At 68.1% G+C, this 55307-nt stretch carries 48 protein-coding genes, 1 tRNA gene, 1 rRNA gene and 2 riboswitches (1 of these 52 cut by a window edge); of the genes, 17 read left to right on the forward strand and 33 right to left on the reverse strand.

Features of this window, described 5'->3' with window-relative positions; genetic code table 11:
* On the forward strand, positions 1–798 hold the 3' portion of the coding sequence (gene serC, locus ACTWQD_RS13130; protein WP_443196567.1) for a phosphoserine transaminase. The gene continues 330 nt to the left of window position 1, outside the view; 798 of the gene's 1128 nt are visible here — the last part of the coding sequence; the start codon falls outside the window, past its left edge; it ends in the stop codon at positions 796–798.
* Between the two features lie 54 nt (positions 799–852).
* Here serC and ACTWQD_RS13135 read toward each other — a convergent pair whose 3' ends face one another.
* The 3 genes from ACTWQD_RS13135 to ACTWQD_RS13145 are packed head-to-tail and all read right to left on the reverse strand — an operon-like array spanning position 853 to position 3194.
* Positions 853–2151: an MFS transporter gene (locus tag ACTWQD_RS13135; RefSeq protein WP_443196613.1), complete on the reverse strand. Its 1299-nt coding sequence runs from the start codon at positions 2149–2151 to the stop codon at positions 853–855.
* A 44-nt stretch (positions 2152–2195) separates the two neighbouring features.
* A complete protein-coding gene (locus tag ACTWQD_RS13140) occupies positions 2196–2801 on the reverse strand; it encodes a DUF3027 domain-containing protein (protein ID WP_443196568.1) in 606 nt (201 codons plus the stop codon).
* 9 nt (positions 2802–2810) lie between these two features.
* Complete coding sequence (locus ACTWQD_RS13145; protein WP_066436175.1) at positions 2811–3194, reverse strand: cold-shock protein; 384 nt, start codon at positions 3192–3194, stop codon at positions 2811–2813.
* Between the two features lie 178 nt (positions 3195–3372).
* Here ACTWQD_RS13145 and ACTWQD_RS13150 point away from each other — a divergent pair, with 178 nt between their 5' ends.
* Genes ACTWQD_RS13150 through ACTWQD_RS13160 form a run of 3 tightly spaced genes read left to right on the forward strand, consistent with a single transcriptional unit; the run spans position 3373 to position 7755 of the window.
* Positions 3373–3606: a hypothetical protein gene (locus ACTWQD_RS13150; protein ID WP_443196569.1), complete on the forward strand. Its 234-nt coding sequence runs from the start codon at positions 3373–3375 to the stop codon at positions 3604–3606.
* Positions 3607–3616: 10 nt separating this feature from the next.
* The gene (locus tag ACTWQD_RS13155) at positions 3617–6103 is read left to right on the forward strand and encodes a helicase-associated domain-containing protein (RefSeq protein ID WP_443196570.1); all 2487 of its coding nucleotides are present in this window, start codon (positions 3617–3619) and stop codon (positions 6101–6103) included.
* Positions 6100–7755: a DNA repair helicase XPB gene (locus ACTWQD_RS13160; RefSeq protein WP_443196571.1), complete on the forward strand. Its 1656-nt coding sequence runs from the start codon at positions 6100–6102 to the stop codon at positions 7753–7755. The genes ACTWQD_RS13155 and ACTWQD_RS13160 overlap by 4 nt, the downstream gene beginning before the upstream one ends.
* An 18-nt stretch (positions 7756–7773) precedes the next feature.
* Here ACTWQD_RS13160 and ACTWQD_RS13165 read toward each other — a convergent pair whose 3' ends face one another.
* Together ACTWQD_RS13165 and ACTWQD_RS13170 are read right to left on the reverse strand one after the other, a co-directional pair.
* Positions 7774–8649 carry an FHA domain-containing protein gene (locus tag ACTWQD_RS13165; protein WP_443196572.1) on the reverse strand — a complete coding sequence of 292 codons (876 nt, stop codon included), beginning with the start codon at positions 8647–8649 and terminating at the stop codon, positions 7774–7776.
* Between the two features lie 2 nt (positions 8650–8651).
* Positions 8652–8891: a hypothetical protein gene (locus ACTWQD_RS13170; RefSeq protein ID WP_443196614.1), complete on the reverse strand. Its 240-nt coding sequence runs from the start codon at positions 8889–8891 to the stop codon at positions 8652–8654.
* A 206-nt stretch (positions 8892–9097) separates the two neighbouring features.
* Here ACTWQD_RS13170 and ACTWQD_RS13175 point away from each other — a divergent pair, with 206 nt between their 5' ends.
* The 3 genes from ACTWQD_RS13175 (at position 9098) to ACTWQD_RS13185 (ending at position 11793) form a co-directional block, all read left to right on the forward strand.
* Positions 9098–9808: a response regulator transcription factor gene (locus ACTWQD_RS13175; protein ID WP_066436167.1), complete on the forward strand. Its 711-nt coding sequence runs from the start codon at positions 9098–9100 to the stop codon at positions 9806–9808.
* A 5-nt stretch (positions 9809–9813) separates the two neighbouring features.
* A complete protein-coding gene (locus ACTWQD_RS13180; protein ID WP_443196615.1) occupies positions 9814–11385 on the forward strand; it encodes a sensor histidine kinase in 1572 nt (523 codons plus the stop codon).
* A gap of 120 nt (positions 11386–11505) precedes the next feature.
* Positions 11506–11793: a WXG100 family type VII secretion target gene (locus ACTWQD_RS13185; protein WP_443196573.1), complete on the forward strand. Its 288-nt coding sequence runs from the start codon at positions 11506–11508 to the stop codon at positions 11791–11793.
* A 26-nt stretch (positions 11794–11819) separates the two neighbouring features.
* Here ACTWQD_RS13185 and ACTWQD_RS13190 read toward each other — a convergent pair whose 3' ends face one another.
* From ACTWQD_RS13190 to ACTWQD_RS13215, 6 genes are all read right to left on the reverse strand, one after another.
* A complete protein-coding gene (locus ACTWQD_RS13190; RefSeq protein ID WP_443196574.1) occupies positions 11820–12809 on the reverse strand; it encodes an RNase H family protein in 990 nt (329 codons plus the stop codon).
* A 140-nt stretch (positions 12810–12949) separates the two neighbouring features.
* A complete protein-coding gene (gene groL, locus ACTWQD_RS13195; protein ID WP_066433719.1) occupies positions 12950–14587 on the reverse strand; it encodes a chaperonin GroEL in 1638 nt (545 codons plus the stop codon).
* Between the two features lie 320 nt (positions 14588–14907).
* Entirely contained in the window at positions 14908–16254 is a 1347-nt protein-coding gene (locus tag ACTWQD_RS13200) for an ABC transporter substrate-binding protein (protein WP_443196575.1), read from the reverse strand.
* Positions 16254–16457 (reverse strand): cold-shock protein, encoded by a 204-nt coding sequence (locus ACTWQD_RS13205; protein ID WP_066436162.1) that lies wholly within the window; start codon positions 16455–16457, stop codon positions 16254–16256. Before ACTWQD_RS13205 ends, ACTWQD_RS13200 begins: the two co-directional genes overlap by 1 nt.
* Positions 16458–16630: 173 nt before the next feature.
* Positions 16631–17272: a LytR C-terminal domain-containing protein gene (locus tag ACTWQD_RS13210; RefSeq protein WP_443196576.1), complete on the reverse strand. Its 642-nt coding sequence runs from the start codon at positions 17270–17272 to the stop codon at positions 16631–16633.
* An 81-nt stretch (positions 17273–17353) separates the two neighbouring features.
* A complete protein-coding gene (locus ACTWQD_RS13215; RefSeq protein WP_443196577.1) occupies positions 17354–17671 on the reverse strand; it encodes a DUF3263 domain-containing protein in 318 nt (105 codons plus the stop codon).
* A gap of 136 nt (positions 17672–17807) precedes the next feature.
* On the opposite strand from ACTWQD_RS13215, the gene ACTWQD_RS13220 reads away from it, so the two are divergent.
* Together ACTWQD_RS13220 and ACTWQD_RS13225 are read left to right on the forward strand one after the other, a co-directional pair.
* Positions 17808–18593 (forward strand): uracil-DNA glycosylase, encoded by a 786-nt coding sequence (locus ACTWQD_RS13220; protein ID WP_443196578.1) that lies wholly within the window; start codon positions 17808–17810, stop codon positions 18591–18593.
* Between the two features lie 84 nt (positions 18594–18677).
* Positions 18678–19517, forward strand: coding sequence for a siderophore-interacting protein (locus tag ACTWQD_RS13225; RefSeq protein ID WP_443196579.1), 840 nt, complete (start codon positions 18678–18680; stop codon positions 19515–19517).
* A gap of 27 nt (positions 19518–19544) precedes the next feature.
* Here the strand turns inward: ACTWQD_RS13225 and ACTWQD_RS13230 are convergent, their stop codons facing one another.
* On the reverse strand, positions 19545–21041 hold the full coding sequence (locus tag ACTWQD_RS13230; RefSeq protein ID WP_443196580.1) for a threonine/serine ThrE exporter family protein: 1497 nt from the start codon (positions 21039–21041) through the stop codon (positions 19545–19547).
* 30 nt (positions 21042–21071) lie between these two features.
* Entirely contained in the window at positions 21072–22145 is a 1074-nt protein-coding gene (locus tag ACTWQD_RS13235; protein ID WP_443196581.1) for a lipid II:glycine glycyltransferase FemX, read from the reverse strand.
* A 152-nt stretch (positions 22146–22297) separates the two neighbouring features.
* On the opposite strand from ACTWQD_RS13235, the gene ACTWQD_RS13240 reads away from it, so the two are divergent.
* Positions 22298–22852 (forward strand): TspO/MBR family protein, encoded by a 555-nt coding sequence (locus tag ACTWQD_RS13240; RefSeq protein WP_443196582.1) that lies wholly within the window; start codon positions 22298–22300, stop codon positions 22850–22852.
* A gap of 16 nt (positions 22853–22868) precedes the next feature.
* On the opposite strand, the gene ACTWQD_RS13245 is transcribed toward ACTWQD_RS13240, so the two are convergent.
* The 6 genes from ACTWQD_RS13245 to ACTWQD_RS13270 form a co-directional block, all read right to left on the reverse strand.
* Complete coding sequence (locus tag ACTWQD_RS13245; RefSeq protein WP_443196583.1) at positions 22869–24266, reverse strand: L-serine ammonia-lyase; 1398 nt, start codon at positions 24264–24266, stop codon at positions 22869–22871.
* 338 nt (positions 24267–24604) lie between these two features.
* Complete coding sequence (gene glyA / locus ACTWQD_RS13250) at positions 24605–25888, reverse strand: serine hydroxymethyltransferase (RefSeq protein ID WP_443196584.1); 1284 nt, start codon at positions 25886–25888, stop codon at positions 24605–24607.
* Positions 25889–25923: 35 nt separating this feature from the next.
* Positions 25924–26310 (reverse strand): glycine cleavage system protein GcvH, encoded by a 387-nt coding sequence (gene gcvH, locus ACTWQD_RS13255; RefSeq protein WP_443196585.1) that lies wholly within the window; start codon positions 26308–26310, stop codon positions 25924–25926.
* Between the two features lie 80 nt (positions 26311–26390).
* On the reverse strand, positions 26391–27563 hold the full coding sequence (gene gcvT / locus ACTWQD_RS13260) for a glycine cleavage system aminomethyltransferase GcvT (RefSeq protein ID WP_443196586.1): 1173 nt from the start codon (positions 27561–27563) through the stop codon (positions 26391–26393).
* An 11-nt stretch (positions 27564–27574) separates the two neighbouring features.
* The gene (gcvP, locus tag ACTWQD_RS13265) at positions 27575–30436 is read right to left on the reverse strand and encodes an aminomethyl-transferring glycine dehydrogenase (protein ID WP_443196587.1); all 2862 of its coding nucleotides are present in this window, start codon (positions 30434–30436) and stop codon (positions 27575–27577) included.
* A gap of 39 nt (positions 30437–30475) precedes the next feature.
* A riboswitch (glycine riboswitch) is annotated at positions 30476–30592 on the reverse strand.
* Position 30593: 1 nt separating this feature from the next.
* Positions 30594–30692: riboswitch (glycine riboswitch) on the reverse strand.
* A 139-nt stretch (positions 30693–30831) separates the two neighbouring features.
* Positions 30832–31371: a TetR/AcrR family transcriptional regulator gene (locus ACTWQD_RS13270; protein ID WP_443196588.1), complete on the reverse strand. Its 540-nt coding sequence runs from the start codon at positions 31369–31371 to the stop codon at positions 30832–30834.
* Between the two features lie 215 nt (positions 31372–31586).
* On the opposite strand from ACTWQD_RS13270, the gene ACTWQD_RS13275 reads away from it, so the two are divergent.
* Positions 31587–33113: an MFS transporter gene (locus tag ACTWQD_RS13275; RefSeq protein WP_443196616.1), complete on the forward strand. Its 1527-nt coding sequence runs from the start codon at positions 31587–31589 to the stop codon at positions 33111–33113.
* 71 nt (positions 33114–33184) lie between these two features.
* Here ACTWQD_RS13275 and ACTWQD_RS13280 read toward each other — a convergent pair whose 3' ends face one another.
* The 7 genes from ACTWQD_RS13280 to ACTWQD_RS13310 all read right to left on the reverse strand — a co-directional run bounded on the left by ACTWQD_RS13280 (position 33185) and on the right by ACTWQD_RS13310 (position 37938).
* Positions 33185–33664 (reverse strand): Dps family protein, encoded by a 480-nt coding sequence (locus ACTWQD_RS13280; protein ID WP_443196589.1) that lies wholly within the window; start codon positions 33662–33664, stop codon positions 33185–33187.
* Positions 33665–33880: 216 nt separating this feature from the next.
* Positions 33881–34426: an AMIN-like domain-containing (lipo)protein gene (locus ACTWQD_RS13285; protein ID WP_443196590.1), complete on the reverse strand. Its 546-nt coding sequence runs from the start codon at positions 34424–34426 to the stop codon at positions 33881–33883.
* A 244-nt stretch (positions 34427–34670) separates the two neighbouring features.
* A complete protein-coding gene (locus tag ACTWQD_RS13290) occupies positions 34671–34973 on the reverse strand; it encodes a DUF4193 domain-containing protein (protein WP_056741192.1) in 303 nt (100 codons plus the stop codon).
* Between the two features lie 153 nt (positions 34974–35126).
* The gene (locus ACTWQD_RS13295) at positions 35127–35615 is read right to left on the reverse strand and encodes a GyrI-like domain-containing protein (RefSeq protein ID WP_443196591.1); all 489 of its coding nucleotides are present in this window, start codon (positions 35613–35615) and stop codon (positions 35127–35129) included.
* 88 nt (positions 35616–35703) lie between these two features.
* Positions 35704–36606 (reverse strand): hypothetical protein, encoded by a 903-nt coding sequence (locus ACTWQD_RS13300; RefSeq protein ID WP_443196592.1) that lies wholly within the window; start codon positions 36604–36606, stop codon positions 35704–35706.
* Positions 36607–36823: 217 nt separating this feature from the next.
* Positions 36824–36897 (reverse strand) — tRNA-Thr (locus ACTWQD_RS13305).
* 150 nt (positions 36898–37047) lie between these two features.
* Complete coding sequence (locus ACTWQD_RS13310; RefSeq protein WP_443196593.1) at positions 37048–37938, reverse strand: DsbA family protein; 891 nt, start codon at positions 37936–37938, stop codon at positions 37048–37050.
* Positions 37939–38220: 282 nt separating this feature from the next.
* Between ACTWQD_RS13310 and ACTWQD_RS13315 the strand changes: the two genes are divergently transcribed.
* The 4 genes from ACTWQD_RS13315 to ACTWQD_RS13330 all read left to right on the forward strand — a co-directional run bounded on the left by ACTWQD_RS13315 (position 38221) and on the right by ACTWQD_RS13330 (position 43348).
* Positions 38221–39630: an alpha,alpha-trehalose-phosphate synthase (UDP-forming) gene (locus ACTWQD_RS13315; RefSeq protein WP_443196617.1), complete on the forward strand. Its 1410-nt coding sequence runs from the start codon at positions 38221–38223 to the stop codon at positions 39628–39630.
* Positions 39620–40432, forward strand: coding sequence for a trehalose-phosphatase (gene otsB, locus ACTWQD_RS13320; protein ID WP_443196594.1), 813 nt, complete (start codon positions 39620–39622; stop codon positions 40430–40432). Before ACTWQD_RS13315 ends, otsB begins: the two co-directional genes overlap by 11 nt.
* 258 nt (positions 40433–40690) lie before the next feature.
* Complete coding sequence (locus ACTWQD_RS13325; RefSeq protein WP_443196595.1) at positions 40691–41773, forward strand: ABC transporter ATP-binding protein; 1083 nt, start codon at positions 40691–40693, stop codon at positions 41771–41773.
* A 141-nt stretch (positions 41774–41914) separates the two neighbouring features.
* Complete coding sequence (locus ACTWQD_RS13330) at positions 41915–43348, forward strand: DUF4032 domain-containing protein (RefSeq protein WP_443196596.1); 1434 nt, start codon at positions 41915–41917, stop codon at positions 43346–43348.
* A gap of 25 nt (positions 43349–43373) precedes the next feature.
* On the opposite strand, the gene ACTWQD_RS13335 is transcribed toward ACTWQD_RS13330, so the two are convergent.
* The 5 genes from ACTWQD_RS13335 to ACTWQD_RS13355 all read right to left on the reverse strand — a co-directional run bounded on the left by ACTWQD_RS13335 (position 43374) and on the right by ACTWQD_RS13355 (position 50974).
* On the reverse strand, positions 43374–44741 hold the full coding sequence (locus tag ACTWQD_RS13335) for an FAD-binding oxidoreductase (protein WP_443196597.1): 1368 nt from the start codon (positions 44739–44741) through the stop codon (positions 43374–43376).
* Between the two features lie 55 nt (positions 44742–44796).
* Positions 44797–46914, reverse strand: coding sequence for a glycoside hydrolase family 13 protein (locus tag ACTWQD_RS13340; protein WP_443196598.1), 2118 nt, complete (start codon positions 46912–46914; stop codon positions 44797–44799).
* A 2-nt stretch (positions 46915–46916) separates the two neighbouring features.
* The gene (locus ACTWQD_RS13345) at positions 46917–47888 is read right to left on the reverse strand and encodes a sugar ABC transporter permease (protein WP_443196599.1); all 972 of its coding nucleotides are present in this window, start codon (positions 47886–47888) and stop codon (positions 46917–46919) included.
* Complete coding sequence (locus ACTWQD_RS13350) at positions 47885–49534, reverse strand: ABC transporter permease subunit (protein ID WP_443196600.1); 1650 nt, start codon at positions 49532–49534, stop codon at positions 47885–47887. Before ACTWQD_RS13350 ends, ACTWQD_RS13345 begins: the two co-directional genes overlap by 4 nt.
* 141 nt (positions 49535–49675) lie before the next feature.
* Entirely contained in the window at positions 49676–50974 is a 1299-nt protein-coding gene (locus ACTWQD_RS13355; protein ID WP_443196601.1) for a sugar ABC transporter substrate-binding protein, read from the reverse strand.
* A gap of 348 nt (positions 50975–51322) precedes the next feature.
* Between ACTWQD_RS13355 and ACTWQD_RS13360 the strand changes: the two genes are divergently transcribed.
* Both ACTWQD_RS13360 and ACTWQD_RS13365 read left to right on the forward strand, forming a co-directional pair.
* Positions 51323–53116: a glycoside hydrolase family 13 protein gene (locus ACTWQD_RS13360; protein ID WP_443196602.1), complete on the forward strand. Its 1794-nt coding sequence runs from the start codon at positions 51323–51325 to the stop codon at positions 53114–53116.
* 2 nt (positions 53117–53118) lie between these two features.
* The gene (locus ACTWQD_RS13365; protein ID WP_443196603.1) at positions 53119–54150 is read left to right on the forward strand and encodes a LacI family DNA-binding transcriptional regulator; all 1032 of its coding nucleotides are present in this window, start codon (positions 53119–53121) and stop codon (positions 54148–54150) included.
* 152 nt (positions 54151–54302) lie between these two features.
* On the opposite strand, the gene ACTWQD_RS13370 is transcribed toward ACTWQD_RS13365, so the two are convergent.
* Positions 54303–54803, reverse strand: a complete 501-nt coding sequence (locus ACTWQD_RS13370; protein ID WP_443196604.1) for an SRPBCC domain-containing protein — start codon at positions 54801–54803, stop codon at positions 54303–54305.
* A 216-nt stretch (positions 54804–55019) separates the two neighbouring features.
* Positions 55020–55136 (reverse strand): 5S ribosomal RNA (rrf, locus tag ACTWQD_RS13375).
* Positions 55137–55307 lie beyond the last annotated feature (171 nt).

Here is a 55307-nt window from a genome sequence, read left to right on the forward strand (position 1 = left end):
GCCACCAACAAGGCTCCGTTCCTGGCGGATTCCTCCATCATCACGTCCGAGCCCGGCACCCGCCCTGTTGCCCGGGCCGAGGCCGGGGTCGACGTTTACGCCTGGCCGCAGAACGAGACGTCGACGGGCGTGGCAGCACCGGTCCAGCGTGTGGCCGGCGCCGATTCCGGCTCGCTGGTCCTGGTCGACGCCACCTCAGCCGCCGGCGGCCTGGACGTTGACGTCGCTGAAGCGGACGTCTACTACTTCGCGCCGCAGAAGAACTTTGCCTCCGACGGCGGCCTGTGGCTTGGCCTGTTCTCCCCCGCGGCCCTGGAGCGTGCGGCCCGGATCAAGGCCGGCGGACGCTGGATCCCGGACTTCCTGGACCTGCAGACTGCAATCGACAACTCGCGGCTCAACCAGACGTACAACACCCCGGCCCTGGCCACCCTGGTCACCCTTGACGCGCAGGTGCAGTGGCTCAACGCAAACGGCGGCCTGGACTTCGCCTCGGCCCGGACCGCCGATTCGGCCGGCCGGATCTACCGGTGGGCCGAGGCCTCGGAGTACGCCACCCCGTTCGTGGCGAAGACCGAGGACCGTTCCAACGTCATCGCCACCATCGATTTCGACGATTCCATCGACGCCGCGGCGATCGCCAAGGTGCTCCGCGCCAACGGCATCGTTGACACCGAGCCGTACCGCAAGCTGGGGCGCAACCAGCTCCGTATCGCCACGTTCGTGGCGATCGAGCCGGACGATGTCTCCGCCCTGCTGGAATGCATCGACTTCGTTGTGGGCGAACTCCAGAAATAGCGGAAGCGCCAGCGCGCGGCCTTGCCGCACGGGCGTCTGACGGCGCCGTCCGGGTCAGTCCCGGGCGGCGCCGTCCGCATTGGAAGCGTCCGCACCGGCGGACACCACGCGGAAGTGCCGCAGGCCGCGGGCCCGCCGGTCGAACCGGATCCGCAGCTGCCGGGCCCGGACGATCCACACCAGGCCGATCAGGGCAGCGATCAGGCCGGAAGCCGCGGCGACGCTCATGGCCCATCGGGGACCGGCCACGTTCGCCACCCAGCCCACCAGCGGCGCCCCGATCGGGGTCCCGCCCATAAAGATCGCCATGTACAGCGCCATCACCCGGCCGCGCATCACAGGGTCGGTGGTGGTCTGGACGTAGCCGTTGGCGCTGGTCATCATCGTGATGGCGAAGAGCCCCACGGGGATCAGTGCCACGCCGAACCAGAAGTAGCTGGGGGCCAGCGCGGCGAGGCCGGAGGCCACCCCAAAGGCTCCGGCCGCGCCGAAGATGATCCGCAGCCTGGGCTTTTTACGCCCGGCTGACAGCAGGGCGCCGGCAACGGAACCAATGGCCATAATGGAATTCATCAGCCCGAAGGCGCCGGCGTCGAGGCCGAACTCGGTGCCCACCATGGCCGCGATGAACAGCACGAAGTTCAGGCCCAGGGTACCCACCACGAAAACCGCCACCAGCACAACCACGATGTCCGGCCGGAACCGGACGTAGCGCAGGCCCTCCCGGATCCTGCCCTTGCCGGGGGCGGCTTTGGGCAGCTGGCGCAGCGAGGCGGCGGGAATCCGCCACAGGCTCAGCAGCAGCGCCACGAAGGTCAGCGTGTTGATCAGGAAGACCCAGCCCGGGCCGACGGCTACGGTCAGGACGCCCGCCACGGCGGGGCCGATCATCCGGGCCACGTTGAAGGAGGCACTGTTGAGGGCTACCGCGTTGGGCAGGTAGTCGTCGCGGACCAGCTCCGAGACAAAGGTCTGCCGCACGGGCGCGTCGAGGGCGGAGATCACCCCCAGCAGCAGGGCGAAGCCGTAGACGTGCCACAGCTGGGCGGCCCCGGACAGCACCAAGAGGCCCAGGGCCGCACTCAGCAGGGCCATCCCGGACTGAGTGAGGACCAGGAGCCGTTTGCGGTGGAACCGGTCGGCAACCAGCCCGGCCACAGGGGCGAGGAATAGCTGGGGCCCGAGCTGCAGCGCCATGGTGACGCCCATGGCGCCGGCATCATGGTTGGTCAGATGGTCAAAGACCAGCCAGTCCTGGGCAGTGCGCTGCATCCAGGTCCCGATGTTGGAGATGAGCGCCCCGATAAACCAGATCCGGTAGTTCAGGATGTGCAGGGACTTGAAGGTGGACATCATGTCCAGCCCTCACAGCGGCGCGCCCCGGTTGGTTCCAACCGTCAGTCAGCCTGCGCTATGGGAAGCTCGTCGTCTTCGTCATGGACGTACGGCGCGTCGTTGGTGCCAAAGCTGTCGTCTGCAGGCACGCCGTCGGGCACGTCCGCGCCGGACGCGGCCTCGTCGCCAGCGGCAGCAGCATCCTCCGGGGGCGCTGCGGCTGCGGCGGGCTCCTCTTCGCCCTGTTCATCTTCGGGGCGCACCCGTTCGGCCCACGGCACCCATTCCGGCGCCAGGATCGAATCCGCGGAGGGCAGCAGGCCCAGTTCGTTGACCGTGACCGCTTTCGACCGCGAGTTGCGGGTCAGCACGGCGTACCACTGCCAGCCGCCGTATCCGGGTAGCCGGGATTCAAAGAGGTGGGTGACCAGGCGGTCGCCTTCGCTCTTGGCCGCAAGATGGGCGCCGATCTGGTCGGCGGGGGCAATGTCCTCGATGGCAGCCCGGGCGGCGTCGACGGCGGCGGCCAGGAAGGCGTCGGGTTTGCCGGTCCGCCAGACGGGTACGCCGGCGCGCGGTTTGGAACCCGCTTTGGCTGCGGCTTTTTTGTCCCCGGCCCCGCGGTCCCCGGCGGGAGCTGGAGCGGTCTGGTCGTTGTCCGGAGTCATCGCCAGGCCTTATGCGTCCAGCTCGTCGGCAACCTTACGCAGGGCGGCGGCGATCGCCTTGCCTTTGTTGCCTTCCGGGTACTTGCCCGCGGACAGCGTTCCGGACAGGTTGTCCAGCACGGTGACAAGATCCTGTACCAGCGGGGCGAGGTCCTTCGCGCTGGGCCGCTTGGCCTTGGCGATGGACGGGGTCTTGTCGAGCACGCGCAGGCCCAGGGCCTGGGCGCCCTTGCGGCCGTCCGCCACCCCGAACTCCACGCGGGTACCGGCCTTGAGCTCGGTTACCCCCTCGGGCAGCGCGGACTTCGGCAGGAAAACTTCCTGGCCGTCCTCGCCCGCGAGGAATCCGAAGCCCTTGTCCTTGTCATACCACTTGACCTTGCCGGTAGGCACGTAATCAACCCTCTTCGTTCTGCTGGTGACACGGCCGGCGGTCACCGCATCCGCACTGATGTGCGGGTTCAGGGTATGACTGCCCGGACCGTGTTGGTCTGTTCCTTCAAGGTTATCCTGCCCGGTCCACTTTGGCCGTTTGGGGCGCGGGGCAAGCCGGACTGTTAGCGTTAGCTTCATGACTCCCCTGCGATTCAGACGGCCGCTGTTGATCGTTGCGGCCGCCGCCGCCGTCCTGTCGCTCGCGGCCGTCGGCGTTGTGATGGTGATGGCCTTCAACCAGGCAGTGTCACCGGTGTGGATCACCTCCACGGCCCTCTACGGGCTCCCCTTGGCGTTCCTGCTGATGCTGGTGCTCGTGATCGACGGCGTCGCGGCCCGCCGCCGGACCCGGGGCCCGGGCGAAGGGTAACGGTGCACCGATGTCCCTGATCCGCGCGCTCAGCAAGGAACTGCAGGCACGCAGCGATGATTCGTTGCGTGCCCTGTTCGCCGCGCGGCCGGACCTCATCTCCCCCGGCGTCCCGGACTTCGCCGCCCTCGCCGCCCGGGCCAGCGGCCGCGTCAGCGTGCAGCGGGCGCTGGAGCGGCTCAACCGCCCGCAAATGCAGGTCCTCGAAACCCTGCACCTGTGCACCAACACGGACACCGGGCACAGCGCCTCCGCCCCGATGCTGAAAAAGCTCATCAACGGCTCCACCCTGGCCTCGATCGACAAGATGCTGCATTCGCTGCAGGAACTGGCCCTGGTCCACCGGGCGGAAGCACCGCACGGGGCGCCGGCCGGTCCAAAACTGCGGTACTACCTGCCGGTCGGCAGCCTCAAGGATGTGATTGGGATCTATCCGGCCGGGCTGGGGCGCAGCTACACCGAACTGGTGCGCCTCCAGCCGCCCTTCGCGCAGCGGGTGGTGCAGCTGGTGACTGAGCTGCACCTGAGCGGCGCGGCGATCTCCCCGGCCACCACACCCATGGAGGCGGCGCTGTCGCTGCAGCACTGGACGGCCACACCGGAGTCGCTCCGGCGGATCCTGGACTCCGCCCCCGAACGCACCACGGCACTGCTGGCACGCTTCGGAAACTGGGCCATGGGCGCCGTGCCCCAGGCGCAGCGGCGCGCCTCCGTGCTCCACGAGGCCGCCGACGTCGGGCCGGTGGACTGGCTCCTCGCCCGCGGGCTGCTGGTCCCGCTGGATGCGGCCCACGTGGAGCTGCCGCACAGCGTCGGCGTGTCGCTGCGCGGCGGCTTCGTCATCGAAAAGTATGCGCTGACTCCCCCGGTGCCGCGGCTGGGGTCCACCTCGGCCGCGCTGCGCCGCAATGCCGCCCTCGGCGCCATCGCGGAGACCCTGCGGCTGGTGGGGGAACTGCTGTACCTTGTCCGCGAGCAGCCGCTGGTGACGCTGCGCAGCGGCGGCGTGGGCGTGCGGGAGCTGAAGCGGCTGGCGGACGGGCTGCGGCTGGAGATGCACGACGCCGGGGTGCTGGCGGAGCTGTGCGCCCTGGCTGGCCTGATCCGGCTGGACGTGGACAGTTCCGCCTGGGTCCAGCCGCCGCAGCTCGAGTGGCTGACGCTTCCCCGGCAGGAGCAGTGGCTGTGGCTCGTCAACGCCTGGCTGGCCAGCGAACGGGCGCCCTCGCTGGTGGGGCAGCCCGTCAACGGGCAGGCAGCCACCCCGGCCCTCCACCGCGGCACCGCCGGCAGCTCCATCAACGCGCTGTCGGCCGAAGCGCAGCGCCCGGATGCCCCGGTGGTCCGGAAGCGGATCCTGGAAATCCTGGCCGAGCTGACCCGGGAGGCCGGTGCGGCGGACGGCCAGGCCCCGGTCCTGGATGCCGCCGCGGTCCTGGAGCGCGCGGAGTGGTCCCAGCCCCGGATGGCGCGGCGGTTCAGCTCGCTGATCAGCGGGGTCCTGGCCGAGGCCGAGATGCTGGGCCTGATCGGGTCCGGCGCCCTCAGCCAGATCGGCGCAGCGATCGCCGCCGAACAACCCGACGAGGCGCTGGGGATCCTGGGCGAGCACCTTCCGGCCGCCCTGAACCATGTGCTCCTGCAGGCGGACCTCACTGCGGTGGCGCCCGGCTACCTCGCGCCGGACCTGACCGAGAAGCTCCTCACCATGGCAGACGCCGAAGGCCAGGGCCCGGCCACCATCTACCGTTTCTCCGTCTCCTCGGTCCGGCGCGCGCTCGACGCGGGCCAGGACGCCCAGTCGATGCTGGATTTCCTGGGCGCGCACTCGGCGACTGCGATCCCGCAGCCGCTGGCCTACCTGATAGAGGACACCGCCGCCCGCCACGCGCGGCTGCGGGTGGGCTCCGCCGCGAGCTTCATCCAGAGCGACGACGAGACAGCTCTCCTGGAACTGCTCAGCAATCCGGGCGCTGCGGCCCTCGGCTTGGTCCGGATCGCCCCGACAGTGCTGGTCTCCCGTTCCGCGCCGCGCGAAACGGCGCACGTCCTCCGCAGCCTGGGGCTGTCCCCGGCCGTGGAAGAAACGGATGCCGCCGGTATCCGCCTGCGCCGCACCACCGCCCTGCCGGGCAGTGTCCGGCCGGTCTACAGCGCGCCGCGCACCGCGCCTCCGGACGCCGACGTCGACGCCCAGCTGGCCGTGCTCCGCAGCCAGAGCCCCCCGGCGGGCGCCGCCGGGCATCCCGCTTCGGCGCCCGGCAGCGAGGAAGCGACCCAGCTGGGCCTGGAAACCCTGCAGAAGGCGATCCGGCTCAAACAGCGCGTCGTCATGAACGTGGTCGACAGCCTGGGGAATTCCGTGCGCGAAACGGTTGTTCCGGTAGCTGTGAGCGGTGGACGGGTCAGGGTTTTCGATCCCGAGAAGGAAACCGAACGCGTCCTGTCCATCCACCGGATTATTGACGTCGAAGCCGCAGAGGAACTGCTCCAGTGAACGATGGACCGCTGATCGTCCAGAGTGACAAAACCATCCTGCTCGAAGTGGACCACGAACTGGCCACGGAAGCGCGCCATGCCATCGCCGCGTTCGCCGAACTCGAACGCGCCCCCGAGCACGTGCACAGCTACCGGCTCACTCCGCTGGGACTCTGGAACGCCCGCGCTGCAGGCCTGGACGCCGAAAAGGTGCTGGACACGCTGCTGAAATACTCCCGTTTTCCCGTGCCGCATTCCCTGCTGATCGACGTCGAAGAGACCATGTCCCGGTACGGGCGGCTGCGGCTCGAGAAGGATCCCCAGCACGGCCTGGTGATGCGCACCTCCGATTACCCGGTGCTGGAAGAAGTCAGCCGGGCCAAGAAGATCGCCCCGTTGCTGGGCCCCCGGATCGACGGCGAGACCGTGGTGGTGCACTCCTCCCAGCGGGGGCAGCTGAAACAGCTGCTGCTCAAGATCGGCTGGCCGGCCGAGGACCTGGCCGGCTACGTGGACGGCACACCGCACCCCATCATGCTCGACGAGTCCGGCTGGAAGCTCCGCCCCTACCAGCAGCTGGCGACGGAGAACTTCTGGGCCGGCGGCAGCGGCGTCGTCGTGCTCCCCTGCGGGGCCGGCAAAACCCTGGTGGGCGCGGCCGCCATGGCCACCAGCTCCACCACAACGCTGATCCTGGTGACCAACACCGTGTCCGCCCGGCAGTGGAAGGACGAGCTGCTCAAGCGTACGTCCCTCACGGAGGAGGAGATCGGCGAATACTCCGGCTCCGTCAAAGAAGTCCGGCCCGTCACCATCGCCACGTACCAGGTGCTCACCACCAAGCGCGGCGGACTCTACCCGCACCTGGAACTCGTGGACGGCAACGACTGGGGGCTCATCATCTACGACGAGGTCCATCTCCTGCCCGCCCCGATCTTCCGGATGACCGCCGACCTGCAGGCCCGCCGGCGGCTGGGCCTCACCGCCACGCTGGTCCGCGAAGACGGACGCGAGGGCGAAGTCTTCAGCCTGATCGGGCCCAAGCGCTACGACGCGCCGTGGAAGGACATCGAGTCGCAGGGCTACATCGCGCCGGCCGACTGCGTGGAGGTCCGGATCGACCTGCCCCGCGACGAACGCGTGGCGTATGCAATGGCCGAGGACGCGGACAAGTACCGGCTGTGCGCCACGTCCGAATCCAAGACGCTGGTGGTGGAACAGCTTGTGGCCGAGCATGCCGGCGAGCAGCTGCTGGTGATCGGCCAGTACATCGACCAGCTGGACGAGATCGGCGAGCGCCTGAAGGCGCCGGTCATCAAGGGCGACACCTCAGTAAAGGAACGCCAGAAGCTCTTTGACGCCTTCCGCGCCGGCGACGTGCAGACCCTGGTGGTGTCCAAAGTCGCCAACTTCTCCATCGACCTTCCCGAGGCGTCCGTTGCAATCCAGGTCTCCGGCTCGTTCGGCTCCCGGCAGGAGGAGGCCCAGCGGCTGGGCCGGCTGCTGCGGCCCAAGAAGGACGGCCGCGCCGCGCGCTTCTACTCGCTGGTGGCCAGGGACACCCTGGACCAGGACTTCGCGGCCAAGCGCCAGCGCTTCCTGGCGGAACAGGGCTACGCCTACCGGATCATGGACGCCAAGGACGTGGGGACCGGCCAGCCTACGGACTGAGCCGCCGGCCCCCGCGGCCTAACGGATATACCTTGAGCTGTCCGTTTCCAGGGCCCCCGTCCGCGGATCGCGCTGCGGCCGCTGATAGGCGAACTCGCCGCCGCTCCGGCCGCCGAAGGGACGTCCGTGGTCGGCAAACTCTTCCCGGAAGAACGCCAGGCACCACTGGCCCATCTGGAGCCGGGAACCCGTGCGCAGGACCGAAGACGATCCGGGACCGAAGCTGCCGGTGACTTTGCCGTGCCGTACCAGGACGTACTCGTCGCGGTCGTTGTGGACGATCTCCGCGTGCACCCCGTCGAGGCCCGGCAGCCGCAGGTCCACGGACTCATCACTGCCGATGCTCACCCGCTCCGCCGTGAGGCTGAACTCGCGCGGGACCTGGCCGTTCCACGTCGTCGAGTCCTGGACGAATATCAACCGCGGCCGGCCGCCGCCCCGTGTGTAGTGGGTGGTGGTGATGCGTCGGGGAATACGGCGCTTGACGGTCGGCAGCAACGGCAGGAGCGTCCCCGGCGGCAGCAGGCTGAAGGTGCGCGCCGGGGCACGGCGGCCGCGCTTCAGCATGGGTGCCAGGACGCCCAGCTTTCCCAGCTTGATGTGGGGTGAGCGGGTAATGATCCGTTGGGAGGCCGGCACGTCGACGGCGCCGAAGCTGATGATCCTGCCGTCAGGCCCGTCCACCGCAACACTGAGCCCCTGGTCGGCCAGCGTCTTGGCCAGGGGCCGGAGATCCCCCAGGGACGGCAGCCGCTGGGACTGCAGGGCGTCAATGCGGTCCAGCGAGACAACCACCTCGGTACCGGAGGCCTTCACCGATCCGCTGGCCTCCTCGCCGGAGGGCTCCTGGAGGGAGAAGTCCAGGTTGATGTCGGCCCTGAACCGCGGCGGCATGGTCAGGCCCTGTTCTCGTCGGAACCGACGGCGTCCTTGTCGCTGGTGGTCACGCGGAGGCTGCCGTTCAGCTTCCAGGTGGCGCGCGGTGCGTCCGGGCCGATGTCCCGGGGAACCTCGATCGTCATGTCGATGAAGTTGTAATTGATCGCGGCGCCTTTGCCGGTGAGGTAGGACCACATTTCCTCGGCGAGGTCCGCCCAGTCGCGGATGCTCCGGTCGGCGGCGCCGGAACTGTCCATTGCGTTGCTCTCAGTCGTCACTTTGTGTCCTCTTCATTGGGTCCAGAGGGCTGAGTCAGCCCGGCTAAGCGATGTCGATAGGGCCACTCTAATGTGGCCGCCGTCACAGGGGAATGGGTCGCCCGGATCCGGAGTCCGCGCGGGACCAATGCAACACACATCTGCCATTCAGAAAACTCCCAGAGTCTGGGAGCATCATGGGAACCATGAAGAAGAACGGACCCGAAGCCAAGCTGCTCGTCGTCGATGATGAACCGAACATCCGCGAGCTGCTGTCCACGTCCCTGCGCTTCGCCGGTTTCGACGTCGTCTCCGCGTCGAACGGGCGCGAGGCCCTGGCTGCGGCCGATCTCCATGCCCCGGACCTGGCCGTCCTCGACGTAATGCTGCCGGACATGGACGGCTTCACCGTCACGCGCAGGCTGCGCGCGGCCGGCAAGCACTTCCCCGTTCTTTTCCTGACGGCCAAGGATGACACCGAGGACAAGGTCATGGGGCTGACTGTCGGCGGCGACGACTACGTCACCAAGCCGTTCAGCCTCGATGAGGTCGTGGCGCGCATCCGCGCCGTGCTGCGCCGCACGCAGCCGCTGCAGGACGACGACGCCGTCCTCCGCGTTGATGACCTGGAGCTCGACGACGACGCCCACGAGGTGCGCCGCGGCGGCACGGTGATCGAGCTCTCCCCCACCGAGTTCAAGCTGCTGCGCTACCTGATGCTGAACCCGAACCGGGTACTGTCCAAGGCCCAGATCCTGGACCACGTGTGGGAATACGACTTCAACGGGGACGCCTCGATCGTGGAGTCCTACATCTCCTACCTGCGCCGCAAGGTGGATATTGACCCGGACGCCCCGGCCCTGATCCAGACGAAACGCGGCGTCGGCTACGTGCTGCGGACGGCCGAGAAGCGCTGACCTTGCTGCTGCACCGGTGGAAGTCGGCGTCGCTGAGGTCCCAGCTCGTCGCTATCATGACCGCACTGATGCTGGTGGCCCTCACCGTCACTGGCGCCGGGACTCTCACCCTGCTGCACAGCTACCTGCAGGGGCAGGTCGACGACAAACTTCGGGCCGCCGTCGCATCGGTGCGCCAGCAGCAGTCCTTCAGCCAGCTGCAGGACCAGAACCAAAGCATTCCCACGGACTATTCGCTGATGCTCTTCCCGCCCGGTCAGCAGGCGGTGCCGTTCGGCGGCAACAAGGAACTCCACCCGGATATCACCAGCTTCACCGCCGCCGAGGCCGCGAAACGCGAGCAGCACCCATTCCAGGTCCGCGGCACCGACGGACGCAACTGGCGGGTGGTGGCAATCAACGTCGTGGACAGCAACCAGCGGAGCTGGGTGGTGGTGATCGGCCTGCCGCTGTGGCCTGTCGACTCCGTGATGGAACACGCGGTCCTGGTGGTGGTCGGCGTCGGGCTGCTGACGCTGGTGACGGCCTTCTTCATCGCCACCTGGAGCATCTCCCGGTCCTTCCGGCCGCTGGGCCGTGTTGAAAAGACCGCCGCGGCGATTGCCGCCGGGGATCTGTCCCGGCGTGTGGAGATCGAGAACCCGAACACGGAAGTGGGCCGCTTGGGCAGCTCGCTCAACGCGATGCTTGCCCACATCGAAACCGCCTTCGCCGCCCGCATGGCCTCCGAGGAACGGATGCGGCGCTTCGCCGCCGACGCCTCGCACGAACTGCGCACCCCGCTCGTGACCATCCGCGGCTTCTCCGAGCTGTACCGGCACGGTGCGCTGTCCACCCCGGAGGACGTGGCCACTGCCATGGGGCGGATCGAAAGCGAGGCCAAGCGGATGGGGACCATGGTGGAGGACCTGCTGCTGCTGGCCAGAATCGACGAACAGCGGCCCCTTCAGCAAAAGCCCGCGGACCTGCTGCTCATTGCCAACGATGCCGTGGTTGACACCCAGGCGAGCGACCGCGGCCGGGTCATCTCGCTGACAGGGCTCGACGGCGGCGCCCCCGGGCCGGCGCCGGTCCTGGGCGACGAGGCAAAGCTGCGCCAGGTGGTGGGGAACCTTGTGGGCAACGCCCTGCGCTACACGCCTGCGGGCACACCCATCGAACTGGCCGTGGGTGTCCGGACCGGCGGGGACGGCACCCGGCAATCCGTCATCGAGGTCCGTGACCACGGCCCCGGCGTCCCGGAGGACGAGGCGGCGCGGATCTTCGAGCGCTTCTACCGAGCGGACACCTCCCGCACCCGCGAGACCGGCGGCAGCGGGCTGGGGCTGGCAATTGTCGCGGCCATTGTCGGCTCGCATTCGGGTTCCGTCCGGGTGGAGCAGACCGACGGCGGCGGCGCCACCCTGGTGGTCAGCCTGCCCTTCCTGGACGAGGTGCCGGATGAGGCGGCCGACGAGGACTGGACCAAGGATTCTGACGGCGTCCCGGGCGAGGTTTCCGGCACTGTTCCGGGCAGGGTTCCGGACGGTGCCGCGTCCGGCGCGGACACCCGCTCCGGTGAGGCCCCCGGGGCGTAGGTCCGCCGGAGCCGCCGTGTTTTCCACATGCGCGCACCGGCCGCTGCCCGCCGCTCCGCGCGCTGCCTACGATCGCAGTGTCCGGAGATTCCGGACCAGGCACAGTCGGAAGGTCATCCCATGAGCATCATTTCCGTCGATACGGAACTCCTCCAGCTCAAGTCAGCAAGCGTCAGGGCCACGGTCGACCGGGTCAGCGCGGACGTGCAGGCCATGAAGCGCGGCCTCGACGAGCTGCAGGCCACCTGGCGCGGCTCGGCCGCCACCAACTTCCAGGCCCTCATCTCCGAGTGGACGCTCACCCAGGGAAAGGTCGAGGCGTCCCTCGCCTCGATCAACCAGGCCCTGGACTCGGCGGCTGCCAGTTACGCGCAGGCCGAGCTGGCGAACACCCAACGCTTCAGCTGACCCGCCCCGGGCACGGGAGCGCGTCCTCAGGCCTCGGGGGTCCCCTGGTGGAAGCGGAGCCGCCACTGGGCGCCGTCGTGGACCCACAGGGAGCTGCGGAGTGCAGTCCCGGACCGGGCGGTGGTGCGGTAGGTCAGGAGGACGGTCTGCTCCCCCAGCCGGTCCGCGCCCAGGATTTCCAGCTCGGCCGGGCCGTCCGGGTTCTCCTCCAGCGACATCATTACGGCATCCCGCGTCCAGATCCGGCCCGAACTGCCGATTTCGGTGAAGTCCGGGTGCAGCAGCACACCCGTGCGTCCGATGTCGGCGCGCGTCTCAGGCCTCAGGAGTTCACGTTCGAGGGCTTCTACGATGGCTTCGGGGCTCGCGTCCGTGCCGGGGGCCGGGGTCGGATCCTCGTCGAGCTCGCTGAAGAGGTCCGGTTCATCGAAGAGCGTCGGCTCGCCAAGGAGCTCCTGCCGGCCCGGAGGCGCTGCCTGTGGTGCTGCCTGAGACGCGGTCTGTGATGCGGTCTGTGATGCATGTGATGCTGCGGGCGCTTCGTCGGCTGCCGCCCCGAAGCCCGGGCCCTGGCGGACAGCCACACCCTGCTGGTAGGCCGTCGCAGCGGCCCGCGCGCGGTCATCGGCCGCCTCGTTGAGGTCATGCCCGGCGTGGCCGCGCACCCACTCGAATTTGTACTTGCGGCCGGCCAGCGCCTGGTCGATTTCCTTGAGCAGCTCAACGTTCATCACGGGCTTGCCGTCGGACTTGCGCCACCCCTTGCGCTTCCATCCGGGCATCCATTTGGTGACGGAGTTGATGACGTACTGGCTGTCACAGAGGATGTGCAGGTCCTCGCCGGGCAGGTGCGCGGTGGCGCGGAACAGGTCCAGCACGGCCATGAGCTCACCCATGTTGTTGGTGCCGTGGGGCCATCCCCCGGCCCGCCAGCAGTCGTCGTTTACGTACCAGGCCCATCCGGCCGGGCCGGGATTTCCTAAAGCCGAACCGTCGGCTGCTGCTGTAATCGTCACTGCACTATCCTGCCAGACCTCGGACCCGCCCGGTGCTCCCCGACGGCTTAACGCCGGCGGCGGCCCCACCCGAAGGTGGGACCGCCGCCGTTTGATGCTCAGCGTTCGGGGCCGGTTGATCCAGCCCCGGGACGGGGTGGTTAGAAACCGCCCATGCCGCCCATGCCGCCCATGTCGTCGCCGCCGCCCATCGGGGCACCGGCCTTCTCGGGCTTGTCGGCCACAACAGCCTCGGTGGTGAGGAACAGGCCGGCGATGGAAGCCGCGTTCTGCAGGGCAGAGCGGGTCACCTTGACCGGGTCGTTGATGCCGGCAGCCAGCAGGTCGACGTACTCGCCGGTTGCTGCGTTCAGGCCGTGGCCTGCGGGCAGGCCGCGGACCTTGTCGACCACAACGCCCGGCTCGAGGCCGGCGTTGAAGGCGATCTGCTTCAGCGGGGCGTCGATGGCAACGCGGACAATGTTCGCGCCCGTTGCCTCGTCGCCGTCGAGCTGCAGGTTGGCGAATGCCTTGGCGCCCGCCTGGATCAGGGCAACGCCACCGCCGGCGACGATGCCCTCTTCCACAGCAGCCTTGGCGTTGCGGACAGCGTCCTCAATGCGGTGCTTGCGTTCCTTGAGCTCAACTTCGGTTGCAGCGCCGGCCTTGATGACTGCCACGCCGCCGGCCAGCTTGGCCAGGCGCTCCTGCAGCTTCTCGCGGTCGTAGTCCGAATCGGAGTTCTCGATCTCGGCGCGGATCTGGGACACGCGGCCGGCGATCTGGTCGGCGTCGCCTGCACCCTCGACGATGGTGGTCTCGTCCTTGGTGACAACCACCTTGCGGGCGCGGCCCAGGAGTTCGAGGCCGGCGGTCTCAAGCTTGAGGCCGACTTCCTCGGAGATGACCTGGCCACCGGTGAGGATGGCGATGTCGGCCAGCTGCGCCTTGCGGCGGTCGCCGAAGCCCGGAGCCTTGACGGCGACGGACTTGAAGGTGCCGCGGATCTTGTTGACGATCAGGGTGGCCAGGGCCTCGCCCTCGATGTCCTCGGCGATGATCAGCAGCGGCTTGGAGGACTGCATGACCTTTTCGAGGACTGCAACCAGTTCCTTGACGTTGGAGATCTTGGAGTTGACGATCAGGATGTACGGATCCTCGAGGACCGTTTCCTGGCGCTCGGCGTCGGTGACGAAGTAAGCGGAGATGTAGCCCTTGTCGAAGCGCATGCCTTCGGTGAGCTCCAGCTCGAGGCCGAAGGTGTTCGACTCCTCGACGGTGATGACGCCTTCCTTGCCGACCTTGTCCAGGGCTTCGGCAATCAGGGCGCCAATTTCGTTGTCGCCGGCGGAGATGGACGCCGTGGCGGCAATCTCTTCCTTGGTTTCGATTTCCTTGGCGGTGGCCAGGAGCTCGCGGGTGACGGCTTCAACAGCCTTTTCGATGCCGCGCTTGAGGGACAGGGGATCCGCGCCGGCCGCGACGTTGCGCAGGCCTTCCTTGACCAGTGCCTGGGCCAGAACGGTGGCGGTGGTGGTGCCGTCGCCAGCGACGTCGTCCGTCTTCTTGGCAACTTCCTTGACCAGCTCGGCGCCGATCTTCTCGTAAGGATCGTCCAGCTCGATCTCCTTGGCGATGGAAACACCATCGTTGGTGATCGTGGGGGCGCCCCACTTCTTTTCGAGGACGACGTTGCGTCCACGCGGGCCGAGGGTGACCTTGACGGCGTCGGCGAGGATGTTCAGGCCCCGCTCAAGACCGCGGCGTGCCTCTTCATCAAATGCAATGATCTTGGCCATAACGGCAGTAGTCCTTTCGGGACAGTCGTTAAGAATGAACCTTGGCTTTGGTGCCCGCGACGGACGATCCCTGCCCCGCGGCCTCTGTATGCCGCACGGCCCGGGATCTCACCCCAGCCAGGTGTTTCTTTCGCTCCCGGCATCGGCTGCTGCAGCGCCGCCGCCGGTGGGACCGGGGCGCCGTTTTAGCAGTCAATACGCGGGAGTGCTAACTCAATAATTAGCACTCCCCCGGGGAGAGTGCAAGCAGTCGCCATGCCGGCGGGGCACCCTCCCGCGTGCTGGCGGCGCCTCGCGGAGCCCCGCTACGCTACGGGCGATTAAGTCCCGGCGCTGGTGGAGGTCTCGGAGCCGGTCCTGACGGCCGTATTGTCCGGCCCGAAGGTATAGAGGACATAGTTGGCGGCGGTGACGTCGCCATTGGCATCGAAGCGGATGGCGCCGGATTCCCCGTCGTAGTCGGGGCGGTTGCCCGCCCGCACCGCGTCCAGGCACTCCTGGTAGTTCTTGCAGACCACGGCCTCGCCAGAGGGCGCCCGGCCGCCGGACGCCTGGACGTTACCTCCGGACACCGAGATCAGGCTGCCCGCGATGGAGGTACCGGCGTCGTCCTGCGCGGCGGCGGCCGCGACCGCGGCGAGGTTGACGGCGTCGTAGGTCTCCGCCGCGAAGGTCATGTCCTTCAGCTCCGGGTCCACGGAAACCAGTTCACCTTGGAAGTGCGCCGAGGCGAAGTTCCCCGGCAGGATCCCCCGGGTGCCGTCAAGGGCGCCGGAACCGAGACCCGGCCCGTATTGGGTGACGGCACCGTCGCTGAGGACCAGCTTCTTTCCGGCGACGCCGGCGTTGTTCAGCTCCGCAATGGCACCCTGGGCACCCGCGCGGGCGACCAGCACCACGGCGCCGGGACCGGCAGCTTTCGCGGCCTCCGCCGCCTGCTGCGCCTGTCCCGGGGCGAACCCGGCCACGGCGACAGGCCCCAGGCCGGCCTCCTTGGCCGCGGCGGCGACGGCGGCGGACACGTCCTTGCCGTAGGTGCCTTCCTCGAACACCACCGCAAGGGAGGCTGCTCCGCCGTCCTTGGCGAGCTTGACGAGCACCGGGGCCTGCGCGACGTCGGCCGCCGAGGTGCGGAAGTAGTAGCCGCCGCTGTCATACGTGCTGAGCCCGCCGGCAGTGTTCGCGGGGGAAATCATGGCGATTTTGGCGCTGGAGAGAACATCGATGGCGCGGGGTGCCCGGCTGGAGTCCGTCGGGCCGATGACGACGTCGGCCTTGGCTGCGGCGAGGGCGCTGGCCTGGCTTTCGGTGTCGCCGCTCACGGTTGCCGGGAGCAACTCCACCGGTTTGCCCTTGTGCCCGCCGGCGGCGTTGATTTCCTTGACGGCGAGCTTCGCGGCGGCAAGCTGGGGGGCGTTGAGGAAGGCCTGGGGGCCGGTGTTGTCCAGGAGCAGCCCGATCCGCAGGGTGCCGTCGCCGCTTGCGTCGGATTGCCCCACCCGGGCGCCGCCCGACGGCCCCAGGCACGCGGTCAGGGTGAGGGCGGCCGTGGCCGCCACCGCCAGGGCCCTGCCGCGCCGGGCGGGCGCACCCCGGCGGCGGGCGGCGCTGGCAGTGGCAGTGGCAGGCGAGGTGTCCGGCGAGGCGTGGTTGGCGGCGAAGGTCACTAGGCGGGCCGGACGCTCTCGGCCTGGGGACCCTTGAGGCCTTCGCCGATTTCGAGTTCGACGCGCTGGCCCTCGTCAAGGGCGCGGTAGCCTTCACCGGCGATTGCTGACCAGTGCACAAAAACGTCGGCCCCGGAATCGTCCACCGTGATGAAGCCGTAGCCCTTCTCGGCGTTAAACCATTTGACGGTTCCCAATGCCATGCTGTCCACACTTTCGGTTGGCTTGCGGGCGGCCCACCTCACTGTGCGCCGCGGACTGCGGGCCGTGGAAGGCACCATGCAGTTCGCAAATACTGTACCCACAGCCGCCTGCCGGTGCGCAGGGCACGGGCGGGCGGGGCCGCGAATAGTTATTCACGCGTAACCGAAACGGGCTACTGGAAGCCGGGCCCCAGCACAACGACGAGCGGCAGCTGGAACTCGGCCGAGTCCACCACGGTCTGGATGCCGAGGAGTTCGCCGAGGGCCTCGGCGTTCGCCGCCTGCGCGGCGCCCTTGTAGAAAATGACCGAGCGCTGCTGCGGCACCCCGCCCCAGTTGCCGAGGGTTCCGAGTTTCCAGCCTGCGCTGGAGACCGTTCCGCCCACGCGGCTCGCCAGTCCGCCGGTGGTGGTGCCGTTGAAGATGGCCACCGGCTGGGTCTTGTCGACGGCGGCAGCTTCGGCCGTCGGGGCAGGCGGGGCCGACGTTGTGGCGGACGGAGACGCGGTGGCCGCCGGAGCGGAGGGCACCGGGGCGGAGGGTGCCGGGGTGGACGCGGCGGGCTCCGGGGAGGCGGCAGCGCTGCTGCCGCCCTGCTCCGCGGAGACGGCGGCCACGGTGTTTCCGGCGCTCGAGAGTCCGAGCTTCGGCAGGAACAGGAAAGCCACCAGTCCTACTGCCAGGGCTGCGGCGCCGACGGCGAGGATGGGAGCCAGACGACGGCCGCGGCGGGACTCGGCGACGGCCCGGTGGACACCCTGGCGCGTGGAGGTCTCCGGGACCCGATCAAATTCATCCCGAGCATATTTGGTCATGGTAAAAGCGACGTCCTTGCTGATTTCCGACGAATAGCCCACGCCGGCCGGTCCGCGGGAATCCGCGCATCCGGCTGTGCCTTACGCGTCTGAACCCAATCGGCGGGCAGTGCGGGCACGTTGGCGTGACGTACGTAGTCTACGCAATCTCTTCACCAACATCGGATCGTGGGCCAGCGCATCCTCGGTATCGATGAGGGCGTTGAGGATCTGGTAGTAGTGCGTGGCGGAGAGATCGAAGAGCTCCCGGATGGCCTGTTCCTTCGCGCCGGCGTACTTCCACCACTGCCGTTCCAGCGCGAGCATCTGCTGATCCCGGCTGCTCAGCGGCGACTGGGGGCTGGTCCCGGCGGCGTCCTGTTCCGCCGTCGGAAGGTGCTCCTGCGCTTGCTCGGCCATGACACACTCCCTGCTGGTTGCCGTCCTGATGGTTCCAGCGCTGAGGAGAAGGCGCGGCTGGTTCCGGTGAAAAGTCTCTCCCCATGCTACGGGCGAATAACAGGGTTGTCATTTGCCGTCCTGCGACAATGGCCCTGTGCCAATCTCCGATTCCCGCGACCTCGATGCCCTGTTCGACCTGGACGACCCCTCGGACGGGGATGCCGGATTCGCCGGCCTGGCCCGCCTCCCGTTGGAGGAGCTGGTGGCCCCCGGCTGGGCGGAGGCGCTGGCGCCGGTCGAGGGGAAGCTCCGTGAGGTCCTGGCCTTCCTGGGCCGGGAAGTTGCCGCCGGGCACCCGGTCCTGCCGGCGCCGTCGAACGTCCTGCGGGCATTCCGGCAGCCGCTGGCGGACGTCCGGGTGCTGATTGTGGGCCAGGACCCGTATCCGACCCCGGGCCACGCCGTGGGGCTGTCGTTCGCCGTGGACGGCGCCACCCGCCCCATCCCGCGCAGCCTCGCCAACATCTACAAGGAACTCGACGCCGACCTGGGGCTGCCGCCGCGGGTTCACGGCGACCTCAGCCGCTGGGCGGAGCAGGGGGTGCTCCTGCTCAACAGGGTCCTGAGTGTCCGCGCCGGGGACGCCGGTTCGCACCGGAACAAGGGGTGGGAGGCCGTCACGGCTGCGGCGATCAGTGCCGTGGCGGACCGCACCACCACCGGCGGGGGCCGCGCCCCGCTCGTGGCAATCCTCTGGGGCAAGGATGCGGAGGGCGTCCGGCCGCTGCTCGGTTCGACGCCGGTGATCGGCAGCGCCCACCCCAGCCCGCTGTCCGCGTCGCGGGGGTTCTTCGGCTCCCGGCCGTTCAGCCGTGCCAACGCGCTGCTCCGGGAGCAGGGGGACGGCACGGTGGATTGGGAGCTGCCGCCGCTTCCCTGACCCTCTGCCCCGGGGGCAGGAGCGGCCGGCCGTCCGGGCGCCACAGCCGGGCCTGGCCCAGGCATCTTGGTTACGCTTAGCACCATGACTTCAGTGCCCGCCGCCACCTCGGCCAACCGGAAATCCCGCCCGCAGACCAACCTCACCGTCCTGCGGCGCGAGCAGCTGTCGCCGCACATGGTGCGGATTGTTGCCGGCGGTCCGGGCTTCGCCGGCTACGTGAACAACGCCTTTGTGGACCGGTACGTCAAGATCGTGTTCCCGCAGCCCGGGATTGCCTACCCCGAACCGCTGGACCTCTGGGAAGTGCGGGACACCATACCGCGCGCCCAGTGGCCGCACACCCGCACCTACACCGTGCGCTGGGTCGATGAGGCCGCCGGGGAGCTTGCCATCGACTTCGTGATCCACGGCGATGAGGGCCTGGCGGGTCCGTGGGCCGCGGCCGCCCGGCCGGGAGATCCCCTGATTTTCACGGGCCCGGGCGGCGGCTACAACCCGGATCCGGATGCGGACTGGTATTTGTTCGCCGGCGACGAGTCTGCGCTGCCCGCCATTGGCGCCTCCATCGAAGCGCTGCCGGCGGATGCCCGGGGACTGGCCTTCCTGGAGGTGGACAGCGACGCCGACATCCAGGCGATTGCCGCGCCCGCCGGTGTGGAGCTGCACTGGCTGCTGCGCGGCGGAGTTCCGGCCGGCGCCAGCGACCTGCTGGTCACCGCGGTGCGCGACGCCGCCTGGCCGGCCGGGCGGGTGCAGGTCTTCGCGCATGGAGAGCGCGGCTACATGAAGAGCCTGCGCGACGTGCTGTACGTGCAGCACGGGCTGGAACGATCCCAGGTCTCGCTGTCCGGGTACTGGGCGAAGGGCCGCGTGGAGGACGACTTCCAGGCCGAGAAGAAGCTGCCCATCGGGAAGATCTGAAGCCGGAAGATCTGACACCGGGCAGGTCTAGCGGCGTCGCGCCCGCCGTCGTTCGTTGCTGGCCTGTCCCCGGGTCAGGGGCCGGGCCAGGGTGTCACCGAGCACAATGCCGGCCGCAACACCCATCACGATGGCGCCAGCGTTGAGCATGCCCCCCGCGCCCAGCAGGATCTCGGATTCCTCGATCGTCAACACATACATCGATCGGAATATGGTGAGTCCGGGCAGCAGGATCAGCGCAGCCGGGACGGCCACCACCAGCTGCGGGGCGCCCATCCGGAGCGCCACCACCCGGGCCAGCAGGCCGATGACCACCGCTGCCAGTGCCGGGGCAAACCGCGGGCCGACGCCCAGTGCGCTTCCCCCGATCAGGACCAGGTAGCCCACCACGCCCACGGCGGCGGTCGGCAGCAGCAGCGTCCAGCTGGTCTGCTCGGTGATGCCGATCATGAGCACCGCAATGGCAATCAGGATGACCACCACCCAGAGGTCATACGCCGGCGGGAATGTTTCGGTGACGTCGATCTGTTCCATCCCGGTCATGTCCCCCACCACAAAGCCCACGGCGATTCCGGCCACCAGGGCGCCGAAGGTCAGCATGGTGGAAAGGAACCGCCCGGCCGCCGTGACCGGGAAGCCGTTGATGGCGTCCTGGACCGACGACACGAGGCGCCCGGTCGGCAGGAGCAGCAGGATGCCGCCCACCACCACAATGGCCGGGGCTATCTGGATTCCCACCAGGGGCCCGAACCGCCACAGCAACAGGGCGATAAAGGTGACCAGGAAGGAACACGCGGCCGTGACGAAGAAGTCCGGGGTGCGCCAGCGGCCCAGCTGCCGGGCCAGCAGGCTGACCAGGAGGTTGGACACAAACGCGATCGCGGAGGCGCCCGGTCCGCCGCCCAGGACGCCGACGAAAGCGGCGGAGAAGATGCCGAACGCGACGGTGACCATCCAGCGCGGGAACGGTTTGGCGCTGCGGGTGATTTCCTCCAGCCGGCGCACGGCCTCGTCGCGGCCAACCCCGCCGGCCACGATCTCCGTGACGAGCTGGTGCACCTGAGAAAGCCCGGCGTAGTTGTTGGTCCACGACCGCACGACGCGCAGCAGCGAGATGGGTGGCTGGTCTTTGGGGGCGTAGTTGATGGCCACCGACTGGTTGGTGATGTCCACTTCGATGTGTTTGAGGCCCAGTGCCGCCGTAACGGCGATGATGCTGGTTTCGACTTCGAGCGCGCCCGCCCCGTACCGGAACATCGACTCGGCCAGGTGCAGGGCGAAGTCGATGGTCTTGCGGGCCGACGTGTCCACCCCGCCCACCTGGATCATCGGGTTGGCATAGGGGCTGCCGGCGAGGCGGTCCACGATGCTCATCGGGGCGGTGGGCGGGTTCTCCCCCTGGACCAGGCGGCGCAGCATCCGCTTGGCCGCAGCGTTCTGCCGCACCTGCGTTGGCGACATCGGCTCGGTCTTCGGCAGTGCGTCGGTGGGTGGCCTGCGGCGGCCGTCGGGTTCCTTCGTCATTCCGGCGTCCTCAGTTTCCGTGGCGCCGGTTTAGTAGAACTGCTGGCCCGTGCGGCGGGTGTAAAGCTGGCGCGCAATGCGCTCCCCCGCGGCCATCCAGGCCTTGTACTTGAGCGGGCTCAGCACCTGGTCGTAGCAGCCGACAAAATCGGTCACGGTCTTGCTGAAGCTGGTCTTGAACAGGCCCAGGCCGTGGAACGGGTTGGAGGTGTCCTTGAGCTGGTCGCTGGGCGGTGTGCCGCAGAAGTCGTATTCGGTGCAACCAAGTTCTTTGAGCTGGTTGATCGCCGTCCACTGCACCAGGTGGGAGTCGCCGTACTGGGCGCGCTTCTGCAGCGAGCCGCCGTCCTTGTAAGTGCCCTTGCGGCCGTAGTTGATCACGAAGGCGCCCACCGAGGGGACGCCGTTCTCGTACACGAACAGCAGCCGCCCCTGGCCCCGGTCGATGAAGTTGGTCCAGAACTGGCGGTAGTAGCCGTATTCGCGGACGCGGACCTGGGACTTGGCCTCCACCGTGTTGGTCATCAGCGCGTACATGGCGCGGAAGTTCTCCTCCGTGGGCTCCACGTTGTGCACCTCGACCCATTCGCGGATGGCGCGGCGGACGGCGTTGCGGCCGCGGGAATGCAGGTTGCGCAGCAGCTGGTTCTCTTCCGGGGAGATGTCCAGGAGCGCGGTCGAGTCGTTGGGCTGCAGGTTGTGGGTCTTGACCAGCCCGGCGCCTTCGATCACGGTCCGGGCCTCCTCGGAGAGCACGATGTCCGGCTCGATCTTGATGGCGAAGACCCCGAGCCGGGCGCGCTTGACGAACTCGGCGTTGGCCGCGGCGATGCCCGGAATGTCCTCGACGGCGGCAACGTCCGGGCCCTTGATGAGGTACCAGAGCTTGCCCAGGAGCGGAAAGGACTTTTCCAGGACCAGGTTGTAGCTGGTGTAGTCCGCGGTCTCGTAGACCAGGTGCAGGGTTTTCCAGCCGAAGTGCTGCTTGACCTGGGCAAAGGCTTCCGACTGCAAAAGGTTGCCGCCGTTGGGGTTCGCGGTGACATGGGCATCCCAATTGGCGATCTCTTCGGCAGAGGCAAAACGGGCGGTGAATTCACGCAAGGGTGCGGCATCCAATCATTGCGGTACGAGCTTCGGCGGCATGCGGACATGCAGATTCAAGTCTATCCGCCGGTACCTGCGGCCCACGTCCGCGGCGCAGGTACCGGCGCCCCCTGTGGTCCGCCGCGCAGCAGAACGGCTACGCTGGAAGCATGCCTCAGGATCAGCAACCACCAGCCGCCGGGTCCGCACTCCAGGGCGAAAAAGCCGGAAAGCCCGCCTGGGGCGCCCAGGTGCTGGCACTGCTCGTTTTCCTCGCGGCTTCCGCCCTCGTTGCAGGGCTCGGCGGGCTGGCCAGCGCCGCCAACGTCGACGGCTGGTACGTCACCGCGGACAAGGCCCCGTGGTCGCCGCCGAACTGGCTGTTCGGTCCGGTCTGGACCTTCCTCTACATCGCCATGGCCGTGGCCGCCTGGCTGGTCTGGCGCAAGCGGGCCGAGGGAACCCGGCGGGCCCTCACCGTATACGCCGTCCAGCTGGTGCTGAACCTGCTGTGGACGCCGGTTTTCTTCGGGCTGTATCCGACGCTCGGAACGCCCGCCCTGTGGATCGCCTTCGGCATCATCGCAGCCCTGGCCGTGGCCGTGGCTGTCACGGTGATGCGGTTCGGGCCCATCAGCCGGACGGCCGGGCTGCTGATGCTGCCCTACCTGACCTGGGTTGTCTTCGCCTCGTCGCTGAACCTCTGGGCCGCACTGAATAACTGACCGCTGAACAACTGACTCAGCACTCCACCACGTTGACGGCGAGGCCGCCCATGGCGGTTTCCTTGTACTTGGAGCTCATGTCCTTGCCGGTTTCCCGCATAGTGACAATCACTTCATCCAGGGAGACCCGATGCGTGCCGTCGCCCCACAACGCCATCTTGGCGGCGTTGATGGCCTTGGCCGCGGCGATCGCGTTGCGTTCGATGCAGGGGACCTGCACCAGCCCGCCGATGGGGTCGCAGGTCAGGCCCAGGTTGTGTTCCATGGCGATTTCCGCGGCGTTCTCCACCTGCTGCGGGGTGCCGCCCATGACTTCGGCGAGGCCCGCGGCGGCCATCGACGACGCCGAGCCCACCTCGCCCTGGCAGCCCACCTCCGCACCGGAGATGGAAGCCTGTTCCTTGTAGAGCACCCCGATCGCCGCGGCTGTGAGCAGGAACCTGACGATCACGTCGTCGCGGTCGGCCTGGGTGGCTTTGTCCATGCCCGGCGCGAAGTGCAGGGCGTAGTACAGCACGGCGGGGATTATGCCGGCCGCGCCGTTGGTGGGCGCGGTCACCACCCGGCCGCCTGAGGCGTTTTCCTCGTTCACGGCGAGGGCGATCAGGTTAACCCATTCCTGCCAGTACTTGGGGTCCCGGTCCTTATCCTCTTTCAGGAGCCGCTCGTGCCAGTCAGGTGCCCGACGGCGGACCTTGAGCCCCCCGGGCAGCAGGCCCTCGCGCTTGAGGCTGACCTCGACGCAGCCCTCCATCACGGAGTAGATGTGCAGCAGGCCCTCGCGGATTTCCGCTTCGGACCGCGACGCGCGCTCATTGATCATCATGATCTGGCCGATCGAGAGTCCCTTGGACTGGCAGCGGCCCAGCAGTTCCGCGGCGGTGCGGAAGGGCAGCGGCAGTTCCTTCTTGGACTCGTCGAGTTCCTTGAGCGCTGCGTCTTCCTCGCCCTCGCGGACGATGAAGCCGCCGCCCACGGAGAAGAACGTGGCCTGGTGGAGGGTTTCCCCGCCGGCATCGGACACCGTGAACGTCATGCCGTTGGTGTGCCGCGGCAGAATGGTCAGCGGGCGCAGGACCATGTCCTGGACCCCATAGGGAAGCTGGACGGAGCCGGCCAGCTGCAGGTTCCCGGTCTCGGCAATCGTGGCCAGCCGCTCCTCTACTTCCTCCGGGAGAATCAGCTCGGGATGGAAGCCCTCGAGCCCGAGCAGGATCGCGGTCATGGTGCCGTGGCCGTGCCCGGTCGCGGCGAGCGAGCCGTAAAGGTCAACGCGCAGCGACGCCACCCGCTTGAGGTCGCCGGAAGCTTTGAGTTCCTCGGCGAAGACAGCGGCGGCCCGCATGGGTCCCACGGTGTGCGAACTCGAGGGCCCGATCCCAATGGAAAAGAGATCGAAGACTCCAACGGCCATGATTAATCCTAACTAGATACGTGCGAGGGGGTGGGCGGTGACTGGCAGGATTCCTCCGCGTGCTCGGTCGCGAAAACGCCCGCTGAGCGGACGTGACGCTCCCTTAGACGCACGCTTCCGGAACCCTCCCAGCCACCCATGCCCGTCACCACAGCGGCGGTGAGCTGCCCTTGAGGGGCTGGCGGAGCCGGGCTTTTCGAAAGCGTGCGTCTCAGCGAGGGGCTGGGCCCACGCCGGCAGGGTTCCCTGGCCGAGCTTGCGAGGCGAGGGTGCCGGTGGGGAGCACGCGTGAAAAGTCCGGTCCGCCGGCCCCGGAGCCAGCCACGGGAGTGAGGCGGTTAGCCCAGGTTGGTGACCGAGGGGTAGAGCGGGTGGGCCTTGGCAAGTGCTTCGACCCGTGCGCGCAGGCCGGACAGGTCCGTGCCGGCGTCGGCGGTGAGGGCTTCCGCGATGATGTCCGCGACCTCGGTGAAGGCCGCCTCGCCGAAGCCGCGGGTGGCCAGCGCCGGGGTGCCGATGCGCAGGCCCGAGGTGACCATCGGCGGGCGCGGGTCGAACGGGACCGCGTTGCGGTTGACGGTGATGTCGATTTCCGCGAGGCGGTCCTCGGCTTCCTGGCCGTTCAGCTCGCAGTGGCGCAGGTCCACCAGGACCAGGTGCACATCGGTGCCGCCGGAGATCACGTTGATGCCCTTGGCCGTGACGTCCGGCTGGACCAGGCGGTCGGCGAGGATCCGGGCCCCGGCCAGGACACGCTCCTGGCGTTCCTTGAACTCCGGGGAGGCTGCGATCTTGAACGCCACAGCCTTCCCGGCGATGACGTGCTCCAGCGGGCCGCCCTGCTGGCCCGGGAACACGGCCGAGTTGATCTTCTTCGCGACGTCCGCGTCGTTGGTCAGGATGATGCCGCCGCGCGGACCGGCGAGGGTCTTGTGCGTCGTGGAGGTGGTGACGTGGGCGTGCGGCACCGGGGAGGGGTGCAGCCCGGCGGCGACGAGCCCGGCGAAGTGGGCCATGTCCACCATCAGGTACGCACCCACGGAATCGGCGATCCGCCGGAACTCAGCGAAGTCCAGCTGCCGGGCGTACGCGGACCAGCCCGCGACGATCAGCTGCGGCTTGTGCTCCTGGGCCAGGCGCTCCACCTCGGCCATATCGATCCGGTGGTCGTCCTCGCGGACCTGGTAGGGAATGACGTTGTACAGGCGGCCGGAGAAGTTGATCTTCATCCCGTGCGTCAGGTGCCCGCCGTGGGCCAGGTTCAGGCCCATAATCGTGTCGCCCGGGCGGATCAGCGCGTGCATCACGGAGGCGTTGGCCTGCGCGCCGGAGTGCGGCTGCACATTCGCGTACTCCGCGCCGAACAGGGCCTTGACCCGGTCGATCGCCAGCTGCTCAATAACGTCCACGTGCTCGCAGCCGCCGTAGTAGCGCTTGCCCGGGTAACCCTCGGCGTACTTGTTGGTCAGCACCGAACCCTGCGCCTGCATGACGGCCCGGGCGGTGTGGTTCTCCGAGGCGATCATTTCCAGGCCGTCGCGCTGGCGGCCCAGCTCGGCGTCGATCCTCGCGGCGATCTCCGGGTCCAGGGCGGACAGGTCCGCGTCCAGGGATGGGGACACGACCTGCTCAAACGCAGTTTCCGTGCCGGCGCCGCTCACAGTTCACCGCCGTTCTTGGAGGCGTATTCCTGGGCCGAGAGCAGCGGGCCCTCGGAATCGGCGGCCACCTTGAACAGCCAGCCGGCACCATACGGATCGCTGTTGATCAGTGCGGGGTCGTCGACGACGGCAGGGTTGACTTCCGTGACCTCGCCCGTGACGGGGGCGTACAGGTCCGAGACGGACTTGGTGGACTCCACCTCACCGCAGGTCTCCCCCGCGGTCACCGCTGAGCCAACCTCGGGCAGGTCCACGTAGACGATGTCGCCGAGGGCGTCCGTGGCGACGGCGGAGATGCCGATGGAAACGACGTTGGATCCGGCGTCGCGGGCAACCCACTCATGCTCGTCGGAGTACTGAAGTTCGGGAGCTACTTTTGCCATGAATTTTTCCTAAGTCTTAGAGGGTCAAGAATGCTGAAGAAATACGGAGGACGCGAAGCACGCCGTCACCGGAAGAGGCGTTATTTTTGGCGCTTGTAGAACGGCAGGGCGACCACCTCGAACGGCTCGGCTTTGCCGCGCAGGTCGATGTCCAGGGCCGTGCCGGGCTCGGTGAACTCGACGTCGACGTAGGCCAGGGCCACCGGGTAGCCCAGGGTCGGCGACGGCTGGCCGGAGGTGACTTCGCCGACGACCTTGCCGTCCTTGAGGACCGGGTAGTGGCCGCGGCCTGCGCGGCGGCCGAGACCCTTGAGGCCCACCAGCTTGCGGCCCGTGGTGGCGCCGGCGCCGGCTTCCTTCTTGGCGGCCAGGGCGGCCTTGCCGACGAAGTCGCCTTCCTTGGAGAGCGCGACGACCGGGCCCAACCCGGCGGCAAACGGGTCGCCCTGCAGGGAGAGTTCGTTGCCGTAGAGGGGCATTCCTGCCTCAAGGCGGAGCGAGTCGCGGGACGCCAGGCCGGCGGGCGTCAGCTCGCCGTCCTCGGCAATGGCCACGAGCGCCTGCCAGAGGGCGGCCGCGTCATCGTTGGCGACGAAGATCTCGAAGCCGTCTTCACCGGTGTAGCCGGTGCGGGCCAGCAGCAGCTCCTGGCTGGTGCCGCCGAACATGAGGGGAACCTCGACGGCGGCGTAGTACTTGAGCTCCGTGACGAGCGCGTGCTGCGCGGCGGGAACCAGGCGCAGCAGGATCTCCTGGGCCTTGGGGCCCTGCACGGCGATCAGCGAGGTTTCGGCGGACGCGTCCTGCACGGTCACGTCGAAATTGCCTTCTGGGGCAGAACCGGCCCGTGCGGCCAACTCCGCGGCGACCACCTTGGCATTGCCGGCGTTGGGGACCACAAGGAACTTGTCGGTACCGTCTCCTGCGGCGTCCGCCGCGGGCCGCCGGTACGTGATGAGGTCGTCGATGATGCCGCCGTCCTCGTTGCAGATCAGCGAGTACTTGGCCTTGCCGACCGCCATCGCGGAGATCTTGCCGACGAGTGCGTAGTCCAGGAAGGCTGCGGCGTCGGGGCCGGTGACCCAGACCTCGCCCATGTGGGAGAGGTCGAACAGGCCCGCGGACTTGCGGACAGCGTGGTGTTCGGCGAGTTCGGAGCTGTATTTGAGCGGCATCTGCCAGCCGCCGAAGTCCGTGAAGGAGGCGCCGAGCTTCTTGTGCTCTTCGTAGAGCGCGGTGTAGTTCTCAGTCATCGATAAATCCTTTAGTTCTCAAATTCGGAAAGCGGCGGGCAGGAGCAGATCAGGTTGCGGTCGCCGGCGGCGCCGTCGATCCGGCCGACCGGCGGGAAGTACTTGTCCTGGCGGAGCGTGTGGACCGGGAAGACTGCCTGTTCGCGCGGGTAGCCGCGGGCCCACTCGGTGCTGATGACGGCGGCGGCGGTGTGCGGGGCGTTCCGCAGCGGGCTTTCCTCGAGCGTGAAGTCCCCGGCGGCCACCTGGTCGATCTCGGCGCGGATGGTGACCATAGCGTCGATGAAGCGGTCGATCTCGCCGAGGTCCTCGGACTCGGTGGGTTCCACCATGAGGGTGCCCGCCACGGGGAACGCGAGGGTGGGGGCGTGGAAACCGTAGTCGATGAGCCGCTTGGCGACGTCCTCGGCGGTGACGCCCGTCTTGGCCGTGAGCTCCCGCAGGTCCAGGATGCACTCGTGGGCGACGAGCCCGCCTTCACCGGTGTAGAGCACCGGGAAGGAGTCGTTGAGGCGGGTGGCGATGTAGTTGGCTGCGAGCAGGGCCGACTTGGTGGCCTCGGTCAGGCCCGCACCGCCCATCAGCTTCACGTACGCCCAGGAAATGGGCAGCACGCCGGCGGAGCCATAGCGGGAGGCGGAGATCGGGGTGCCGCTCTCGCCGTTCGCCGGGTCAGCGGCGTTGCCCGGCATAAATGGTGCCAGGTGGGCCCGCGCTGCAACCGGGCCGACGCCGGGCCCGCCGCCGCCGTGCGGGATGCAGAAGGTCTTGTGCAGGTTCAGGTGTGAGACGTCGCCGCCGAACAGGCCCGGCTGGGCCAGCCCGACCAGGGCGTTGAGGTTGGCGCCGTCGATGTAGACCTGGCCGCCCGCGGCGTGGACCGCGTCGCAGACGTCGCGGACGTCGGCGTCGTACACACCGTGCGTGGACGGGTAGGTGATCATGATGCAGGACAGCGCGTCGCGGTGCTGTTCGATCTTGGCGGTGAGGTCCGCGTGGTCGATGGTACCGTCCGTGGCGGTGGCGACCACCACCACCTTCATGCCGGCGAGGACGGCGGAGGCGGCGTTGGTGCCGTGCGCCGAGGCGGGGATGAGGCAGATGTTGCGCTGGGCGTCCCCGCGGGAGAGGTGGTAGCCGCGGATGGCCAGCAGGCCGGCCAGTTCGCCCTGGGAGCCGGCGTTGGGCTGGATGGAGACCTGGTCGTAGCCGGTGATCTCGGTGAGCTGGGCTTCGAGGTCCTCGATCAGTTCGCGCCACCCGGCGGTCTGGGACTCCGGAGCAAAGGGATGGATGGAGGCGAACTCGGGCCAGGAGATGGCTTCCATCTCGGCGGTCGCGTTCAACTTCATGGTGCAGGAACCCAGCGGGATCATGGTGCGGTCCAGGGCCAGGTCCCGGTCGGAAAGGCGGCGGATGTAGCGCAGCAGCTGGGTCTCGGAGCGGTGGGTGTTGAACACCGGGTGCTGCAGGTAGTCCGAGGTCCGCCCGACGGCGACGTCCAGGGCGAAGCCTTCCACCCCGTCAACCACACTGGCGCCGAACGCGGCGACGACGTCGGCGACGTGTTTCCCCGTCGTGGCTTCATCGGTGGAGATGCCGACAGTGTCCGCGTCAATGCCGCGCAGGTTGATGCCCTTGGCGTCGGCGGCGGCGAGGATCTCCGCGGCCTTGCCGGGTACCGAGACGGTGACGGTGTCGAAGAAGGAGCTGTGCATCACGTCCAGGCCGGCTGCCTTCAGCGACGCGGCGATGGTGCGGGCGTGGCCGTGGACGGTCTCCGCGATGGCCTTCAGGCCGTCCGGGCCGTGGTAGACGGCGTAGAAGGAGGACACGATGGCCAGGAGTGCCTGCGCGGTGCAGATGTTGGACGTGGCCTTCTCGCGGCGGATGTGCTGCTCGCGGGTCTGCAGCGCCAGGCGGTAGGCGGGGACGCCGGCGTTGTCCTTGGACACGCCGACGAGGCGGCCGGGCATGGACCGCTCCAGGCCTTTCTGGACCGCCATGTAGGCGGCGTGCGGGCCGCCGAAGAACAGCGGGACGCCGAAGCGCTGGGCGGAGCCAACGGCGATGTCGGCGCCCTGCTCGCCGGGAGGCGTGATCAGGGTCAGGGAGAGGAGATCCGCGGCAACGGTGACCAGCGCGCCGCGTTCCTTGGCCTCGGCGATGACGGCGGTGTGGTCGAACACGCGGCCGGAGACGCCCGGCTGCTGCAGCACCACGCCGTTGATGACGCCGTCGGGCAGTCCCTTGGAGAGATCGGCGACCTCCACCTCGAAGCCGAGGGCTTCTGCGCGGCCTCGGACGATCGCGATGGTCTGCGGCAGGCAGTCGGCGTCGAGGACGGTTTTGCCGTCATGGGCCGTTTTGTTCTTGTTGGCCCGGCGCATCATCAGCACGGCCTCGGCGACGGCGGTGGCTTCGTCGAGCAGGGAGGCGTTGGCGATGGGCAGGCCCACGAGGTCCTGGACCATGGTCTGGAAGTTCAGCAGCGCCTCGAGCCGGCCCTGGGAGATTTCCGGCTGGTAGGGGGTGTAGGCGGTGTACCAGGCCGGGGCTTCGAGGATGTTCCGGCGGATCACGGCCGGGGTGACGGTGTCGTAGTAGCCCTGCCCGATCATCTGCACGGCGGTCTTGTTTTTCGCTGCCAGCTGGCGCAGTTCGGCCAAGACTTCTACCTCGCTGAGAGCCGCTCCGAGCGACAGCGGGGAGTCTTGCCGGATGTCTTTCGGCACCGCGGTGTCCACCAGGGCGTCAACGGTGTCGTAGCCGACAGCCTTCAGCATGGTGTCGACGTCGGCCTGACGGCGTGCGCCGATGTGCCGGTCGACGAAGGACGTGGAGGCTGAGGAAACAGTCACAAGGAACTCCATAACTAAGGCGGCGCAGGGTACGCCACATTGATTCGGGTTCCTCCCCGCTCTGTATTGGACCTGAGAGTTTCCGCGCAGCCGTGCTCTCGCATGGTTCCGCTTGCACCGTCGGTGAGCACGGCGTGTCCAAAGACAGCCTGCTACTTTCCAGAGTTGCCTTGCCGCGGCGGTACGTGGGCCTGAGAGATTCCTGGGGAGGATTTGCTCCTACGGCGCCTGCTTGTACCTACAAGCAGAACTCTCCCGCCGCAGATCAAAGGCATATTTACTTGGCGTGACAACAGTCACAGCTCCCATTGTCCTACGCCACGCCCCCGTCTGCAAACCAGGCGCCGGGTGGCCGCCGACGTTACGCCCGTGGCCGACGCAGGGGCGATCGAACGCCCCGGGCCGGCTCAGCCCCGGAGCCGCTCGAGGGCGACGAGCAGGCTCTCGACGTCGGTGTCGACCTCCGCGAGCGCCCCGCCCGGGCCGCGGGCGAGCATGGCGTTGAAGTACAGACCGTCCCCCATGTAGAGGACCGGCTTCGCCATGACAGGACCGACGTCGGCGGCGAGCAGCTCCAGCCAGGCCGCCTGGACGGCGGCCATCCTGCGCAGGGTCTCCTGGTGCGCCACCTCCGCCAGCCGGGTGGCGGCAACGAAGACCCGGTCCAGCGGGGTGTCCGCCCAGACCGAGGACTTGATAAAGAAGGCCGCGGCGCCCTCGGGCGCGGCCGCCATGGCAACAAGGTCCTCGGCGAGCAGGCGGTCCAGCCGTTCCAGCAGAACAGAGATCATGGCCTCCTTGTTGGGGAAGTGGTAGAGGAGGCCACCCTTGGAGACCCCGGCCAGACGGGCCACGGCATCCAGGGTGGCAGCCCGCTCCCCCTCTTCGATCAGCAGGGATTCGAATGCGTCGAGGACGGCTTCGCGGGCCACGGGTTTTCTTGCCATGCCTCCATCATGCCCCGCAGCCCGGACCATTTCTTACCCGGGCCATTTCTTAACTATACCGTCCAGACGGTACAGTTATGCCCATGAGCAACACGTCCCTTACCTCCAACAGCACCGGTCCGGGCCGGAACCACACCATTGGCCCTGCCGGCGGAACTCTTGAGCACCAGGCACCCCGGGCGCCGTGGCGCGACTGGATCGCTCTGGCCCTGCTGATGTTTCCGGTGCTGCTGGTGGCCGTCGACAACACGGCCCTGACGTTCGCACTGCCTGCGATCGCCCGGAGCCTCGACGCCACCGGGCTGGAGCTGCTCTGGATCGTGGACGCTTATCCCCTGGTCCTCGCGGGCCTGCTCGTAGCGATGGGCAGCCTGGGTGACAGGATCGGCCGGCGCCGGCTGCTCTTTATCGGCAGCGCGGGATTCGCGGCCGTCTCGGCCGTCACCGCCTTCGCCCCCAGCGCCGAATGGCTCATCGCGGGGCGGGCCGGGCTGGGCTTCTTCGGCGCCATGCTGATGCCCTCAACGCTGTCCCTGATCCGGAACATCTTCCCCGAACCCAACCGGCGCCGGCTGGCCGTGGCCATCTGGGCCGCCGGGTTCTCCGGCGGCGCGGCGCTGGGGCCGATCTTCGGCGGCTGGCTGGTGGAGCACTTCTGGTGGGGCGCCATCCTGCTGGTGGCCGTGCCGATCATCCTGCCGCTGCTGGCTCTGGGGCCGGCCCTGATCCCGGAATCCCGCGACCCGAACCCGGGCCGCGTGGACGTGCCCAGCATCATCCTGTCCCTGCTGGTGATGGTCCCCGTGGTCTATGGCATCAAGATCCTGGCCACGCACGGCCCCGCCGCGGAGCCGCTGGCCGCCGTCGGATTTGGCCTCGCGATGGGCTATGTCTTTATCCGGCGCCAGCGGCACCTGCTGCAAGCAGGACAGACACAAGCAGGACAGGCACATGGCGCCGCCGGCCGGCGGAACCGGACGGCGCCGCTCCTGGACGTCAGCCTGTTCGGCAACCGGGTCTTCAGCACGGCCATCACCGCCAACGTGCTGGCGCTGTTCTCCTTCAACGGCTTCATCCTGTTCCTCGCCCAGCACCTGCAGCTGCTGGAGGGCCAGTCCCCCTCGGAATCCGGCGTGGCCATGGTCCCGGCCCTCGTCGCCACCGTGGTGGCGGGCCTGCTGGTGGTGCCGCTGGTAAAAAAGGTCCGGCCAGGCTTCGTGGTGGCCGGCGGGTTGCTCCTGAGCGCCGCCGGCTACTTTCTGGTGGCGTTCGGCGACCACGGCAACGGCCCCGCGCTGCTGCTGACGGCCCTGCTGGTGCTGTGCCTGGGCGTCGGCGCCGCGGAAACCATCTCCAACGACCTGATTCTCGGCGCTGCACCCGCGGAGAAGTCCGGGGCGGCCGCCGCCATTTCCGAGACCGGCTACGAGATCGGCTCCCTGCTCGGCACGGCCATTCTCGGGTCCATCCTGACGGCCTCGTACCAGGGCAACCTCCGGCTTCCCGCCGGTGTGGCCGGGTCCGTCCCGGCGGAGGCGTCGGCCCAGGCCGGCGAGACGCTGGCCGGGGCGGTGGAGCTGGCGCAGACCCTGCCGGGGCCGCTGGCGGACGCAGTGCTCACCGCGGCCCGGTCCGCGTTCGACTCGGGCGTCCACATCACGGCGGCCATCGCGCTGGTGCTCATGGCGGGGGCCTCGGTGCTCGCCGCCGTCGTCCTCCGCAAGGTGCCCACCGCACGGTAGCCACGGGTTAAATGCCGAGCGCCCGGCCCCGATGACAACCGGGCCCGGGCGCTGGCAACAGCCGGGAAAGCTTACTTGCTGTCCGCCGTGGTGACGCTGGCGTTGGCCCGCATCGTCTCGGCGTTGACCATCCAGGCGTACTGCTCGAACTTGGCGATGAACTCGTGCAGCAGGTCCGCCGTCGTGGGGTCCTCTTCGTCCACTTCGTCATGGACCTTGCGCATGGTGCCCACGGCCGCCTCAAGGGCCGCCACGATGCGTTCGATGGCGTCCTTGGTGTTGATCAGGCCGTTCGGGAACTCCGCGAGGGAGGTGGACTTGGACACCGTGGAGCTGCGGCCGTCCGGGAGGGCGTGGAGGGCGCGCATGCGCTCCGCCAGGTCATCCGCGAAGGCGCGGGCAGCCTCAATGATTTCGTCCAGCTGCAGGTGAAGGTCCCGGAAGTTCGTTCCGACGATGTTCCAGTGCGCCTGCTTGCCCTGGACGTGGAGTTCAATGAGGTCCACGAGCACTGCCTGCAGGTTGGTCGTGAGCGTTGGTGATGCTTTCATGCGTCCTCCTGAGTAGGTCCGGTACCGCCGCGCCCGGCGCTGGCACAACAGTCCCCGACGCCGTTGCGTCCGGCTGCTGCGCCCGGCACCGGAGCGCTTCGCGTACCGCCATTTCCGATGCTCCGACGCTACCGCAGGCCCCGGCGGGACCGCGACGGTGCGCCGGTAATTTCTCGGTCAGCTTACTAAGTCGACTTACTATCGGCCGGAGCGGCCTCACCAGAAGTGCGCGACGTCGATCACCAGCCGGGATCCCGCGCCCGGCCCCTCCAGGGTGAACACGCGGAACGGAAGCCGCGCCCGCACCCCGAGCCCCAGGCTGGAGTACCCTTCGAAGCTGCCGGCCCACGCCACCTGACGGAAGGTCTGGTAGCCAGTGACGTCGGTCAGCTCGTTCGGGTTGGCCGGGCTGTAGGTGGCGTTGCCGTTCTCGTCATAGGCCGGCGCGTTGGCTGTCACCTGCAGGAACGCCTGGCCGCGCAGGGCAATCGGAAATCCGGAGCCGTCCTGCACCACCTGCGGCACGTAGCGGACGGTGTACCCGGCCACGGGCCCGTTGAGGTCGATAACCAGCCGGTCGAAACAGTAATGCTGCCCGGTGCGCACGTCCGTCACCTGGGCCTGGCTCAGGGCGGGATCCGCTTTGACGAGAGACCCCCACACCAGTCCGCAGTACGGGGCCGCCGAGGCCGGACCCGGCGCCACGAGCGCCGATCCAACAGCCAGCAGGACCGCAACTAACCACACCCGGAATTTCATCATGTTGGGCCGCCCCCTCGAGAGATGAGATAGCTCCAGAATAGGAGCGTTTGCGGCCCGCTTCGAGGGGCAAACGGCCTAGGTGCCCCAACCGTTAGCTGGCGGCGGCCCCGGTCACGGGACGGTTGCGCCGCCGTCGGGCGCCTGCCGGGGAAGCCCCGGGAACGGCGAAGCGCCGGGCCCCTGTGCGGGTTCCGGCGCTTCGCGGTGCATGCTGCTGAAGTGGTGGTGCGCGGTGGAAGGTCCCCTAGCCTTCGCAGTCGCGGCAGTACTTCAGGCCGTTCTTTTCCTTGGCCACCTGGGACCGGTGACGGACCAGGAAGCAGGAGGAGCAGGTAAATTCATCGGACTGCTCGGGCACAACAATGACGGTCAGTTCTTCGCCGGAAAGATCGGCGCCGGGAAGGTCGATGCCTTCAGCGGTGTCGTTCTCGTCAACGTCGATGACGGCAGTCTGCGCGCCACCGCCGCGGGACGCCTGGAGGGCCTCCAGCGACTCAGCGGGAGACTCTTCTTCTGTCTTGCGGGGTGCGTCGTAATCGGTAGCCATTTGGGGGTTCACTTTCGTTGCTGCGCAGCGCCATTTCAGGCACCTCAGTGAAGCAGTTTAGGACATTATGCACGCCCGGGAAGAATAGTGTGGCGAATCCGACACTTTGCGTCGATTTCCGCGTCCAGCCGGAGTTTTCGGGGGTCCGGGGCCTCAGGCGACCGGCCAGATAATCAGCGTTTTCCAGTTGGCCGGATCAGGCTCCACAGCAGGATCGCTGAGGTAGTACTCCCACATGGTGTTGCCCGGGGTGACGCCTTCGGCCTGCATCTTGCCCATGATTGCCCCGTACGTTTCGGGCAGCGCCTCGTACGGCCCGATGTGCATGGCTTCGAAGGCGCGGCCGGCCGGCAGCGTCCCCGCGGTCACGCCGCCCCCGGTCCCGCCGGGGAACGGCGCCGCCACCGGAAATCCCGCCTCGACATCGACGACGTCGGTCGGCATCCCGCGGTACATGGCAAAGGGCGGCCCGGCCAGCTGGACGTGCTGCTGTTCCGCTGCCCCCATCACCTGGTGGTAGGCGCGGCCGAAGAAGTCGCGCAGCTGGTTCATGGGGACTGTCTCGCGCAGCACGGCGGTGGGCTGTTCTTCGAGCTGGGTGGACTTGATGTCCGGCGTCTTCCCCGGAGTGGTTTCAGTCATGAGCCCAGATTCCGCTTCTCCGCGTCCGCGGACTAGGGCCTAACGTCCCAGCGGATCCCCGCCCGGTAATCACCTGCGCGTGGCTGGATCAGTCGATCACGTTCAGGTCAGGAATCCACTTTTCCTGCCCCTCCTGGGCGTCGTACATCAGAATCCAGACGCCGTCCTTGGCGCCATGAATGTCGGTGAACGGCGTGTACGCGAAGTAGAGCTGGTTGCGGGCCTGGGTTTCCGTGTTTTGCATTTCCACGATTTTGAACGTCAGCTCCTCCCAGGAGCCGTCGAACGGAATGAAGTTGTTGGATTCGTTGACGATCTGTGTGCCCTGCGGCCCGGTCACGGCGGCGAGGACGTTCTCCTTGCTTAGCGCGGCGGGCCGGGAGGCTTCCTCGTACGCCGTGGCGAAGAGGGGCGAGACCCTGGACGGCGCCATCTTGGTGTAGTTGTTGTCGGCTGCCGGGGTGGTGGCGGCGAACGCCGCGTCCGGCTGGACACTCCAGCGGGCCGTCGCCGCTTTGAGCAGCTCATCGCCCATGATCTGGGCCCCGGTGCCTGAGCTGGGCACCTTCTGGGGAGCCGGGAGCCGGCTGTCCGGGGCAATCGCGGCCGTCCCGGCGATCGCGTAGTCCTGGTACACCTCCCGAAGGAATGCCCCGTAGGCGAGCTGGTCGTCCCGGCTCTGCTTCTCGAACGTGGCCATATCCATGGCCTCCAGCGCGCTGATCTTCTGCTGCTGCTCCGGCGTGAGTGCCTTAAACGGCGCGCTGTCCTGCAGCGCGGTCCAGCCGGAGGCCGCCGGGGAGGCGGTGCCTGCCGGGGCCTGCGCGGCGGACGATGCGGCGGACGATCCTGGAGCGGTGGGACCGGGCGCGGACTGGTTCCCGGTTCCGGCGCCGCTAGCGGCGCCGGAAGTGCACCCGGACAGCACCGCGGCGAGGGTGAGCAGGGTTAATCCGGCCGCTTTGCGCCGCTGCAGGTTCCTGCTGGTCATGGCGTCCCCCCGAAGTCGGGCCTGCCGGTTGTCGCGGCGGGCCGTCCGCAGAATGCGAGTCTGAATCGGATGGCTTGGGCAGACATCCGAGACGTGCTGCGCTGTAGGAACATTGTCCACATTTCCGCCCGCGATTGCCACGGTCAGTGCGCCGGAGTCCGGGCAAACAAAAACCGCGCCGCCACCGGGACAGTCCGGTAGCGGCGCGGTTTCTCTGGGCCCCCTGTCGGATTCGAACCGACGACCCCCGCTTTACAAGAGCGGTGCTCTGGCCAACTGAGCTAAGGAGGCATTCCTGCGCTGGCGGGTTCCGGGCCGCTGTGAGGGGCCCCGGCGCCGTGCGCTAGATAAGGTTAGCCCACGGACGCCCGGGGATAAAAACAGGCCCGGCCCCGGAAGAATCCGGAACCGGGCCTGGCCACGGGCTGCTGGCAGCGCCGCTTACTGCTTGGCGTCGATGGCTGCCTGGAGGAAATCCTCGAACGGGGTCTGGGCGCTCTCGCCCTTGCCCCACTGCTGGCCGTCAACGAAGACGGTCGGCGTGCCGGTGACACCGATCGAGGCCGCCTGCTGCGTGGTGTACTTCACCCATGGGCGGAAGGTCTTTTCTTCCACGCAGGTGTCGATGCTCTTGGCGCCGATGTCGGTGGCCATCTTCTTGAGGTCCGCATCGGAGATGCCGGCGCCGCCTTCAGCCGGCTGCTTCTCGAAAAGCACGTTGACGAAGTCGGCGTACTTCTCCGGTGATTCGTTCACCACACAGGCAGCGGCATTGGCTGCGCGGGAGGAGTAGTTGGTGGTGGAGCGGGTGTCCAGGAAGCCGAGCGGACGGTACTCGACGCTGATCTTGCCTTCGTTGCGGAGGTTGGTGAGCGTCTCGTTGTACTGGGTTTCGAAGTTCTTGCATACGGGGCAGATGAAGTCGATGTACAGAACCACCTTCACCGGCTTGCCCGCCTCGGCTTCAGCGCCGGGGGCGGTCACTACTGCCGGCGGGGTGTCCGCCGGCGCGGGGATGTCGGCGACCCGGACCGTGGCGGGCTCGGTCTTTGCCACCTCGGAGTTGGCCAGCAGCGTGACACCGCCGTAGACGTTGCCGTTGGCCGGGGTGGGGCCCTCGTCGGCAACCGGGGCGTTGTTCTGGATGTTCGAGGTGACTACCAGGGCCACCACCACAATGATGGCGACGACGGCGGCAACGATGCCCCAGCCGATGAGCAGCTTGTTGCGCTTGTCCTTCTTCAGCTGCGCTTCGCGGATCTCACGGGCTTTCTCCCGCGCCGCGGCAGTTCGCTCAGATTTGGACTGACGGGGTTCGTTTGCGGGGCTCATTAGTTCCTCGGGTCGATCGGCCGGTGGTGTCCACTTGGGTGGCAATTCATCATTTTAGGGGAGAAATCTGGGAAGTTGCGCTTTCAACAATCCCCCACCGGGTGAATGGCAGCCTCCCAACGGGTGAATAGCACAGATGATTCCGCCCGACTAGGGTGGATAGGAGCCACGAGCGATCCCCAGGGGGCACCAATGCAGGCCACACGACACGCCGAACCACGTTTGGAATCAGCGGAAGAATCCGCGCCGGGCGGTACTGATCCCGACGCGCAGTACGACTTTATGGTGGTGTCCAACCGCCTGCCGGTGGACCGCTGCTCCCCGGATGAGCCGGGGTGCGAGGACGGCTGGCGCCGCTCCCCCGGCGGACTGGTCACGGCACTCGCGCCCATGATGACCAAGACCGATGGCGCCTGGGTGGGCTGGCACGGGGCCCCGGACGAGCACCTTCAGCCGTTCAGCCACGGCGGCATTGACCTGGTGCCGGTCCAGTTGAGCACGCACGACATCGAGCTCTTCTATGAGGGCTTCTCCAACGCCACCCTCTGGCCGCTCTACCACGACGTGATTGCCCCGCCGGAGTTCCACCGGAAGTGGTGGGATTCGTACCGCAAGGTCAACCGCCGGTTCGCGGACGCCGTCATCCACCATGCCGCCCCCGGGGCGACCGTCTGGGTGCAGGACTATCAGCTGCAGCTGGTCCCCAAAATGCTGCGCGAGGCGCGGCCGGACCTGAAGATCGGTTTCTTCAACCACATCCCCTTCCCCCCGCCAGAGATTTTCGCCCAGCTGCCCTGGCGCCGAGCCATCATCGACGGGCTGCTCGGGGCAGACCTGGTGGGCTTCCAGCGCAGCAGTGACGCCGGCAACTTCATGCGCTCGGCCCGCCGCTTCCTCGGCGCCAGCGTCAAGCAGCAGCAGGTCCACGTCAAGGGCAGCGACGGCGAGACCACCCACATTGCCCGCGCGCAGGCATTCCCGATCTCGATTGACGTCAAGCAGATCAGTGAACTCGCGCAGAAGCCCGAGATCATCGAGCGCGCCCGGCAGATCCGCCGGGACCTTGGCAATCCCAAGACCATCCTGCTTGGCGTCGACCGCCTCGACTACACCAAGGGCATCCGGCACCGGCTCAAGGCCTATGAGGAACTGCTGGCGGACGGCAAGGTGACGGTGGAGGGCGCCACGCTGATCCAGGTGGCCAGCCCCAGCCGGGAGCGTGTGGAGCAGTACCGCCTGCTGCGCGAGGAAGTCGAAGGCACCGTGGGGCACATCAACGGCACCTACGACACCATGCAGAACACCGCGGTCCGCTACCTGCACCACAGCTACCCGATCGAGGAGATGGTGGCGCTGTACCTGGCGGCGGACGTTATGCTCGTCACCGCCCTGCGGGACGGGATGAACCTGGTGGCCAAGGAATACGTCACCGCCCGGACCAAGAACGACGGCGCCCTGGTGCTGAGTGAGTTCGCCGGCGCCGCGGACCAGCTCAAGCAGGCCTTGCTGATGAATCCGCACGATATCGACGGGCTCAAGGACACGATCATGCGGGCCGTGGACATGCAGCCCGCCGAGGCTGCGCGCCGGATGCGGGCCATGCGCAAGCAGATCCTGGACCACGACGTGGACCTCTGGTCCTCCGATTTCCTGAACGCCCTGAAGGAAAAGGTTGTCCGTGATGACTCCTGAACCGGCACCGGAGCAGACCCCGCTGTCCCTCTCCCCTGAACTGCTGGACGCCGTCCGGCGGATCGCGAGCACGGAACATCTGCTGGTCGCCATGGACTTTGACGGCACCATGGCGCCGCTTGTGGACCATGCGGCGGATGCCCGCTCCCTCCCCCGCTCGGCAGCGGCCTTCGCCGCCCTCACCGAACTGCCCCGGACGACGACGGCGCTCATCTCCGGCCGCGCCCTGGACAGCCTGCGGGCCGTCGCATTTCCCCCGGAGAAGACCCTGCTCATCGGCAGCCACGGCGCGGAGGTCTGGATGGGCCCCGGGTCCGCGAAGCTGGAGCTCGACGACGAACGCCGGCAGCTCCTCGCCGACGTCCGGCGTGAGCTCGAGGGCATCGTCGAGGTGGCTCCGGGCACCCTGCTCGAGGACAAGCCTGCCGGCGTCGTCCTCCACACCCGGCTTGCCGCGGACGATGTCGCGGCCGACGCCGTCGCCGCGGCCCGCGCCGTCCTGCAGGACCGGCCGGGCGTCTACCTGAAGAGCGGCAACCGGGTCCTGGAGACCTCGGTGGTTCACGCGTCCAAGGGCGAGGGTGTGTCCTTCCTGCGCCAGGCCACCGGCGCCACGGCCACCCTCTTCGCCGGCGACGACACCACCGACGAGGACGCCCTGGCCCGGCTGCTGCCCGGGGACCTCGGCGTGAAGGTGGGGTTGGACTTCACGCAGGCCCAGTTCCGGGTGGAGGCTCCGGTGCACGTCGCCGAGCTGCTGGAGGCCCTGCTGGGGGAACGGAAGCGCAGCCTCGGCCTGTGACCCCTACCGCACGCGGGGCCCAGAGTCGGCCGAATCACATGTGACATCCGTAACTTTTTGGCCCACTTGGCAATAATCTGACATACTCTGGGTTGTGATGTGGCGCACAAGTACCGTGCGGCGTCATTGGATACTCCTCGGCTTCGGCCGGGGAGTATGCGCACGACCAGGTGCTGACAACTGAATTAACAACCGAATAATAAGACCATTCACAACGGATCGTCCGGCACGTACCTGCCGGTGAAGGGATTGATAACTGTGGCTACAGTTACTTTTGATAACGCGACACGTCTTTACCCGGGCACGGAAAAGCCCGCTGTTGACAAGCTCAACATTGAAATCGCCGACGGCGAGTTCCTGGTCCTTGTTGGACCCTCCGGCTGCGGCAAGTCGACCTCCCTGCGTATGCTCGCAGGTCTTGAGGACGTCAACGCCGGCCGCATCCTGATCGGCGACCGCGACGTCACCGACGTACCGCCCAAAGACCGCGACATCGCTATGGTTTTCCAGAACTACGCGCTGTACCCGCACATGACCGTGGCGGACAACATGGGCTTCGCCCTGAAGATCGCCGGCGTCAGCAAGGAAGAGCGCGCCGAGCGCGTCCGTGAAGCCGCGAAGCTCCTGGACCTTGAGCCCTACCTCGACCGCAAGCCGAAGGCCCTCTCCGGCGGCCAGCGCCAGCGTGTTGCCATGGGCCGCGCGATCGTGCGTAACCCGCAGGTCTTCCTCATGGACGAGCCGCTGTCCAACCTGGACGCCAAGCTCCGCGTGCAGACCCGTACGCAGATCGCCTCCCTGACCCGCCGCCTCGGCGTCACCACGGTCTACGTGACCCACGACCAGGTCGAGGCCATGACCATGGGCGACCGCGTCGCCGTGCTGAAGGACGGCCTGCTGATGCAGGTCGACACCCCGCGCAACCTCTACGACAAGCCGAAGAACGTCTTCGTTGCCGGCTTCATCGGCTCCCCCGCCATGAACCTGCTGGAACTCCCCGTCGTCGACGGCGGCGTGCAGTTCGGCGGCACCGTGTACCCCGTGCCGCGCGACGTCCTCGAAGAGGCCCACGGCCAGACCGTCACCGTCGGTTCCCGCCCGGAAGACCTTGAGACCGCACCGCAGGGCGAAGGCCTCGAGGTCCAGGTCGACGTCGTCGAGGAACTCGGCGCCGACGCCTACGTCTACGGCCACACCACGCTGGACGGCAAGAGCCACGACATCGTGGCCCGCGTCGACGGACGCCGCCCCCCGATGAAGGGCGAGTCCATCTACGTCCGCCCGCAGTCCGGCCACGTGCACCTGTTCGACACCAAGACGGGCCTGCGCCTGGGCGACTGATCCCCACCAGGACCCACCGGCCCTGCCACCGTATGACGTCCGACGGCGGTCCTCCCCATTGGAGGGCCGCCGTCGGGCGTTAACTTGCCCTGCAGCACCTCTTCGTTAGGGCCGCCGCCCTGAGTACGGAAGAATTGGTTTATGACCGAGCGAAACTCCAGCACCGAGGACAACGGCGCCCACTGGCACGACGAACCCACCGACTACGGTCAGATCGGCAAACTGCCCCGGTTCGAGGCCGCCAGCGCCAATGACAGCAAGGCCATGGCGTCAAGTTCCCTGAGCATCACAGCCGCCGCCACCGAGCCGGAGCTCCTGGACCTCCCGTGGCACATCGCCCTCGAGGACTGGCCGGCGGAGTACCTCGCCGCGCTCCCCCGCGGCATCTCCCGCCACATTGTGCGCTTCGCCCACCTGGGCGGTTCGGTGATCGCCATCAAGGAAACCTCCGAGCACGTGGCCCGCCATGAGTACCACATGCTCCGCAAGCTCGCCCGGCTGGACGTTCCCTGCGTGGAGCCGGTGGCCGTCATCACGGGGCGCACCACGCCGGAGGGCCGGCCGCTGAACCCCGTGCTGGTGACCCGGCACCTGAAGTTCTCCATGCCGTACCGTGCCCTGTTCTCGCAGATGCTGCGCAAGGACACGCTCACCCGCCTGATCGATGCGCAGGCACTGTTACTGGTCCGGCTGCACCTGATCGGTTTCTATTGGGGCGACGTGTCCCTGTCCAACACCCTGTTCCGGCGCGACGCCGGCGCGTTTGCCGCCTACCTCGTGGACGCGGAGACCGGCGAGCTGTATCCCGATCTCTCCACGGGCCAGCGCGAATACGACCTGGAAATCGCCCGCGTCAACATTGCCGGTGAACTCATGGACCTGCTCGACGGCGGCCTCATCGAGGAAAAAGTGGACCCGGTGGCCACGAGTGAGCTCATCATGGACAGCTACCGGCGCCTCTGGACCGAGCTGACCGAGAAGGAGTCGTTCGAAATCGGCGAGCGCTGGCGTGTGGCCGCGCGTATCCGGCGGCTCAACGAACTGGGGTTCGACGTCGAGGAATACGCGATCAAGACCACCCAGAACGGTTCAACCATCCAGCTGCAACCCAAGGTGGTGGACGCCGGCCACCACCAGCGGCGGCTGCTGCGCCTCACCGGGCTCGACGCGCAGGAGAACCAGGCCCGGCGGCTCCTGAATGACATGGACTCCTTCCGCGCGGACAACAACCCCGGCATGGACGAGGAATACAGCGCCCACCTGTGGGTCAGCCAGATCTTCGAACCCGTGGTCCGGTCCATCCCCCGCGATCTGTCCGGGAAGCTGGAGCCGGCGGAAGCCGTGCACGAGATCCTGGAGCACCGCTGGTACATGTCGGAGAAGGAGAACCGGCACATCCCGCTGGCCGAAGCCGTGCAGTCCTATATCGACTCCGAGCTCCGCCACCGCCGGGACGAGGCCGCCATCATGCTGAACCCGGACACGGGAATGCTCAAGATCCTCGAAGTGGAGAATGAGGAATCCCGCTACGGCGCGGACGAGTCCATCGACGAATACCCGGACGCCGACGACTAGGGGCACGCCCTACAGCACAGACGCGCTAAATCGCCTTGCCGGGGTTCAGGATCCCGGCCGGGTCGAAGAGTTCCTTAATACGGCGCTGCAGTTCGCGCACGGGTTCCTTCTGCTCGAGCCCCAGCCAGCGCAGCTTGAACTGGCCGATCCCGTGTTCGCCGGTGATGGTGCCGCCCATGGCGAGGGCCACGGTGATGGACTTGTCCAGGGCCGCGCCCAGCCGCTCCATGGCGTCGGAGTCCACAGCGGCGTCGGTCCGGTCCACCCAGAACGTGGGGTGGAGGTTCCCGTCGCCGGCGTGCGCGACCACCTTGAGGCTGACCCCGTACGCCGCCGCCATGGCCTCCAGCTCCGCGACGTAGTCCACCAGCCGGGAACGCGGGACGGCCACGTCCTCACCCACCCGGTACTCGTCGTCGACCTCCACTCCCCGGCTGTTGCGCCGCAGCTCCACGAGCTGCTCCGCCTCGGCGCTGGCCTCCATGGTCACCACCGCGCCGCCCGCTGCCAGGACCGGGCGGATCGCCGCAGCCTCCGCCGCCGCGCCGAAGCCGTCGGTCTGGATCAGCAGCAGGGACCGCCCCCTGGCGGCGAGGTCGGAGCCGTGGATCGCGTCGAGCTGGGCCAGGGTGCCGCTGTCCAGGAGCTCCATGATGGCCGGCTGCACCCGTGCTTTGCCGACCGCCAGGACGCCCGCCGCCGCGCTGCGGAAGTCCGGGTAGAACGCTGCGACCGTGTGCACGTCCTGCGGCAGGTACTTTAGCCGGACGGTGATGCCGACGACGATCCCCAGGGTTCCCTCGGAGCCTGTGAACAGTGCGGTGAGGTCGTAGCCGGCGACGCCCTTGAACGTCTGGTGGCCGGTGTGGATGAGGGAACTGTCGGCCAGCACCACATCGAGGGCCAGCACCGAGTCCCGCGTCACGCCGTACTTGGCGCAGCGCAGTCCCCCCGCGTTGGTGGCCACGTTGCCCCCGATGGTGGAGACCTTGAAGCTTGCCGGGTCCGGGGCGTACATCAGCCCGTGGACGGCGGCGGCAGCGTTGAGGTCGGCGTTGATGACGCCGGGTTCGACGACGGCAGTCTCGTCGTCCGGGCTGAGGTCCAGGATGCGGTTCATCCGTTCCAGGCTCAGCACAATGCAGCCCTGGCTCGCGTGCGCGCCGCCGGAGACACCCGTCCCGGCGCCGCGGGCCACGATCGGAACGCCGTGGGCCGCGCAGGCACGGACCACGGCCTGGACATCCTCCACCGTTTCGGCCCGGACCACGGCCAGCGGCAGCTGGTAGTCCAGCACCGGGGCCTGGTCCACGGCATAGGTGGTCAGGGTGGGGGCGTCCAGGGCGATCTTCGCCGCGCCCAGGGCAGAGGTGAGCTCGTCGATGATGCTCATGCGGTCTCCCGTTCGTTCGAATCCGGGTTTCAGTCTATGGCCCGGATCCGGCCGGTCAGGCGCGGCCGGCGGCGGGCTGGGGACGCGGGGTGCCGGGGAGCACCCAGACGGCGGCCGCGGCGCCCCGGGTGCAGATCAGGGCGCTTGGCGGTGCGGCATCCGCCCTGCCCTGCCCGGGAGCCATGCGGACGGCGTCGACGGGGCCGGTGGCGTACGCCGGAGCCTCCGCCAGGGCCGCCAGCTGGGCGCCGGTGAGCGTTCCGGCCGGCAGCACCACCTCCGCCGCGGCCCGCGCCACGGCCACCAGTACGGAGCCGTCGCCCGTTTCCCGAATGAACGCCATGGCGTCGCCGTGGGCATACAGCCAGCGGATGCCGCCTCCGGTCAGTGCAGGCTGGTTCCGGCGCAGCGCGGTGAGCGCGGCGTAATCGCCCCGCAGGTCGGTGCGGACCCGGGCCGGGTCGTTCCAGGGCATCGGCGTCCGGGATGCTTCCCCGTTGTGCCCCTCAAGGCCGAATTCGTCGCCGGCGAAGACCACGGGGACGCCGGGCAGCGCGAACATCAGCACGGCACCGAGCAGCTGGCCGCCGTCGATCATCACGGTGGCGGCGCGGGCGGTGTCGTGGCTGTTCAGCGCATTCATGTTTTGCTGCCGGACATCCCAGCTGAAGGCTGCCGCCAGGTCGAGATGGGTGGCCAGGAAGTCCTCCGCGCCGTTCCGGTTGGGGCCGGGCAAAGGGGTGCCGAAGAAATTGACGTGCGCGGCGTCCCCGGCCAGCCAGGACCACAGCGGCCGGGTGAAGTTGGAGTACGTCATGGCGCCGTGCCAGTGCTCACCGGTGAAGTCCGGCGCGGCGTCGTTGGTGGCTTCGGCCAGCAGCGCCGCGTCCGGGTTGATCTCCCGGACGCGTCCCGCGATCAGCCGGGCCACGTCCTGGTTGAGGTCCGTGGCGCCGAGCCGCCCGGTCATGTTGCCGACGTCGATCCGCCACCCGTCAAGGTTGAACGGGGGTTTGAGCCACCGCGCGACGGGTGAGTCGTCTGCCAGGACGAACCGTTCCCGGAGCGCGTCCGAGGTCCAGTTGAGCTTGGGCAGTGAGGCCACGCCGTACCAGGCTTCGTACCCGGTGCCGTCCTCGTGGAAGTGGTAGTACCCCGCCTCTTCGGAGTCAGGTTCGGCGAGGGCGCGCCGGAACCATTCGTGGGCGTCGCCGGTGTGGTTGGCGGTCAGGTCGCCCATCACCTTGAGGCCGCGGGCGTGGGCCGCGGCGACAAGCTCCGCCAGGGCCTGGTCCCCGCCGAGGAGCGGATCCACGGCGGCAAAGGTGGAGGCGTCGTAGCGGTGGTTGGAGCGCGCGGGAAAGAACGGCGTCAGGTAGATGACGTCCGCCCCGAGCTGCTGGATGTGGTCCAGCTTTTCGGTGATGCCCCCGAGGTCCCCGCCGTAGAACTGGTACGGGGTTTGCGGGCCGGTGCCCTGCACCTCGGTGGTGTCCCAGCTGCAGGGCACGGCCCACTCCGGGAAACCCCTTTCTGGGAGATCACTGCCGGGGAGATCACTGCCGGGGAGATCACTGCCGGGCGCTGCCGGGGATCCGGCCTCCAGCGTTGCGGTGGAGCGGGCAAACCGGTCCGGAAAGACCTGGTACATCGTGGCAGTGCGGAGCCACTGCGGCGCCGCCGGGAACGTGGCCAGGCGGAAGTCGGCGTAGTCGGAGACGTCCCGGTTGAAGAGGCCCTGCGCGTTCAGGCTCCAGTACCGCAGGCGGCCGCCTGCACTGCCTGCCGCACTGCCTGCCTCGCTGTCTGCCTGGCTGCGGGCCGCGCCGCCTGCCGGGCCGCCGTCTGGTTCCAAGGGCCCGTCCGGGACTTCCAGCAGGAAGCGGTAGCGGGCCACCGGGTTGGTGACCGTCATGGCCGCCTCCCACCAGACCCAGCCGTCCGCGCTGCCCAGGTTGGTGCAGGGCGTATAGCGGGGCTCGCCGTCGTGGATGGAGCGGAGCCACACCCGCGTGGCGCGTCCCCAGCCGGCCGGGATCCGGACCCGCAGCAGGGCCTGGACGCCGAGGTCCGCCTGCTGCGGGGCGTGCAGGGCAGAGCCGTCGTGGTGCGGCAGCGGCCCGGTCAAGCGCATCGGGGTGCTGCCCGGCCCGGTCATACCCGGCACCGTCATGCTTAGCCCTTCACCGATCCCTGGGTGAGGCCGCTGACGATGTAGCGCTGCAGGTAGAGGAACAGCGCCATGACGGGCACGGCGGCGAGCACCGCACCGGCGGCAAAGACGCCCCAGTTCTCGGACCGCTGCTGCGCCACGAAGGAGTAGAGTCCGACGGCGAGGGTCTGGCTCTCCGGGTCGGTGAGCACCACGGACGCGATCACGAATTCGCCGGAGATGGCGATGAAGGACAGCAGGCCCACCACAGCAAGGATGGGTGTGACCAGCCGCATGATGATGCCGAAGAAGATCTGCGTGTGGCTGGCGCCGTCGATCTTGGCGGCCTCGTCGAGGGACTGCGGGACGGTGTTGAAGAACCCGTACATGAGGTAGGTGTTCACGCCCAGGGCGCCGCCGAGGTAAACCATGATCAGCCCCAGCTGGCTGCCCAGTCCCAGCGCCGGAATCACCTCGGAGATGCCGCTGAGCAGCAGGAAGATCGCGACGACGGCCAGCAGCTGCGGGAACATCTGCAGCAGGAGCAGGCTCAGCAACCCGATCCGGCGGCCCTTGAACCGCATCCGGGAGAACGCGTACGCCGCCATGGCGCCGAGGAAGACCGTAGCCGCGGACGTCACCACGCCCACCACCATGGTGTTCACGAACCAGCGGGCATAGGGCCGCGAGGGGTTGTTGAACAGTTCGGTGAAATTGCCGAGGTCGATCCGGCTGAACAGGGCGTTGGAGCCCACCAGCGTGCCGGTGGAGTTGAACGCCGCGGACAGGACGTAGAGCAGCGGGAAGATCGCGAAGAGGGTCACGGCGATGCCGACGAGGTGCCGCCAGCCTTTGTCCTTGAACCAGACGCCGAACGGGCGCCGGCGCTGCAGCGCGCGGAGACGGTCGACGTCGGCGGTGCCGGCAGGTGCCCCGCCGTCGGGGCCGGACGGAGCCGGCGTGGTGGCGACGGTGCCTGGTGCTGACCCGTTCATGAGTTCACGTCCTCGAGTGCTTTGGTCTGTTTGAAGCTGATGGCCGAAACGGTGGCCACAATGATGAAGATGATGATGGCCAGGGCGCTGGCGAGGCCGTAGTCGCGGCCGGTGCCCTGCCCGAACGCCACCTTGTACACCAGCGTGATCAGGATGTCCGTGGCCCCGATGTCCCGGTCCGTGTCGGCGAACCGCGGGCCACCGCCCGTGAGCATAAAGATCACGTTGAAGTTGTTGAAGTTGAACGCGAACGACGAGATCAGCAGCGGCGCGATGGACACCAGGAGCAGCGGCAGCTTGATGGAGCGGAATACCCGCCAGGGGCCGGCGCCGTCCATCCGGGCGGCTTCGTCCAGTTCGGTGGGCAGCGACTGCAGGGCGCCGGTGCAGACCAGGAACATGTACGGGAAGCCGAGCCAGAGGTTGACCACCAGCACGCTGATCTTGGCCAGGGTGGGCTCCGTGAGCCAGCCGATCGTGGCACCGCCCAGCAGGGTCTGGTTGAGCCAGCCGAACTGCGGGTTGAGGATGCCGGACCAGACCAGCCCGGACAGGAACGCGGGGAAGGCGTAGGGCAGGATCATGAGGATCCGGTAGACCTTCTTGCCGCGCAGGTCCTCGCGGTTGAAGGTGATGGCCAGGAAGAGCCCGAGCGCGAAGGTCAGCGCCACGGAGGCGATGGCGAACGTGAAGGTCCAGAGGATGACGCCGAACAGCGGCCCGCGCAGGCTGGGATCGGTGAAGGCACGGGCGAAGTTCTCCATGCCGACGTCGATCTTCCAGCCGGTGGTGAGGGTCTCGCCGTTGGCGTCCGCGAAGGCGCCCTTGCCGTTGTCCCGGTAGACGGTGCCGGACTCGGTGTCGGTGAAGGTGTCCGCGGCGGCGTCGTACGTCAGGGCCGGCTTGAACTGGTAGGCGTTGCTGCCGTCAGCGGTGCGCAGGGTCCCGTCGGCCGGGTCGTCGGAGACCGGCACGGTGATGGCGAGGATGCTCTGCTGGTTCGCGACGATCTCCTGGAAGGTCAGCGTGCGGTAGCCGTCCACGGCGTTGGCCTTGCCGGTGGAGTCCGTGCCGGCGTCGGGGACTTCCTCAAGCGGGGTCTCGGTGTTGCCGAGCGAGGCCTTGCCGTCCGGGTCGGTGAAGAGGAGGTAGAAGGAGTTGTCCTTGGCGAGGACGGCGGCCTTGTAGGCCGGGGAATCGGGAACCCGCTTCTGCGCGGTGAGCTGGATGGCCGCGATTGCGTCATCCTTGGTGCTGTTGTGCCCGTCGCCGTAGTTCGTGAAGGCGATGTAGCCGCTGAACAGGACCACAAACACCTGGAACACCAGCAGGAACAGGACGCCCGGCGCCAGGTACTTCGCGGGAAGCCCGCCCTTGCGCAGGTAGATCCAGTTGATGGCCAGGACGACGGCGGAGGAGACTGCCAGCGCACCCCACGACTGGCTGAGGAAAAGCATCATCAGGACGTAGACGGCCAGGGCGTCCACCAGGCCCAGCAGCACGATTTTGGCGACGGTGCCCTTGGTGGTGTCGGGGCCGAAGCGGCGGCGCTGTCTGCCCGGGCTGCCGGGGGCGCCGTCCGAGGCTGTTGCCGTGGCCTTTGCAGCGGTCGGGGTGCCGGCCTGGCGGAGTTCGGTGTCTGTCATGGCTGTCTACAGTCCTTGGGGAGCAGCTGGTGGCGGTGCAGGAACGGGCCGGGCGGCATGGCTGCCGCCCGGCCCGGTGCGGTGTGGTCCGTTGCGGTCCGTCACGGTTTCGTGGCGGAACCTCAGGAACCGGGGCGGTAACTAGCCCGCGATTTTGGTTTTGATGCTCTCGGCCATCTTGGCCCAGTCGGCGGCCGGGTCGCCCTGGCCCTTGATCAGGGCCAGCTCGGTGGCTCCCCAGTCAGCCCAGACGGCGCTCATTTCCGGGATGGCCGGCATCGGGACGCCGGTGGCGCCGATCTTGCCGAAGGCCTCGACGACGGGATCGCTGGCGGCCTTCTCGAAGGATGCCTTCAGCGCCGGCGGACGGCCGCCGGCCTTGTACATGGAATCCTGCGCGGCCTCGGAGGTGAGGTAGTTCGCGACGAACTCATTGGTGGCCAGGGCGTTGGCGCTCTTGGAGCTGATGAAGAAGCCGTTCACGCCGATGAACGGCTGGGCCGGCTTGTCACCGGCGGTGGGCAGCGCGTCCACGGCGAACTTAATGCCCTTCTTCTGGACATCCGGCACGTTCCACGGGCCCGTGAGGAAGTACGGGGACTCGCCGGCCAGGAACTTCTCCTTGGCAATGTCACCGGTGATGTTGGAGTTGATGATCTTCTCGCCGGCGTCGCCCCAGGCGGCCAGCTTCTTGGCGAACTCGACGCCGGCGGCGTCGCCGATCAGGAGCTGCTTGGGATCGTAGCCGCCGTCGGCAGCTTTGCCGAAGACCTGGGAACCCATGGAGGCCTGCAGCGGGTACAGGTGGTAGGGATCGCCCTGCTTGGGGTCCATGCCCACCAGGAACGGGAAGGCGGCCTTGCCGTCGGCGACAGCCTGCTTGCCGTTGGAGATGACCTCATCGAAGGTCTTGGCAGCTGCCGGCACCATGTCGGTGTTGCGGAGCAGTGCGATGTTCTCAATCGCGTACGGGACGCCGTAGACGGAGCCGTTGAAGGTCATGGCCTTGATGGAGGAATCCTGGAAGTCGGCGGCCTTGTCGCCGAGCTCAACCGGGGCAATGACGCCGTTCTGGACGAACTTGCCTACCCAGTCGTGCGGGCCAACGATCAGGTCCGGGCCCTTGCCAGTGGGGACCTGGGTGATGAAGTCGTCGCGGACTGCTGCGAAGTCCTTGACCACGAGCTTCACTTCGATGCCCGTGTCGGCCTGGAACTTGGCGGTGATGTCCTTCAGTGCGGGCGAGCGCTCGGCGTCGACCCACATGGTGATGGTGCTGGCCCCGGAGGCCTTGAGGTCCGGCTTGGCGGTGGCCGTGGCCGGAGCGGTGGCGGCTGCCCCGCCGCAGGCGCTCAGCGCCAGAGCGGCGACTACGGAGATCGCGCCGGCCGTGAATACACGGCGGCTGGTCCCGGTTGTGAGGGTGTTCTGCACCTTCATTGGTGTCCCTTTCATGAATGCTGCATCCACGCTGAAGGCTCCGTCCGAGGGCTCTGGTGAAGACTCCGGGGGCCTGGTGGCATCGTCGGTGATGTGGCTCACAGCTGCAAGCGCTTCCAAGTTACATGCTTGGTCCGCGTTTGCAAAGTCACTCTACCGGCGAGTAACCGACAAGGCCGAATCCGCCCCCGGCAGCAGTGAATCCCGGGGGCGGCCCGGTTTCAGCGCGATGCCGGGCCTGCGGCGCAGCCCTGCGGAATCTTGACCCGGGGAGAGGCAGAGACGACGCGCTATTCATTTTTATGGAAGCGTTTTCATTTTGGCCGGTCCGGCCTTACGATTACCGGCATGTCCGTTGACTCAGCACTCCTCGCCCCCGCCGATCCGGCCCTGCCGCACGGCGGCGTCTTTGCCGGCACCCTGACACCGGTGCACCCCCCAGACCACCTCCCCGGCTGGTGGCGTTCCGCCGTCATTTACCAGGTGTATCCGCGCTCTTTCCGGGACCTGAGCGGTGACGGGATCGGCGATCTCGCCGGGATTACCGCGGAGCTGCCGAAGCTGGCGGAACTGGAGATCGACGCCGTCTGGCTGTCCCCGTTCTACCGCTCGCCGCAGCGCGACGCCGGCTACGACGTCAGCGACTACTGCGACGTCGACCCGCTGTTCGGCACCCTGGCGGACTTTGACGCCATGATGGCCGAAGCCACCAGACTTGGCCTGCGCATGATTGTGGACCTGGTTCCCAACCACTGCTCGGACCAGCACGCAGGCTTCCAGGCGGCTTTGGCGGCGCCTGCCGGCAGCCCGGAGCGGGACATGTTCATTTTCCGCGACGGCCACGGGACATCCGGCGACGAGCCGCCCAACAACTGGGAATCCCATTTCGGCGGCCCGGCCTGGACCCGGATCACCGAACCGGACGGAACACCCGGCCAGTGGTACCTGCACCTGTTCGACACCTCCCAGCCGGACTTCAACTGGGACAACGATGCCGTGCACCAGGAGTTCGAGCGGGTCCTGCGTTTCTGGCTTGACCGTGGTGTGGCCGGCTTCCGGGTGGACGTTGCCCATGCCCTCGTCAAGGCCCCCGGCCTGCCGGAGTGGGGCGGCCGTGCCGACGGGAACAGCTGCGACGGCTTCCCCGGCCATGACGCCCCGATGTTCGGCCAGCCGGCGCTGCATGACATCTACCGCACGTGGCGGCGGATCCTGGCCGAGTACGGCCCGGACCGCATCCTCTGCGCCGAAGCGAACGTGGACCCGCTCCCCCGCCTGGCGGACTGGGTGCGGCCCGACGAGATGCACCAGGCGTTCAATTTCCCCTACCTGCACGCCGGCCTGGACGTCCACCGCATGCGCGGGATCATCACCGAGTCCCTGACGGCGCTCGACGCCGTCGGAGCCCCCAGCACCTGGGTGCTGTCCAACCACGACGTGGTCCGGCACGCCACCCGGTTCGGCTATGACGGGCACGCACCGCGAGACGGCGACGGGATCGGCAGTTCCGACCCGCAGCCGGACGAGGACCTTGGCCGCAGGCGGGCCGCAGCGGCCTCGATGTTTATGCTGGGCCTGCCCGGCGGCGCGTACCTGTACCAGGGCGAGGAACTGGGCCTGCCGGACGGCATCGACATCCCGGACAGCCAGCGCCAGGATCCCACGTTCGCCCGGACCGGGGGCGAGCGGCTGGGCCGTGACGGCTGCCGGGTGCCGCTGCCGTGGCGTTCTGCCGAGCCCAACGCGGGCTTCGGCGCAGGCGCTGCACCGTGGCTTCCGCAGCCGGCGAGCTTCGCCGGACTGGCCCGCGACGCCCAGGCTGCGTCGCCGTCGTCGCACCTCAACCTGTACAAGCGCATGCTGGCCGCACGGCGGGACCTGGGCCTTGGCCAGGGGTCGCTCGCCTGGGCGGAGGACTGGTGCACGGACACGTCCCTGGCATACCTCAACGGCAGCACGTTGGTGCTGCTGAACGTGGGCCGGGAACCCCTGGACCTGCCCGCCGGGCGGGTGCTGCTGCGCAGCGCTCCGGAGGCCGCCGGGGAAGGCCCCGGGTCATCCGGGGCCTCCGGCTCAGGGCATCAGTTAGGCTCAGGGGAAACTGTTTGGCTGGAAATCTACATCGAGGACGCGGAGAGCTAAGAATGCCCGGCATCAAGGACGTCGCGGAGCGCGCTGGCCTGTCCATCGCCACCGTTTCGCGGGCCTTGAGCGGCAAGGGCAATGTCTCCGCCCGCAGCCGTGAGCGCGCACAGAACGCCGCGGCCGAACTCGGTTTCGTCCTCTCTTACCACGCGTCCAGCCTGGCCTCCGGACGGAACCACAACGTTGGTGTGGTGGTTCCGTCCGTGCACCGCTGGTTCTTCTCCTCCGTGGTGGAAGGCGTCTCGGCGACGCTGCTGGACGCCGGGTACGATCTGACGCTCTACAACGTCAGCGAAGGCCAGGACCGGCGGCACAGCGTCCTGAACGATTTCCTGTTGCGCAAACGCGTGGATGCGGTGATTGCGGTGTCGCTGGAGCTTAGTGAGGCCGAGATCCAGCAGCTGCTCGCGATCCACCGTCCCATCGTCGGGATCGGCGGGCCGCTGCCCGGCGCCTCGACCATCCGCATCAACGATTCCGCGATCGCCGAATCTGCGGCCCGGCACCTGATCCAGCTCGGGCACAGCAAGATCGCCCACATGACCGGTGACGCCGCGTACGATCAGGACTTCCGCCTGCCGGGAACCCGCCAGGCCGGGTTCAAGAAGGCCATGAAGGACGCCGGGCTGGAGGTCCGGCCGGAGTGGCAGGTCTCCGCCGACTTCACCATCCAGGGCGCGTACGCCAGCGCCAGGCGCCTGCTGGGCAGCTCTGTGGAACGGCCGACGGCGGTGTTCGCGGCCTCGGACGAGATGGCCATCGGCACCATCCTCGCCGCCCGCGACTTCGGGCTCCGCGTGCCGTCCGACCTGTCAGTGATCGGCATCGACGGCCACGAACTCGGCGAAGTGTTCGGCCTCACCACCATCGACCAGGACGCCCGCGGCCAAGGTGCGCTGGCCGTCCGGCGCCTGCTGGCGCGGCTCGACGGCGACGGGGACCCGGAGGATGCCGACACGGAGTACCCGACGCGCTTTGTGATCCGCACCAGCACGGCCGTGCCGCCCGAGGACTCCGCGCCCCTGCTCTAGGGTTCGCGGCTGCCCTCCCGCCCAGTTACTCGGTCTGGTCCCCTAACCGGCGGCCAGGCAAGCCCAACAATCCGCGGAAGTCTGCGGCGGCCGCCCGAGGCTGGCCACGGCAACTGGGCTGGAACGTCCGCGCCAGCCTGACCCGCATACCCTCAGTCGCCCGAACCGCCCATAAAGCGGACGAAGCGGTCCAGTACCCCGGGCCAGCCGGCGGCATACTTGGCCCGCGTCGCAGCGGGGTCCTCTGCGCCTTCCCATCCGCTGTGGACCAGGCGCAGCTCCGTGCCGTCCTCCACCGCCCGGAACGCGACGCGCAGCTCTGTGGACCAGACAGCGGACGTGCCCGGGTGCCAGCTGGCGTGGAAGGACAGCGGCGGCTGCCAATCGTCAATGGAACCCCAGACGGCCGTCCGGCCGTCGTCAGCGCTCTCCAGGACCAGGTTCTCCTCAAACTCCACGTAGGAGCCTGCACCGTAGACACTCTGCTCCTCGAGCGGCCACCACAGGTGCGTGTGCTCGGTGAACCCCATAAAGGCACGGGCGACGGCGCCCGGCACCACCACCGTGTACACCACGGGGTCGAGATCGTCGGCGGGGGCAGGCCCTGCCGTCCCGGCGGCTTCAGAGGCTGCGTGGCTGAAAAGATTATCCATGGGCATCAACTTTACCCGCGGCCGGCACACAGGACGCTCCCGGAGGTCTGGCGGGCCCGGCAGTGGACGCTCCCGCAGGTCCGGCGGGCTTGCCACGGACGCTCCCGCAGATCTGACGGGCCTGCCGTGGATGCTCCCGCAGGTTGGTTTTGGTGTGGGGGTGGTTAAATGCGGGAGGACCCCAACCTGGTGGTTGGGGTCCTCGACCTAATGATGTTCCGGCGGTGACCTACTCTCCCACACCCTCCCGGGTGCAGTACCATCGGCGCTGTGGGTCTTAGCTTCCGGGTTCGGAATGGGACCGGGCGTTTCCCCCACGCTATGACCGCCGTAACCCTTGTACCCGTCCCCCGTGGGGGTGGGAAAACTGGTGTTACAACTGTGATGTTAGAACTGTGGTGTTGTTATTCAGTTGTTGGTTCCTGTGCAACATCTCGCCGTGGTGGCGGGTTTGTTGGTTGGGAACCACATAGTGGACGCAAGCAGTCTTGTTTCTTTGTACCC

The sequence above is a fragment of the Pseudarthrobacter sp. 1C304 genome (genome assembly GCF_052245515.1).
Taxonomy (GTDB): domain Bacteria; phylum Actinomycetota; class Actinomycetes; order Actinomycetales; family Micrococcaceae; genus Arthrobacter.

Coding starts and splice junctions, on each gene's coding strand:
- ACTWQD_RS13365 (WP_443196603.1), top strand. CDS start 53,119: ATGCCCGGCATCAAGGACGTCGCGGAGCGCGCTGGCCTGTCCATCGCC.
- ACTWQD_RS13275 (WP_443196616.1), top strand. CDS start 31,587: ATGTTTCCGGTGCTGCTGGTGGCCGTCGACAACACGGCCCTGACGTTC.
- groL (WP_066433719.1), bottom strand. CDS start 14,587: ATGGCCAAGATCATTGCATTTGATGAAGAGGCACGCCGCGGTCTTGAG.
- ACTWQD_RS13150 (WP_443196569.1), top strand. CDS start 3,373: ATGACTCCCCTGCGATTCAGACGGCCGCTGTTGATCGTTGCGGCCGCC.
- ACTWQD_RS13225 (WP_443196579.1), top strand. CDS start 18,678: ATGACTTCAGTGCCCGCCGCCACCTCGGCCAACCGGAAATCCCGCCCG.
- ACTWQD_RS13215 (WP_443196577.1), bottom strand. CDS start 17,671: ATGGCCGAGCAAGCGCAGGAGCACCTTCCGACGGCGGAACAGGACGCC.
- ACTWQD_RS13155 (WP_443196570.1), top strand. CDS start 3,617: ATGTCCCTGATCCGCGCGCTCAGCAAGGAACTGCAGGCACGCAGCGAT.
- ACTWQD_RS13340 (WP_443196598.1), bottom strand. CDS start 46,914: ATGACGGTGCCGGGTATGACCGGGCCGGGCAGCACCCCGATGCGCTTG.
- ACTWQD_RS13245 (WP_443196583.1), bottom strand. CDS start 24,266: ATGGCCGTTGGAGTCTTCGATCTCTTTTCCATTGGGATCGGGCCCTCG.
- ACTWQD_RS13310 (WP_443196593.1), bottom strand. CDS start 37,938: ATGAGCCCCGCAAACGAACCCCGTCAGTCCAAATCTGAGCGAACTGCC.
- ACTWQD_RS13205 (WP_066436162.1), bottom strand. CDS start 16,457: ATGGCATTGGGAACCGTCAAATGGTTTAACGCCGAGAAGGGCTACGGC.
- ACTWQD_RS13350 (WP_443196600.1), bottom strand. CDS start 49,534: ATGACAGACACCGAACTCCGCCAGGCCGGCACCCCGACCGCTGCAAAG.
- ACTWQD_RS13335 (WP_443196597.1), bottom strand. CDS start 44,741: ATGAGCATCATCGACGAGCTCACCTCTGCCCTGGGCGCGGCGAAGATC.
- ACTWQD_RS13285 (WP_443196590.1), bottom strand. CDS start 34,426: ATGATGAAATTCCGGGTGTGGTTAGTTGCGGTCCTGCTGGCTGTTGGA.
- otsB (WP_443196594.1), top strand. CDS start 39,620: ATGACTCCTGAACCGGCACCGGAGCAGACCCCGCTGTCCCTCTCCCCT.
- ACTWQD_RS13230 (WP_443196580.1), bottom strand. CDS start 21,041: ATGACGAAGGAACCCGACGGCCGCCGCAGGCCACCCACCGACGCACTG.
- ACTWQD_RS13300 (WP_443196592.1), bottom strand. CDS start 36,606: ATGACCAGCAGGAACCTGCAGCGGCGCAAAGCGGCCGGATTAACCCTG.
- gcvP (WP_443196587.1), bottom strand. CDS start 30,436: ATGGAGTTCCTTGTGACTGTTTCCTCAGCCTCCACGTCCTTCGTCGAC.
- gcvH (WP_443196585.1), bottom strand. CDS start 26,310: ATGGCAAAAGTAGCTCCCGAACTTCAGTACTCCGACGAGCATGAGTGG.
- ACTWQD_RS13185 (WP_443196573.1), top strand. CDS start 11,506: ATGAGCATCATTTCCGTCGATACGGAACTCCTCCAGCTCAAGTCAGCA.
- ACTWQD_RS13295 (WP_443196591.1), bottom strand. CDS start 35,615: ATGACTGAAACCACTCCGGGGAAGACGCCGGACATCAAGTCCACCCAG.
- ACTWQD_RS13135 (WP_443196613.1), bottom strand. CDS start 2,151: ATGTCCACCTTCAAGTCCCTGCACATCCTGAACTACCGGATCTGGTTT.
- gcvT (WP_443196586.1), bottom strand. CDS start 27,563: ATGACTGAGAACTACACCGCGCTCTACGAAGAGCACAAGAAGCTCGGC.
- ACTWQD_RS13240 (WP_443196582.1), top strand. CDS start 22,298: ATGCCTCAGGATCAGCAACCACCAGCCGCCGGGTCCGCACTCCAGGGC.
- ACTWQD_RS13345 (WP_443196599.1), bottom strand. CDS start 47,888: ATGAACGGGTCAGCACCAGGCACCGTCGCCACCACGCCGGCTCCGTCC.
- ACTWQD_RS13360 (WP_443196602.1), top strand. CDS start 51,323: ATGTCCGTTGACTCAGCACTCCTCGCCCCCGCCGATCCGGCCCTGCCG.
- ACTWQD_RS13270 (WP_443196588.1), bottom strand. CDS start 31,371: ATGGCAAGAAAACCCGTGGCCCGCGAAGCCGTCCTCGACGCATTCGAA.
- ACTWQD_RS13315 (WP_443196617.1), top strand. CDS start 38,221: ATGGTGGTGTCCAACCGCCTGCCGGTGGACCGCTGCTCCCCGGATGAG.
- ACTWQD_RS13290 (WP_056741192.1), bottom strand. CDS start 34,973: ATGGCTACCGATTACGACGCACCCCGCAAGACAGAAGAAGAGTCTCCC.
- ACTWQD_RS13330 (WP_443196596.1), top strand. CDS start 41,915: ATGACCGAGCGAAACTCCAGCACCGAGGACAACGGCGCCCACTGGCAC.
- ACTWQD_RS13370 (WP_443196604.1), bottom strand. CDS start 54,803: ATGGATAATCTTTTCAGCCACGCAGCCTCTGAAGCCGCCGGGACGGCA.
- ACTWQD_RS13170 (WP_443196614.1), bottom strand. CDS start 8,891: ATGGACAGTTCCGGCGCCGCCGACCGGAGCATCCGCGACTGGGCGGAC.
- ACTWQD_RS13210 (WP_443196576.1), bottom strand. CDS start 17,272: ATGACCAAATATGCTCGGGATGAATTTGATCGGGTCCCGGAGACCTCC.
- ACTWQD_RS13175 (WP_066436167.1), top strand. CDS start 9,098: ATGAAGAAGAACGGACCCGAAGCCAAGCTGCTCGTCGTCGATGATGAA.
- ACTWQD_RS13355 (WP_443196601.1), bottom strand. CDS start 50,974: ATGAAGGTGCAGAACACCCTCACAACCGGGACCAGCCGCCGTGTATTC.
- ACTWQD_RS13280 (WP_443196589.1), bottom strand. CDS start 33,664: ATGAAAGCATCACCAACGCTCACGACCAACCTGCAGGCAGTGCTCGTG.
- ACTWQD_RS13165 (WP_443196572.1), bottom strand. CDS start 8,649: ATGCCGCCGCGGTTCAGGGCCGACATCAACCTGGACTTCTCCCTCCAG.
- ACTWQD_RS13140 (WP_443196568.1), bottom strand. CDS start 2,801: ATGACTCCGGACAACGACCAGACCGCTCCAGCTCCCGCCGGGGACCGC.